The sequence below is a fragment of the Cryobacterium sp. Y82 genome, from assembly GCF_002929495.1.
In the GTDB taxonomy this organism is placed as follows: Bacteria; Actinomycetota; Actinomycetes; order Actinomycetales; family Microbacteriaceae; genus Cryobacterium; species Cryobacterium serini.
Genome location: NZ_PJJJ01000016.1, coordinates 1 through 40,718, shown reverse-complemented (window position 1 = coordinate 40,718; position 40,718 = coordinate 1). Strand labels below are relative to the sequence as shown.

The 40,718-nt window shown below is 61.0% G+C and carries 50 protein-coding genes and 4 pseudogenes; 23 read left to right on the top strand and 31 right to left on the bottom strand.

What is annotated here, in order from left to right:
- Positions 1-42 precede the first annotated feature (42 nt).
- Positions 43-342 (bottom strand): hypothetical protein, encoded by a 300-nt coding sequence (locus CXY70_RS00770; protein WP_104190498.1) that lies wholly within the window; start codon positions 340-342, stop codon positions 43-45.
- Positions 343-498: 156 nt separating this feature from the next.
- Between CXY70_RS00770 and CXY70_RS00765 the strand changes: the two genes are divergently transcribed.
- The 8 genes from CXY70_RS00765 (at position 499) to CXY70_RS00730 (ending at position 7,216) form a co-directional block, all read left to right on the top strand.
- On the top strand, positions 499-1,140 hold the full coding sequence (locus tag CXY70_RS00765; RefSeq protein ID WP_104190497.1) for a PadR family transcriptional regulator: 642 nt from the start codon (positions 499-501) through the stop codon (positions 1,138-1,140).
- Positions 1,133-1,675 carry an ABC transporter ATP-binding protein gene (locus tag CXY70_RS00760; RefSeq protein WP_104190496.1) on the top strand — a complete coding sequence of 181 codons (543 nt, stop codon included), beginning with the start codon at positions 1,133-1,135 and terminating at the stop codon, positions 1,673-1,675. Before CXY70_RS00765 ends, CXY70_RS00760 begins: the two co-directional genes overlap by 8 nt.
- Positions 1,665-3,137, top strand: a complete 1,473-nt coding sequence (locus CXY70_RS00755; RefSeq protein WP_146066012.1) for a hypothetical protein — start codon at positions 1,665-1,667, stop codon at positions 3,135-3,137. Before CXY70_RS00760 ends, CXY70_RS00755 begins: the two co-directional genes overlap by 11 nt.
- Positions 3,138-3,464: 327 nt before the next feature.
- A complete protein-coding gene (locus CXY70_RS00750) occupies positions 3,465-4,718 on the top strand; it encodes a D-alanyl-D-alanine carboxypeptidase family protein (protein WP_104190494.1) in 1,254 nt (417 codons plus the stop codon).
- A 107-nt stretch (positions 4,719-4,825) separates the two neighbouring features.
- Complete coding sequence (locus CXY70_RS00745) at positions 4,826-5,098, top strand: hypothetical protein (RefSeq protein ID WP_104190502.1); 273 nt, start codon at positions 4,826-4,828, stop codon at positions 5,096-5,098.
- Positions 5,099-5,144: 46 nt separating this feature from the next.
- Positions 5,145-5,816: a Type 1 glutamine amidotransferase-like domain-containing protein gene (locus tag CXY70_RS00740; protein WP_104190493.1), complete on the top strand. Its 672-nt coding sequence runs from the start codon at positions 5,145-5,147 to the stop codon at positions 5,814-5,816.
- A gap of 372 nt (positions 5,817-6,188) precedes the next feature.
- Complete coding sequence (locus tag CXY70_RS00735; protein ID WP_158250864.1) at positions 6,189-6,716, top strand: SRPBCC domain-containing protein; 528 nt, start codon at positions 6,189-6,191, stop codon at positions 6,714-6,716.
- A complete protein-coding gene (locus CXY70_RS00730; protein WP_233205648.1) occupies positions 6,716-7,216 on the top strand; it encodes a DUF664 domain-containing protein in 501 nt (166 codons plus the stop codon). Before CXY70_RS00735 ends, CXY70_RS00730 begins: the two co-directional genes overlap by 1 nt.
- 15 nt (positions 7,217-7,231) lie before the next feature.
- Here CXY70_RS00730 and CXY70_RS18590 read toward each other — a convergent pair whose 3' ends face one another.
- From CXY70_RS18590 to bla, 4 genes are read right to left on the bottom strand one after another with little or no spacing between them, the layout of a single operon-like run.
- Complete coding sequence (locus tag CXY70_RS18590) at positions 7,232-7,519, bottom strand: helix-turn-helix domain-containing protein (RefSeq protein ID WP_104190491.1); 288 nt, start codon at positions 7,517-7,519, stop codon at positions 7,232-7,234.
- A gap of 16 nt (positions 7,520-7,535) precedes the next feature.
- The gene (locus CXY70_RS00720; RefSeq protein WP_146066010.1) at positions 7,536-8,447 is read right to left on the bottom strand and encodes a hypothetical protein; all 912 of its coding nucleotides are present in this window, start codon (positions 8,445-8,447) and stop codon (positions 7,536-7,538) included.
- A complete protein-coding gene (locus CXY70_RS00715; RefSeq protein ID WP_104190489.1) occupies positions 8,444-8,776 on the bottom strand; it encodes a hypothetical protein in 333 nt (110 codons plus the stop codon). Before CXY70_RS00715 ends, CXY70_RS00720 begins: the two co-directional genes overlap by 4 nt.
- Positions 8,773-9,672, bottom strand: coding sequence for a class A beta-lactamase (gene bla, locus CXY70_RS00710; RefSeq protein ID WP_104190488.1), 900 nt, complete (start codon positions 9,670-9,672; stop codon positions 8,773-8,775). The genes CXY70_RS00715 and bla overlap by 4 nt, the downstream gene beginning before the upstream one ends.
- 86 nt (positions 9,673-9,758) lie before the next feature.
- On the opposite strand from bla, the gene CXY70_RS00705 reads away from it, so the two are divergent.
- Entirely contained in the window at positions 9,759-10,637 is an 879-nt protein-coding gene (locus CXY70_RS00705) for a LysR family transcriptional regulator (protein WP_104190487.1), read from the top strand.
- Positions 10,634-11,530: a serine hydrolase gene (locus CXY70_RS00700; protein WP_092342485.1), complete on the top strand. Its 897-nt coding sequence runs from the start codon at positions 10,634-10,636 to the stop codon at positions 11,528-11,530. Before CXY70_RS00705 ends, CXY70_RS00700 begins: the two co-directional genes overlap by 4 nt.
- A gap of 145 nt (positions 11,531-11,675) precedes the next feature.
- Here the strand turns inward: CXY70_RS00700 and CXY70_RS00695 are convergent, their stop codons facing one another.
- From CXY70_RS00695 to CXY70_RS00680, 4 genes are all read right to left on the bottom strand, one after another.
- On the bottom strand, positions 11,676-12,323 hold the full coding sequence (locus CXY70_RS00695; protein ID WP_104190486.1) for a dihydrofolate reductase family protein: 648 nt from the start codon (positions 12,321-12,323) through the stop codon (positions 11,676-11,678).
- A 1-nt stretch (position 12,324) separates the two neighbouring features.
- The gene (locus CXY70_RS00690) at positions 12,325-12,663 is read right to left on the bottom strand and encodes a helix-turn-helix transcriptional regulator (RefSeq protein ID WP_104190485.1); all 339 of its coding nucleotides are present in this window, start codon (positions 12,661-12,663) and stop codon (positions 12,325-12,327) included.
- A 228-nt stretch (positions 12,664-12,891) separates the two neighbouring features.
- Positions 12,892-13,491: a CDP-alcohol phosphatidyltransferase family protein gene (locus CXY70_RS00685; protein ID WP_104190484.1), complete on the bottom strand. Its 600-nt coding sequence runs from the start codon at positions 13,489-13,491 to the stop codon at positions 12,892-12,894.
- Entirely contained in the window at positions 13,488-14,093 is a 606-nt protein-coding gene (locus CXY70_RS00680) for a DedA family protein (RefSeq protein ID WP_104190483.1), read from the bottom strand. Before CXY70_RS00680 ends, CXY70_RS00685 begins: the two co-directional genes overlap by 4 nt.
- Positions 14,094-14,200: 107 nt before the next feature.
- Between CXY70_RS00680 and CXY70_RS00675 the strand changes: the two genes are divergently transcribed.
- The 3 genes and pseudogenes from CXY70_RS00675 (at position 14,201) to CXY70_RS18585 (ending at position 17,338) form a co-directional block, all read left to right on the top strand.
- A complete protein-coding gene (locus CXY70_RS00675; RefSeq protein ID WP_104190482.1) occupies positions 14,201-15,649 on the top strand; it encodes a sensor histidine kinase in 1,449 nt (482 codons plus the stop codon).
- Positions 15,646-16,365, top strand: coding sequence for a response regulator transcription factor (locus CXY70_RS00670; RefSeq protein WP_104190481.1), 720 nt, complete (start codon positions 15,646-15,648; stop codon positions 16,363-16,365). Before CXY70_RS00675 ends, CXY70_RS00670 begins: the two co-directional genes overlap by 4 nt.
- A 107-nt stretch (positions 16,366-16,472) precedes the next feature.
- A pseudogene (locus CXY70_RS18585) lies at positions 16,473-17,338 on the top strand (DNA/RNA non-specific endonuclease).
- Between the two features lie 26 nt (positions 17,339-17,364).
- On the opposite strand, the pseudogene CXY70_RS00660 reads toward CXY70_RS18585, so the two are convergent.
- From CXY70_RS00660 to CXY70_RS00645, 5 genes and pseudogenes are all read right to left on the bottom strand, one after another.
- Positions 17,365-17,925, bottom strand: a pseudogene (locus CXY70_RS00660) (recombinase family protein).
- A 429-nt stretch (positions 17,926-18,354) separates the two neighbouring features.
- Positions 18,355-18,531, bottom strand: coding sequence for a hypothetical protein (locus tag CXY70_RS18580; protein WP_369851294.1), 177 nt, complete (start codon positions 18,529-18,531; stop codon positions 18,355-18,357).
- A 143-nt stretch (positions 18,532-18,674) separates the two neighbouring features.
- Complete coding sequence (locus tag CXY70_RS00655; RefSeq protein WP_104190480.1) at positions 18,675-19,175, bottom strand: hypothetical protein; 501 nt, start codon at positions 19,173-19,175, stop codon at positions 18,675-18,677.
- Between the two features lie 5 nt (positions 19,176-19,180).
- The gene (locus tag CXY70_RS00650) at positions 19,181-19,642 is read right to left on the bottom strand and encodes a hypothetical protein (RefSeq protein WP_146066009.1); all 462 of its coding nucleotides are present in this window, start codon (positions 19,640-19,642) and stop codon (positions 19,181-19,183) included.
- Complete coding sequence (locus tag CXY70_RS00645) at positions 19,635-20,681, bottom strand: TerC family protein (RefSeq protein WP_104190500.1); 1,047 nt, start codon at positions 20,679-20,681, stop codon at positions 19,635-19,637. Before CXY70_RS00645 ends, CXY70_RS00650 begins: the two co-directional genes overlap by 8 nt.
- Positions 20,682-20,927: 246 nt before the next feature.
- Between CXY70_RS00645 and CXY70_RS00640 the strand changes: the two genes are divergently transcribed.
- Entirely contained in the window at positions 20,928-21,440 is a 513-nt protein-coding gene (locus CXY70_RS00640; RefSeq protein ID WP_104190478.1) for a hypothetical protein, read from the top strand.
- Positions 21,441-21,577: 137 nt separating this feature from the next.
- Here CXY70_RS00640 and CXY70_RS00635 read toward each other — a convergent pair whose 3' ends face one another.
- Complete coding sequence (locus tag CXY70_RS00635; protein WP_104190477.1) at positions 21,578-21,856, bottom strand: hypothetical protein; 279 nt, start codon at positions 21,854-21,856, stop codon at positions 21,578-21,580.
- A gap of 939 nt (positions 21,857-22,795) precedes the next feature.
- Here CXY70_RS00635 and CXY70_RS00630 point away from each other — a divergent pair.
- Together CXY70_RS00630 and CXY70_RS00625 are read left to right on the top strand one after the other, a co-directional pair.
- Positions 22,796-22,993, top strand: coding sequence for a hypothetical protein (locus CXY70_RS00630; protein ID WP_104081153.1), 198 nt, complete (start codon positions 22,796-22,798; stop codon positions 22,991-22,993).
- 482 nt (positions 22,994-23,475) lie between these two features.
- Positions 23,476-24,132: a hypothetical protein gene (locus CXY70_RS00625; RefSeq protein ID WP_104190476.1), complete on the top strand. Its 657-nt coding sequence runs from the start codon at positions 23,476-23,478 to the stop codon at positions 24,130-24,132.
- A 208-nt stretch (positions 24,133-24,340) separates the two neighbouring features.
- Here CXY70_RS00625 and CXY70_RS00620 read toward each other — a convergent pair whose 3' ends face one another.
- The 5 genes from CXY70_RS00620 to CXY70_RS00600 form a co-directional block, all read right to left on the bottom strand.
- On the bottom strand, positions 24,341-25,114 hold the full coding sequence (locus CXY70_RS00620) for an alpha/beta fold hydrolase (RefSeq protein ID WP_199183313.1): 774 nt from the start codon (positions 25,112-25,114) through the stop codon (positions 24,341-24,343).
- Positions 25,115-25,246: 132 nt separating this feature from the next.
- The gene (locus tag CXY70_RS00615; protein ID WP_104190475.1) at positions 25,247-26,248 is read right to left on the bottom strand and encodes a hypothetical protein; all 1,002 of its coding nucleotides are present in this window, start codon (positions 26,246-26,248) and stop codon (positions 25,247-25,249) included.
- Positions 26,245-26,601, bottom strand: coding sequence for a GntR family transcriptional regulator (locus CXY70_RS00610; protein ID WP_104190474.1), 357 nt, complete (start codon positions 26,599-26,601; stop codon positions 26,245-26,247). The genes CXY70_RS00615 and CXY70_RS00610 overlap by 4 nt, the downstream gene beginning before the upstream one ends.
- 646 nt (positions 26,602-27,247) lie before the next feature.
- The gene (locus CXY70_RS00605; protein WP_233205647.1) at positions 27,248-27,535 is read right to left on the bottom strand and encodes a hypothetical protein; all 288 of its coding nucleotides are present in this window, start codon (positions 27,533-27,535) and stop codon (positions 27,248-27,250) included.
- Positions 27,536-27,585: 50 nt separating this feature from the next.
- Positions 27,586-28,053: a prevent-host-death protein gene (locus CXY70_RS00600; RefSeq protein ID WP_104190472.1), complete on the bottom strand. Its 468-nt coding sequence runs from the start codon at positions 28,051-28,053 to the stop codon at positions 27,586-27,588.
- Positions 28,054-28,124: 71 nt separating this feature from the next.
- On the opposite strand from CXY70_RS00600, the gene CXY70_RS00595 reads away from it, so the two are divergent.
- Positions 28,125-28,433, top strand: a complete 309-nt coding sequence (locus CXY70_RS00595) for a GNAT family N-acetyltransferase (RefSeq protein WP_233205646.1) — start codon at positions 28,125-28,127, stop codon at positions 28,431-28,433.
- A gap of 335 nt (positions 28,434-28,768) precedes the next feature.
- Here CXY70_RS00595 and CXY70_RS00590 read toward each other — a convergent pair whose 3' ends face one another.
- Positions 28,769-29,377 carry an HD domain-containing protein gene (locus CXY70_RS00590; RefSeq protein ID WP_104190471.1) on the bottom strand — a complete coding sequence of 203 codons (609 nt, stop codon included), beginning with the start codon at positions 29,375-29,377 and terminating at the stop codon, positions 28,769-28,771.
- 154 nt (positions 29,378-29,531) lie between these two features.
- On the opposite strand from CXY70_RS00590, the gene CXY70_RS00585 reads away from it, so the two are divergent.
- Complete coding sequence (locus CXY70_RS00585; protein ID WP_104190470.1) at positions 29,532-30,008, top strand: GNAT family N-acetyltransferase; 477 nt, start codon at positions 29,532-29,534, stop codon at positions 30,006-30,008.
- Positions 30,009-30,157: 149 nt separating this feature from the next.
- Here the strand turns inward: CXY70_RS00585 and CXY70_RS00580 are convergent, their stop codons facing one another.
- The gene (locus CXY70_RS00580) at positions 30,158-30,910 is read right to left on the bottom strand and encodes a DUF1963 domain-containing protein (RefSeq protein WP_158250863.1); all 753 of its coding nucleotides are present in this window, start codon (positions 30,908-30,910) and stop codon (positions 30,158-30,160) included.
- A gap of 533 nt (positions 30,911-31,443) precedes the next feature.
- On the opposite strand from CXY70_RS00580, the gene CXY70_RS17655 reads away from it, so the two are divergent.
- The gene (locus CXY70_RS17655; protein ID WP_158250862.1) at positions 31,444-31,617 is read left to right on the top strand and encodes a hypothetical protein; all 174 of its coding nucleotides are present in this window, start codon (positions 31,444-31,446) and stop codon (positions 31,615-31,617) included.
- A gap of 331 nt (positions 31,618-31,948) precedes the next feature.
- On the opposite strand, the gene CXY70_RS00570 is transcribed toward CXY70_RS17655, so the two are convergent.
- The 3 genes from CXY70_RS00570 to CXY70_RS00560 form a co-directional block, all read right to left on the bottom strand.
- On the bottom strand, positions 31,949-32,209 hold the full coding sequence (locus CXY70_RS00570; protein WP_104190467.1) for a Txe/YoeB family addiction module toxin: 261 nt from the start codon (positions 32,207-32,209) through the stop codon (positions 31,949-31,951).
- A complete protein-coding gene (locus tag CXY70_RS00565; RefSeq protein WP_104190466.1) occupies positions 32,206-32,457 on the bottom strand; it encodes a type II toxin-antitoxin system Phd/YefM family antitoxin in 252 nt (83 codons plus the stop codon). Before CXY70_RS00565 ends, CXY70_RS00570 begins: the two co-directional genes overlap by 4 nt.
- A gap of 148 nt (positions 32,458-32,605) precedes the next feature.
- The gene (locus CXY70_RS00560; protein ID WP_104190465.1) at positions 32,606-33,208 is read right to left on the bottom strand and encodes a hypothetical protein; all 603 of its coding nucleotides are present in this window, start codon (positions 33,206-33,208) and stop codon (positions 32,606-32,608) included.
- 287 nt (positions 33,209-33,495) lie between these two features.
- Here CXY70_RS00560 and CXY70_RS17435 point away from each other — a divergent pair, with 287 nt between their 5' ends.
- On the top strand, positions 33,496-33,918 hold the full coding sequence (locus CXY70_RS17435; RefSeq protein ID WP_146066008.1) for a hypothetical protein: 423 nt from the start codon (positions 33,496-33,498) through the stop codon (positions 33,916-33,918).
- Between the two features lie 643 nt (positions 33,919-34,561).
- Here the strand turns inward: CXY70_RS17435 and CXY70_RS18575 are convergent.
- Both CXY70_RS18575 and CXY70_RS00545 read right to left on the bottom strand, forming a co-directional pair.
- Positions 34,562-35,332, bottom strand: a complete 771-nt coding sequence (locus CXY70_RS18575; RefSeq protein ID WP_104190499.1) for a GNAT family N-acetyltransferase — start codon at positions 35,330-35,332, stop codon at positions 34,562-34,564.
- A gap of 438 nt (positions 35,333-35,770) precedes the next feature.
- Positions 35,771-35,956 (bottom strand): annotated as a pseudogene (locus tag CXY70_RS00545) (IS30 family transposase); the annotation flags it as partial.
- Between the two features lie 16 nt (positions 35,957-35,972).
- On the opposite strand from CXY70_RS00545, the pseudogene CXY70_RS00540 reads away from it, so the two are divergent.
- Both CXY70_RS00540 and CXY70_RS00535 read left to right on the top strand, forming a co-directional pair.
- Positions 35,973-36,115: pseudogene (locus tag CXY70_RS00540) on the top strand (IS30 family transposase); the annotation flags it as partial.
- A 282-nt stretch (positions 36,116-36,397) separates the two neighbouring features.
- Complete coding sequence (locus tag CXY70_RS00535) at positions 36,398-36,943, top strand: hypothetical protein (protein ID WP_233205645.1); 546 nt, start codon at positions 36,398-36,400, stop codon at positions 36,941-36,943.
- A gap of 495 nt (positions 36,944-37,438) precedes the next feature.
- On the opposite strand, the gene CXY70_RS00530 is transcribed toward CXY70_RS00535, so the two are convergent.
- The 3 genes from CXY70_RS00530 to CXY70_RS00520 are packed head-to-tail and all read right to left on the bottom strand — an operon-like array spanning position 37,439 to position 38,958.
- On the bottom strand, positions 37,439-37,771 hold the full coding sequence (locus tag CXY70_RS00530) for a YciI family protein (RefSeq protein ID WP_255412000.1): 333 nt from the start codon (positions 37,769-37,771) through the stop codon (positions 37,439-37,441).
- A gap of 59 nt (positions 37,772-37,830) precedes the next feature.
- On the bottom strand, positions 37,831-38,619 hold the full coding sequence (locus CXY70_RS00525) for an alpha/beta fold hydrolase (RefSeq protein ID WP_104190461.1): 789 nt from the start codon (positions 38,617-38,619) through the stop codon (positions 37,831-37,833).
- A 42-nt stretch (positions 38,620-38,661) separates the two neighbouring features.
- Positions 38,662-38,958, bottom strand: a complete 297-nt coding sequence (locus CXY70_RS00520) for a DUF1905 domain-containing protein (protein ID WP_233201721.1) — start codon at positions 38,956-38,958, stop codon at positions 38,662-38,664.
- Positions 38,959-39,073: 115 nt separating this feature from the next.
- Between CXY70_RS00520 and CXY70_RS00515 the strand changes: the two genes are divergently transcribed.
- Positions 39,074-39,736: a TetR/AcrR family transcriptional regulator gene (locus CXY70_RS00515; RefSeq protein ID WP_104190460.1), complete on the top strand. Its 663-nt coding sequence runs from the start codon at positions 39,074-39,076 to the stop codon at positions 39,734-39,736.
- A 567-nt stretch (positions 39,737-40,303) separates the two neighbouring features.
- Here the strand turns inward: CXY70_RS00515 and CXY70_RS00510 are convergent.
- A partial coding sequence (locus CXY70_RS00510) for an integrase core domain-containing protein (protein ID WP_146066007.1) occupies positions 40,304-40,718 on the bottom strand: 415 nt, incomplete at its 5' end.

The window sequence follows — 40,718 nt, the reverse complement described above, 5'->3', positions numbered from 1 at the left end:
TGATTCCTGATTCTCGCCCTACGTCAAACGGCGGACTTGCTGTTAGCTACTGGCCTCACCCAACCCTGGCACGTAGGGCCACGACATCGTCCACCGGTAGCGGATAGTGCACGGCGGGGCTCCACCCGCAGCGGCCAGCGTTCGTGCAACGTCGTTCGACTCAGGCTGGTCAAGGCTCCCCTTGAAGAACCCTCCACCGTGAATCCACACGATCGTCGCAGATTTGACCTGCGTGGTGCCGTCGGGCGGGAAGTACCAGCGCACCGGTATGTGGCCGTGCGGACCCTGGATCACGCTGTCAACCGTGTCGACCGTCGTCGAGTCTTCGTCGAGCGACTTCACGTCGCCCTGTGCTGGGGTGTGCTAATCCGCAACGACCGACTGCTCCCCATGCGTGAACCCTAGCGCGAGTCCGCCTCATGGGTACATGGCCACTAGGCCTAGCCATTTTAATGTATGGTGTGTATTTATATATAGGCCATGTGTTTAGGGAGCGCAATGTCAGTAGCGATGAGCCTCCTCGCGATGGTGGCCGAGGGACCGCGATACGGGTACGAGTTACGTGCCGAGTTCGATCGCAGAACGAGTGCCCGGTGGCCGCTGAATATCGGTCAGGTCTATAAGACTTTAGATCGACTCGAGCGTGAAGGTCTCGTCGAAAAAAGTATCGGCACGGACGCCGACGGCCACGTCTTCTATACGGTCACTACAGCTGGTGTGGCCGCCTCAAGTGCCTGGTTACAGCAGGCCGATCCGGTTCCCACCCGATCCCGTGACGATCTCGCCATCAAGGTTGCCATTGCTGTGACGTTGCCCGGGGTCGACGTGGCTGCGCTTTTACGCGCCCAACGCAATGCAGCCATCACTCGGCTACAGCAACTCACCCGCGAATTAGGTGGGGAACCCGTCCGCTCCGCGCAGGATCTCGCCTCTCGCATCGTGAGCGACGCCTTACTGATCGAGGCGGAAACTCAATTGCGATGGCTCGATCAGGTCTCCGATCGCGTTCGCGACGCGACCGCCCGCAGCATCTCACTGGCCATTCCTTTTGATACCGAGCGGCCTCGCCGCGGCCGACCCCGAGCAAACAGATCCACAGATCCCATGGACATCCCCGGAGGAAAGACCAACGATGACTGAAACTCTGAAATTGACCGATGTCTCCCGCGACTATGGCCACGGTGATCTGCGAGTACGAGCCCTCGACGGCGTCAGCCTCACAGTGCGAGCCGGCGAGCTGATTGCTGTGATGGGACCGTCGGGCTCGGGCAAGTCCACGCTGCTCGGCATTGCCGGCGGGATGGAACACCCGAGTAGTGGTGAGGTCATCGTTGATGGAACGCCGGTCCGGTCACTCAATGCCCAGGCTCTGGCCGCTGTCCGGCGGTGGTCCATTGGGTTCATCTTCCAGAACTACAACCTGATCCCGATTCTCACGGTGCTGGAGAACGTTGCCGTTCCCCTGGAATTGGATGATTGGGGTGGGCTGGTTGGCCTCGCTCGTCGCCGCGGTGCGAGCATCCGCTATCGACGTGACGATGGTATTGCGAGATGCCCCGCGACCAGCCCGGTCGACGACTCGACGGGCGCGTGGGGGACTCATTATTTCGGCGAGCGGCTGTGCAGCTCTCCTCGTCGTTGGTGCGCTCGGGTTCGCGGGAGGAATGCTCCCTGACGGACTGCCCGCCATCCTTCTACGCTCTGTGAGCGGGCTACTCACTGCGCCCGCGGCACTGACGATCGTGGTCGGTGCGGTCCTCGCCTTCCCCGCGCTGATCCGCTGGACCGCCCGCGGGCCCGCACGCCTCCCGGGTGTTTCCGGGCTCGCAGCGCGCATCGCCGCACGCGACGCGGAACGAAGCGGTGCGCGTTCGGGAGCCGCAGCGGCATCCATCATGCTCGTCACCTTTATCGTCGGTGGCTACCTCACCTTCTTTGCCGCGAGCGACGCGTGGTCGGTCACAGACCACGTCTGGCAACTCCAACGAGACCAGGTCAAGGTCGATCTAGTCGTGCCCACACGGTGGGACCCGATCGAGCGAGACGTCATCAGCGACCCCGACGCTGTCGCCGCGGCCCTCTCGGATGGTGTCGATGCCACCGAGGTTCGCGTACTCAGCGGCGTGCTCGGCCCGTTCTGGGGTTCACCTGTCGATGACTTCGAAGGGTACAGCGGTCGGCAAACGATGGTGTTTCCTCCGGAAGGTCTTCCTCTGCCCCAGACCGCCGACGAAGGGATCTGCGAGCTATCGTTCGAGGAAAGCCGTCTGAACGAAGCGCTCTGCGCTCCTGAGACACTCGATCGCTTCGAGTTCGCACCAACCCAGCCCACCATCTGGGTCGGCGACGCTGCCGACCTCGCGTTGATTCTGGGCCAAGCACCAGATGTCGACACCCTCACTGCGCTGGAAGCAGGCACGGCTATCGTGTTAAAGCCCCGATACCTTGCTGCCAATGACACCGTCACCATTCAATGGTGGGGTGCAAACCAGTTCGTTCCCGAGGACGAGCCGAACGAGTTCCTGCCCGCGGGCCAGCCCCTCAACTCGGTACGCCTCGCCGGCACCACCGTCCCCATGGACCACCCCCTGGGATATGGCATCTTCATCAGCCCCGCAGCCGCCGAATCGGCGGGACTCGCGGCCGTTCCGGCCCGCGCGCTGGCTCAGGCTCCACCTGGCCTGACCTACGAAAAAATCAATAGCGTCGATCTCAGCGGCTTCCCCGGGGATTTGTGGCTCGAAGCAGAAATGGGACCGAGCACCGGTGATCGAGCCTGGTACTGGGGTGCCGTACTGCTCGCTGCAGGGCTGATAGCAGCGATCGCAATCGCATCCATCGGACTTTCCCGAGCCGAAGGTCGTCAGATCGATCGGACTTTGGCCGTGCTCGGCGCCACGCGAACTCTTCGCCGGAGAATCAACGGTTGGTACTCGCTGTTCGTCGTCGGCATAGGGTCCGTCACTGGCACTCTTTGCGGGGCGCTCGTGGTGGTCGGGTACTCGTTGACTCTCCCCTCACGCGCCGACCTCCCTTACACCGAGCTCGCAATCATCGGACTGGGTGTCCCGCTGTTCACCGCGCTGATCACTGCGCTGCTGCCGGGATCGTCTTCGAATCAACCAATACCACGATGAGAAAACCCCAGTCCCGTAAGCGGAACGTCTTACGGGCCGTTTTCGGTGAGCGCTCAGCGAGCTGTTGCCTCGTGCCTCGCCGAAGTCATCGCGCTGCTATGCCACGGGCGTTCCCTCGGCGGGTATCTCGGTGACGACGCGGAACAGATCTCTACTGCCATGAATCGAACGAAACGACAGACAGCAATAAGGTGAACCTCATTCAATGTGTCACAAACACCGGATCGATCCTCGGGCTGGTCGCTGGGCACTCAATGCTCTCTAGGTGCTGCGACACCAAAGGGGCGCGCTGCGGAGCTGCTGCTTCGTTCGTGTGATAGTTGTCTGATGGATTCCACACGCTCGGTGCCGCCGTTTCGCCGCCGTCGATTCATTGCGGCAGTCGTCGCTGTCGTCGTCCTTGGCTCCGCTGGGTACAGCACGGCTGCGCTTACCCAGCCGATGCCGACCGCGACCGCGACACTCACGGTACCGGTCATCGAAACAGGCGCTGCCGCGCAGATCGCCTGGCCGTCGGTCGGCCGTGGAGCGCTCGGTGCGGTCGGGTTCGACGGTGTCCTGAGTTCCAGCGGTGGCGAAGACCCCTTCCCGATTGCAAGCCTCGCAAAGATGATCACCTCGCTCGTTGTGTTGGAGCACAAGCCCATCGTCGCCGGCGAGAATGGTCCGGACATCCACATCACTGACGATGACGTCCAATGGCTCGACGACACGATCGCAGAAAACGGTTCTTGGGCACCGGTCGTTTCCAGATCCGTGTTCACGCAACGGCAGGTGCTGGAAGTGATGATGCTGCCCTCAGCCAACAACTACAGCAAGACACTCGCGATCTGGGCATTCGGGAGCGTCGGTGCATTCCTCGACGCCACCCGGACGTGGCTTGCCGATCATGGGCTCACCGGTACCACGCTTACCAACACGAGCGGGCTTGGAGCCTCCAACGTGAGCACCACGAGGGACCTGGTTGAGATCGGCAAGCTGGCTCTTGCGAACCCAGTACTGGCGGGAGTCGTGTCCGAGAAGACGGCGATACTGCCCAACATCGGAGAGATCGAAAACCTCAACAGCCTGCTCGGCACGGCAGGAATCACGGGCATGAAGACCGGGACCGACTACGATTCAGGCTCGTGCATCCTCTTCTCGGCCGAAGTGCCGGTGGGGGCTACGATCATCACCGTGGTCGGAGCGATCCTCGGGGCAGACACCTGGCGAGAGCGCAACGCGGCTCTCCTCGATGTCCTCTCGAGCGTTCCACCCGCCTTCGAACGCGTCCAGCTCGTCACAGCAGGTGATCGTGTGGGCGCGTACTCACCCGAGTGGATCAACGGCGCCATGAACAGCAGCGATGTCGTGGCCGGCACAGACGCGTCGGCCCTCGTCTGGAAAGGCACAACCGTCACAGCAACGGCAACAGCACTGTCCCTGGAGGACGGCTCGACCGGTTCCACTGTCGGCTCGCTCGAATTCACACTCAGCGCGGCCTCACAAGATCAAGGCACGTCGATCCGCGTCCCGCTCACGCTCGCCGCCGACATCACCCCCGCCACCGCCTGGCACCGCCTCACCAACCCAGCCTTGTAGCAACGCGACCCGACTTCGGGATCGGCCGGATGGGTTGATCCCGAAGGCGGGTCGCTTCGAGGACGGTGGCGGTGGCGTCATCTATGAGGTTCGCGGGACGGACGTCGATGACCTCGCCGTCTCCGTTGCGATGCCCTGGCTTTATGGTCGCGGAGTTCGAGCGCGACCTCATCGTGCAGCGCACCAAAGAAGGGTTAGCGATCGCCAAGGCCAACGGCCGGCTACTGGGTACCAAGCCTAAGCTGAGTGATCGTCGCGCGAAGGAGCTCAGGGACGATTTCGACAGTGGCGACTACACCCTCGCGGAGTTGGCCGAAGACTACCGCGTGTCCCGAGCCACGATCTACAGAACCTTGAAGCGAGCAGTAGGGTCGCAATGAACCTGGACCTCGCAGGCACAACCACCCTTCACGAAACGGAGTCCTCTTGAAGCTCTTGCTGACGTCGGGCGGTGTCACGAATCCGAGCATCCACTCGGCTCTGGTGGAGCTACTCGGCAAGCCGATCGCCGAGTGTCACGCTTTGGTCGTCCCCACTGCTCAGTGGGGCCACCCGATGTGCGGACCGGCGTCGGTGCGGAGCCTGGTAGCTGCCGAGCCCGACTACCGGCACTTCTCCGGTCTTGGCTGGGCGTCGCTGGGTGTCCTCGAGCTAACGGCACTGCCCACCATCGGCGCGGAGCGATGGGTCCCCTGGGTCCAGAAGGCCGACGTGCTCCTTGTCGACGGCGGCGACGCGACGTATCTGTGCCACTGGATGCGGGAATCCGGACTGGCCGACCTGATGCCTTCGCTGCCCCACACGGTCTGGGTGGGAGTCAGCGCAGGAAGCATGGTGATGACGCCCCGGATCGGGGAGTACTTCGTCGAGTGGCCGTCCGCTCCGGACGACCGCACTCTCGGAGTCGTCGACTTCTCGATCTTCCCGCACCTCGACGCTTTCCCGACGAACACCCTGGGCGACGCAGAACGGTGGGCCGCCAGCATTGGTGGCCCGGCCTACGCCATCGACGAACAGACGGCCATAAAGGTCGTCGACGGCTCCGTCCAAGTGGTCTCCGAAGGACAATGGACGAAGTTCGGGCCTCGACCGACCTGACGACTTCGTGAACCTGACGGCCCGGCGCCCCACGATCGCAATGCCACGCCTGTGACGACGATCTACAGGAGCCTGAAACGATCCGGGGAGCATGCGTGAAGCGAGGTATCGGACGCATTAATTGCCGAACCGAGGACGGCGCCGAGCGGGCGACCTCCCCCACGAGTGCTGGCTGCCACCGCCAGTGGGCAGTTCCTCATGGCCCTTGACGCTCAGTGGCGGTATTGCCTGTTGAATCCATTATCACTGCTAGCAGTGCACCAATGGATGGGCCCGACCGCCGGTTCTTCGAAACGCGTTTGGACGGTCTCGAAAAGCACCTCACGACGATGTTCCCAGCCGCGAACGAATGCCCTGACAGGAAGAAGGAGCATGATGTCCCAGACACGCACTGAAAGAAGCTTTACCCTGACCCGCATCCTGCGGGCACCGCGCAATATCGTTTTCAAGGCTTGGACTGAGCCGGAAAACCTCGCCTGGTTTTACAACCCCGCTATGCCCACTCCCACGGCGCCTATCCAGGTTGATCTCAGAGTTGGCGGCGTATGGCGTCAACAAATGGTGGTCGATGACGATCTTCAATACCCCACCGGCGGGGTATACCTCGAAGTCGTTCCAGACGAACGGTTGGTCTTTCGGTGGGGAGCGGCTGGAGGATGGCCAGAGCTCGTCGGAGACCGCGAGCTCGAAGCACCGATCGTGACCGTCAACCTCCGCGACGTCGCAGAAGGCACACACCTCGAACTCACTGTCGCTTTTCCCAAGCAGCTGGCGGATGAGGAGGTGCGCGACCTCATGGAAGGCGGCACCCGTGATGGATGGAGCGCCACAATTGACCGAGTTGCACATAGCACCGCCATCACCACCTGGCACATTCGCCAATCCAATCCGCACGTGTGATGAGCAGGGGACTGCTGAACATGGGTGACGCACAACTGCTCGCACAGTTAGCGAACGAGCGCCAGCATGTGCTGCGAGCGGTTGACGGGCTGGCGGAGGATGCGATGCATCGGGTGATAGTTCCGTCTGGTTGGACGATCACGCGGCTTCTCAACCACCTCGCCTACGACGACGAGAGGTTCTGGAGCTCGGCCGTTCTAAGTGGTGACGTGAGAGCGATCGAAGCCCTTCACGACGGCTGGGCATCGGACCCGATGACGGGCGCGGAAGCAATCGAAACATACAAGCGCGAGATCGCTCGGAGCGACGAGGTGCTCAGGAGAATCGATTTCGACGCCCTTCCCCGGTGGAGGCCTCCAGCCAGCGTCTTCGAGGCACCACCGCTGCCTAACGGGCGCGAGGTCGTGTTTCGCGTCCTTGCTGAGACCTCAGTGCACGCAGGCCACCTTGACATCATGCGCGAGCTCATCGATGGTCATCAGAACCTCGTCGTTGGATAACTCCCAAAATGGGGTTCAAGCGACGTCAACGGGCACCGGCCGGGCAGGACGCTGAATCTTTTTCTGCATAGGAGGCAAAGATTTTTCGCCGGAATGTCCTGCCCGTCGCCATCGAGCGGAGCTGGTTTCCGTGATGAGCCCGGCCGGCTCGAGTACGTTCAGGTGGCGTGAGATAAAAAGCACGCTGATCGTGTGCGGGGCGGCGAGTTCGGTAACTGTCGCCTCTCCTTTTTGCCGCTGCTCCATTAGTGCGCGGCGCGTTGGATCAGTCAGCGCTAGAAAGACCGTGCTCAAGCCATCCATTTGCGCTTCAGTGTAATTACGTTCTAGCGAAATTATTAGCCCCGAGTTCCTCAGGAATCAGCGGCTCCCATAATCCGTACTGATCGAACAGTTGAAGATCTATGTCGAGGATGAAGCACGCAGTGGATGTGCTCATGACTGTGGTGTTGGCTTCCTCCGGGGCCGACGCTGCTATACGCACCTTGCCCGTGATCCGGCTGCCCTCTTGAGAAACATCCTCGACGGTGACTCGTACGGAGGTGTCGGCCGAGGACAAACGCGCCTTCTTGATCACGTCCACCACCGCGTCCGCATCGACCAATTCGTGACGCGGCTGGCTGCCGTCGCTGTTATGAAACAGAAGCCATCTGATGTCTTGGTTGAGGCTGCTGACGCTGACCTGCACCACCCAGGCAGCAGCCGCGTCTCGGGTCCACGAAGCCACCTCTGTTGGTGGTGACCACGCCGCGAGGGGGTGGGGGCAGTCGACTGGTGAGGAGGTGACCTTGTGGCCCGTCCGCTCTATCGACGCGCACGCTGTGCCCACCACTATTTCCTCGGTACTGAATCCTCGTTTGGGATCAGAGCTGTAAGGTCCCGGTCCGGGGCCGGGTACGTCCCTCCTCCAGAGAGCGATCCGGGCACGATCGACGGACGAGTCGATGACGCGATAAACCTCTCCTGAAGAGGTGAAGCGTGCACGCAAGTCGGCGCTCGGTTCATTGAACTCGCGCAAATCAGCCATTGTCGAAACCTCGCTGAACCCAGCGATCTCCGGAATGTACTCGCTCAACTCGGCGGAAATCTCCGCCCGCCCATCACCTCCGCTGAACAGTGCTGCCAGGGTGATCCCGCCCAGCGAGACACCGACAAGGCCGAGCCACGTCATCCGGCCGGGCGGGCGGCGTCCCGGTGTCGTCGCGCCGGCATACGGCTCGCCGCGACTCAAAACGTAATCCAATAGACACCGAGCGAACCCACTGCGAAGCGGGCGACTCGAAGCAAGACGATGACCGCTATTGCGATGGTCAGCCAGAGCCACCATCGACGGCCGGTATTCGCGATGGCCAACGCGATAAGGATGGGGACGGAGAGATATATCACGGACACGACCAGTAGGGCAGCGGCGGACCCCAGGGAAGATACGTCCCTTACTGAGACGATGCTGGCCACCTCAGGGAACAAGGAAATGGCTGTGGTGATGGTTCCAATAACTCCGACCGCCCAAGCGAGCACGAACTGGATAGTGCGTGCAGGTCGCGGTTTGTTGGCGATCATGCGAGTTCGGAGACGAGCAGTCGCGTGGTGTCGGCTATCACTTCATTGTTACCTTTTGCGTTGGGGTCGTTGGTCCGGGTAAGGATGCACAAAGCGATGGGGTCAGTGTCGTCTTGCCAGAGGATGCCAGCGTCGTTGACGATGCCATAACCTCCTGCACCGGTCTTATCCGCGAGTTCGTATGAGCCGGTCAGTCCCGCGCGTGCCCGGGTGCTCGAGGTGCTATTACGGAGCATCCAGTCGTGGAGCTTGCTTCGGGCAAGTTGTCCGGCTCCTCCGTCGACGAGGAGCGCACGCAGAACGGCCACCATGTCATCAGCGGTGGTTGTGTCCCGCGGATCGTCGGGAAGTCCCTCATTGAGTTCGGGTTCGATGCGATCCAACCGGGTGGCGGTGGCGCCGAAAGAACCAACGACTCGGGCGATGGTTTTTGGCCCGCCAATTTCTCGCAACAAGAGGTTCCCTGCGGTGTTGTCCGAGAAGCGAAGCGCTGCATCCGCCATCTCATCCGGGGTCATCGTCAAAGTCGTCAGCTTGGAGGCGACAGGTGAATTTACGACGATATCTGCTGCAGTGAATGGGATCGGGGTGTTCCAGTACTGCTCGTCATAGCCACGTTCACTCACTAGTGCGCCGACGGCAATGACTTTAAACAGCGAGCACATCGGAAACAAGTCTGTCGATCGATGCTGGACGCGTCGGTTCGTACCGAGATTGACCGCGGTCACGGCGATGGTCACACCAGACTGCATTTCGAGGTCTTCGATTCGTCGGTTGAAGGCGTCGGTGGTGGCTCGAGGAACGGGTGCGGTCGAGCATCCGGCCAGCGCGAGCATCGCTGCCCCACCGACTAGGAGAGCGCGCCGCGTTGGGCCGGAAGGAAGAGTAGTTGCCATGGCGACACTCTTCGGGACAAACTGTAGTCAGTCCAATCATTATCAAGCGCTACTGATTCCGTTAGGGAATAGACAAGAATCCTCGTATGGACATCGTTGCTGGCTGCGAAGCGTTCGTGAGCGTAAGTCGAAGAGGAAGCTTCACCTACGGCGCCGCCGAGTGCGGTATCCCGCAGTCCGTAGCGAGCAAACGCATCGCGTCACTAGAGGACCATCTCGGTGGCCAGCTTCTTGATCGGACGACCCGGCGAGTCGAGCTGACCGAGCTCGGTCGGACTCTGCTTCCATCCGCATCGGCGATCGTGTCACTTGCGGAGGGGCTACGCGATCAGGCAAGACGACAACTACACCGGCCCGTCACCTTAATGATGCCGACGGCCCTCGCTGTGGCAGATCTGTCACAGATAGCAATAGCGGCCCGTAAACACGACTTCGCACTGCGAATCGAGACGGCAGAGCCTGCTGTGCGAGGCGAGATGGTCAGGGTCGGGCAAGCGGAGTACGCCGTGCAGCCGGTACCGGCGGCGGATGCGGTGTGGCAAGTAAATCTCGGTGTGGCATCCGCACAAACTACGGGAGATAGCCAGTTTCAACTCGAATCGATCCGAGTGCGACGAGGCGAGATGAAACGACCGACGCGCAAGCTGTGGATTCAAACCGAAGACAACGTCCCGCACATTCGCGATCGCATCACCTGGCTGGCGAACTCGATCTCGTTGCAGCCCGGCCAGCTGAAAGTCGCCGACACATTGATTGAAGCGGTCGTCGGCGTGGCAGGCAGCAAAGACCTGCTCCTGTGCTCGGAGCGAGAAGCAGACCACCTGCAACTTCACTGGCGGCCCATTCGAGAGCTGCACCTCGTACGGGGCTACGCTCTCGCAAGCAGAACCGGCGAACGCGACGCCGAACTGCTCGACGGAAGCGCTTCTCCCATCGCTTGCGCTCTTGGCGGTCGAATCATATGAAACACCTCCAGCAGATCCTCGCTGACGCAGAAAATCAACTCGAAGAAGCCGGACTACGCGGGGGCTTCCTCGTCCGAGACCTCGACACCGGCACCGAGATCGGGATCGAACCAGACACCATCTTCCCCATCGCATCACTGGTAAAAGTGCCTCTCGCTCTCACTGTTCTCGAGATGATCCGAACCGGCGATTTGGACCCGGCACGCACGATCGAACTTCTTCCCGAAAACCGAACACCCGGGCTGACCGGGCTCTGCACCTTCCAATACCCGACCAAGGTCGCAGTATTCGACCTCGTCTCCCTCGCGCTTTCCATCAGTGATGACACCGCCGCCGACGCACTATTCGACATTTGCACGCCGCGCATGGTCGATCACCATATGCAGCAGCTGCACATACCCGGCCTCCGTATCCGCCACACCATCCGCACTCTCTACCAAACTCTCGCCGAGCGGCTCGCCCCACACGAGGCCCACCTCGCCCACACCCTAGCCATCCAGGCAGGCACACCGGGCGGAGGACACCTCATCCCGCAACTCGACATCACTCAAGCCAACGCCGGCTCGGCGCGAAGCTTCGTCAACCTCCTCGAGCAGATCTGGATCCACTCAGCCCCTAGCCCCGAAACGGCATTCACCACCCAACAAATGATGAGCACAAACCTGATGCGGCACCGCCTCACGCCTGACTTTGCAACCGGAACATCCCGCTGGGCATCGAAAACCGGCACCTTCCTCAACCTCCGACACGAGGTAGGAGTCGTCGAGCACAACGACGGCACCCGATTCGCCGTCGCCGCCCTCACCGAATCACGAGTCCCGACCGCCACACAACCAGCCGCCGAACAAACACTCGGACACATAGCCCGCACACTTCACGACACCATCAGATAACAGCAGGTGAATACACTCGAGACTGCGAAAGCGTCTTGCAAATCCAGGGTTTCGAAACGGACCTCCCGGGCGACGAGCCACTGCGGATGTTAACGATACACAGCAGGATCGGAAGGTGCTAACAGCGCTCCGATCAGCAATCGTCCTATCGTGCGAAGGTCACGTGGATTGTGCCACTCTCGGCCACTTCCGTCGTCACCGTGTGGGTGAGGTCGAGGCGGGGCAGGCCGTCCCACAGTCGAGTGCCCCGGCCGAGGAGGATCGGGGCGACCATGAGATGCAAGTGATCGACCAGGCCGGCGCGCAGGAAGTCGCGCGCGGTGCCGACTCCACCGCCGACGCGCACGTCCAGGCCTCCGGCAGCCTCGGTCGCCTCCGCCAGCACGTCCTCGATTGCGGCGTTGCGGAAGTGGAACGTTGTTCCGCCCTCCATCGGGATCGACGGACGCGGTGCGGTGTGGGTGAGGACGTAGACCGGGGTGCCGAACGGCGGCTGGCTACCCCACCAGCCCTTCCAGTCCGGATCGTCGGGAAACGAGTGCAGGCCGAACATGGTCGCGCCCATGATCTCGGCGCCGACGCCCTCGAAGAACGCGGCGGCGTAGGAGTCGTCGATGCCGGTCGTGCCGGTGCCGCTGGTGTCGTCGAAGACGCGCTCGTGAAACGTGCGGGTCGCGGCGTAGGCCGCAGTGAGGCGCCCCCAGTCCTCACCCATCGGATTTTCGGGGGCGTGGTCGGTCGTCGAGGTAAAGCCGTCCAGCGAGATGAACAGGTCGATGCGAACGCGGGTCACGTCAGGTTTCCTTCCGGGTGGTACGGGTCATGTGGATGCCGAGCCGGTCGGCTCGGTGTTCTGCGGGGGTTCGTTGCTCCCCAAGCCACAGGTGTAGGACGTCGAGGGCGCCCGGTCGCAGGCTCATGGTGCGGACGCGCCCATGCTTCTGTGACGTGACCAGTCCCGCGTTCTCGAGGACGCGCAGGTGCTGCATGAGCGACGGCAACGCCATCGAGAACGGTGCGGCGAGTTCGGACACGACTGCTGGGGACTTCGCCAACCGTTCCACGACAGCCCGGCGCGTCGGATCCGCGAGAGCGCGGAGCACGGCATCGAGCTCGTCATCATACTTAGGCACATACCTAATTTTTATTGCAGGGCAGGGATTCGTCAACCGGCTCACGCCAGGAACGTGTCTCGCGTTTGAAGAGTGTCCGGAATTGATCGTTTAGCACCAGTGTCATTTTCCGAAGTCGTCTGCACAACGGCCCCTGTGTTTCCGGGGTTGTGCAGGCGAGAGTGTGTCGAGGGCAATGAGGAATTGGGCGTTCTTCATGGTCCGTGACAGATAACATCCGCGATAGCTTCAGTCGCGTCCGAGAGTTGTGGCTGGTGCATGCGGTACATCTTGTCGGAACAGTTGTCGTAGATAGCCGATGCCGGCAGCGATGTGGAACAAGGCGCCGACCACCAAACCGACCTGTCCGATCAACAAGGCCAATTCCATCCCTGGGATGAGGCCGACCGTGACGATGGACGTGCTGATCATAATGAGCGCGGTGCGAATCTTTCCGATCCAGGTGACCGAGAGCTGATGGTTCCGGTGTCGTGCCAGGAAGACGCTTCCGACGATCAGATCGACGAGGAGGATGACGATGATTACCGACCAGGGAATTGCACCGATGATCGTTAGTGTGATGCCAAGGCAGCCGATTCCCAATCGGTCGGCGATCGGGTCGAGGATCTCCCCGAGCCGGGTCTCTTGGCCGAGCCGCCGAGCGAGGAATCCGTCTACCCAATCCGTCGCGCCGAAGAGCACCGTGAGAGTGGCAGCTGTGAGCGGCTGAGCCCCCGACAACAGAAGGGCCACGATCGGGACGATCAGGACGAATCGGTTAACGGTGAAGAGATTTGGGATGGTCCACCACTCGGGTCGCGGCCGGAGAGTCCGATCTTTCGTATTCATGCGGTTCTCCGCCTCTGCCGGATAACGAAGAACCCAACAGCGGCAGCCACCGCTACCGCGATCGCAGGGATGGTCGTGTGATTGGCGAATTCAACAAACGCGAAACCAAGCGCGGCGCCGCCCAGCACCCAGAGAAGCGACCAGATGACGGCTGCGGTGCCGGAGGCGAGAGCGAACCGCCGGTAGCTCATGGGTGACGCTCCGGCTGCTGCGGCGACCAAGGTTCGAACGCCGGGCAGGAGACGAGCGACGATGATGAGCCAGAAACCGCGTCGTTTGACGAAATCGGTAGCCGCGTCCCAACGATCGACTCCGATTCTCCGCACCACCCGTGTGTTCACCATCTTCACGCCGAGTTTCCGTCCGATGAAGTACCCGATGTGGTCGCCAATGAATGCCCCGGCGGCAGCGACGAGTACGGCAAAGATCAGAAGAGGACTTTCACGGAGGGCGACCGCGGCGAACACCAGGACGGTTTCCCCCGGCAGAATGGCACCGAGGCCGAAGGCCGCGTCCACGATCGAGGCAATGAAGACGATCGCAAGGATGATTCCGATGTACTCACTGACGGAGTCAAGGAACAAAGTGATGTTTTCAAGCATGCAAGAAACGCTAGAAAAGCGCCGCTACCGTCGATAGTGACAAAGGTGAAGCCCCGAACTAACGAAGGCGAGTTCTTTCGCCTGCCAGGTCTCCCTAGGGTGGGAGGATGCTCGACAACAATCCGACCCCGCACACACGACGTGCGCGCAATACCAACACGACAGTCGCTGCTGTTGTTGGAGCCTTACTCGGAGTCGCATCTCCGTGGACGGACGGCTCGGGTCCGATGCTGATAGGTACCACCGCGATCATCGTCGGCTTCTGCGCCTCTTTGTGGAAGCCGTCCTTCGGCGTCGTGATGGTCGCCGTGGCGGCCTCGCTCATCGCTGCGACACTGTGCGGACTGATCTCGAGTCCATCGTGGGCCGGTGCCATCCTCGGACTCGTCCGCGGCACGATTTACACCCTGTGCCTCGTCGTCCCTGTTCTGACGGTCGCCGCGCTTCGCGGACGGCGGGCCTATCTCCAGCGCGGCTGGGATCTGGCCCTCGCCGAGGCACGGGAACACGATGCTCGCGTCGAGCAGGCCGTGATGCGGGAACGAGACGCGATGGCTAGTGAAATCCACGACGGGTTAGGGCATCGGTTGACGCTGATCGCCGTCCAAGCCGGCCGCCTCTCCCTGGACGACACATTGCCAGCAACGGCGAGAACTGAGCTGCAAAGCATCCGGGCCAATGCCGCCGCCGCGTCCGACGAACTCGGCGAGACCGTTCGACTGATTACCGAAAGAGACTCCGGCATCACCGCCTCGCTGAGCGGCCTCAGCATTGAAGACGTACTCGAGCGCGCGCAATCCTCCGGTATCGAGGTAAACAGCACCCTCGCGACAGACATCGAGCGATTTACCAACAATTACTCTCGCGCCGCTCTCCTCCGGGTACTGCAGGAAGGACTCACGAACGCCGCAAAACACGCACCAGGCACGAAGGTGAACATCGACATCGACATCGACATCGACGGAGACGAAGTCGAGTTACGCATTCGCAACCCCGATCACGGCACGACACCGTCCCTACTCGTGACGGGCCACGGCATCCTCGCCTTGCGACACCGAGTCGGGATCCTTGGCGGAACCCTGGACGTGAATCGTAGCGAAGACTTCACCCTCACAGTCCGACTTCCAAGGTCGGCAACTCCATCCTCAGCCGCCACCAGTACGCACGAATCTCGGACCGAGCTTGTCACCGCCGCGGACAGCAGCTCCGACCGGAAACGCCGTCGCACAACACGGGCCGCCTGGCTCGTTCCCATCGTTCTCCTCTCCACCGCAGCGCTAAGCGCGATCGGTTACTTCGCTTATGCCAACGTCGCGTCAGTCCTGCCTCCCGAACGGTTCGCCGCCATCAACACCGGTGACACCCGCACCAAAACCGAGCTCCTTCTTCCGGCAGTGGAAATGCTCGACGCCCCGCGAACGTCTCTGGCTCAGCCCCCGAGATCGACGTGCGAGTTTTATGAGGCCTCGATAAGTTTCTTCGACCGCGACGACGTCTTCCGAATCTGCTTCGTCAACAACCGCGTTCTCTCCATCGACACGATCCTCGCCCCATGACTGGAAATCTAACCGGTGACACCCCGTCCGACAGCCCTCACCAGCAGAGAGACGGTCTAATACGAGTCCTTCTTGCCGATGACGATCAGCTCGTGCGCGCTGGGATCGCCGGCATCCTCTCCACGGCCCCGGATATTGTAATCACCGCCGAAGCCTCAGACGGAACCGAAGCGCTCGAACTGGCTCGACGGCACTCGCTAGACGTCGTCGTTCTCGATATCCAGATGCCCAGGCTTGACGGTATCCGCACCCTTGAACAGCTGCGGCGCGAGCAGCCACACGTGCCGGTCGCAATGCTGACCACGTTCTCCGATGAGGCCTACATTGCAGAGGCCATCACCCTCGGTGCGCTCGGCTTTTTCCTGAAATCGGATGACCCGCGTCACTTGATCGGCGGCGTCCGCGCTCTCGCAGGCGGCGGTGCCGCATTCTCACCGCGGGTCGGCCGGTGGCTGGTCCGCCAGGAAACCGGCGCCCGTTTCGGCCGCTCAACACGAGCCCAATCAACTGTGCGCGAACTAACCCACCGACAACGCGAACTGCTCGCCGGAATCGGGCGAGGCCAGTCGAATGCCCAGATCGCGAAATCCCTGCACCTTTCGGAAGGCACGGTGAAGCAGTACCTCAGTGTGCTCTTCACAGCACTTGGCGCCGAGAATCGTGTGCAGGCGGCGATCATCGCATACGAAGCCGAGCTCCTCAACGAACGCCCATAAGACGTTGGCGGTTTCAAATGGTGGAAGCAACAGGAAATCTTCCCATCAACACCGTCATATAGATCCGAAGACCCCCAACTGTCGGCTGTGGCTGCTTGACTATCGACATGGACGCCGCATCATTTTCTCCTGCTGGATACAACGCCGAATTCCTTCAGATCCTTCTGCAGCTCCCCGTCCCTCCTGCGGAAAACCTGATTCGTGAACTGCCGTGCACACATTTCACAGTACTTCTGGACCCTGCACGGCGCCTCGCGATCGCGACCGGTGTCAACATCGACGGTGATCAGCTCGTTGACGTTGACCGAGGCGACAACTGGCACCTCGACCCGCGTATCCCGGCCCACGAACAGGCCGGGGAAGGCGTCTACGCCAGAAACGACCTCGACAGCGGACACCTCGTCCGGCGCCAAGGCCCAGTCTGGGGCAACAAAACAATAGCCAGGCAAGCGAATTACGATACCTTCGCCTACACCAACGCCGCCCCCAAGCCACAGACTTTAACCAATCGAAACAACTCTGGCTCGGCCTCGAGGACCACGTCCTCACCTACGCACGCACCAACGCTAACCGCATCAGCGTCTTCACCGCTCCCGTGCTCTCAGCCCAGGATCCGACATACCGCGGCGTGAAGATCCCACAAGAGTTCTGGAAGATCGCAGCATGGACAACGACCACGGAAGACTCCGCCGTTCTGCACGCTGCCGGATTCGTCCTCGACCAAAGCCCACAATTAGAAGACATCGACCTTGACACGGTCCGCACTCCCGCCCTCCTCGACAGCACTCCCCCGCCGCTTGGACCGTACCGCACCTACCAAGTACCCATCGTCGACATCATCGACCTCACCGGGCTCAACCTGACCGCCCTATCCGAAGCAGACGTCTACGCCCGGGCCCCAACCATCCGAGAAGTCACCGATCGTCGACAGCGCTGGGTCGAACTGGTCGACACAGCAGGAATCCACCTCTAAATCACACCGAATCGTCTATAGCCAGCTCAGTCCCCGGCGCGAAGGTAGACGTAGACGGTTTCGCGGCTGATCCCAAACTCTCGAGCAAGAACAGACTTCGGTACGCCCGCGGCAGCCGTCTCGCGCAGCTTAGCCGCACGGACCAAGTCCAGTGATGGGGTACGGCCACGGTAGACGCCACGCTTCTTGGCCAGGGCAATGCCCTCACGTTGACGTTCACGAATCAAAGACCGCTCAAACTCAGCAAACACCCCCATAACGTTCAAAAGTAGGTTTGCCATTGCATTGTCGTCTCCCGTGAAAGAGAGCTGCTCCTTCACGAACTCAACCCGGACCTTCTTTGCCGTAAGCCGGCGCACAATCAAGCGAAGGTCATCCAAGTTGCGGGCAAGACGGTCCATGGAATACACGAGAACAGTATCGCCATCTCGGACGAACCGAATCATCTCTTCCAGCTCGGGCCGGTTCTAATCCTTCCCCGACGCCTTATCCTCAAACACCCGATCGACCTTGACGTCAGCAAGCTGACGGACAGTGTTCTGATCGAGGGTACTGACTCGCACATATCCAACTCGTTGCCCTGTCATGAGACTTTTTCTCCTGTTCAGTCAGGTTGAAGTCTGAGACCCCGCACCGAAGTGTGACTCTCAGCGCTATATGGCGGCGTCCTGTGATCGATATTTGGCGCATCGATCTGGTCGCCCGCGTTAGCTCAGAGCGGGTGTCAGACTACTCCACTCGATTTGGTCTTGTGTCGAGTACATTCTCGCTCCTGTCCGTTGAGCCGCTCCGCCGCTCTCAAGGCTAGGTTCGCTGCCGGCGGCCTGCACGGGGGCGGGGGGTCGTATCGAGGATTGTGGAGGACTAAGCCAGCGCGGCGATCGAACATGTTCATGAGCGTTCCCATCGAGATGGGCAGGTCATAGCGGGTTCCAGCGGACCGTCGCGGCGGGTCAGCCGTTCTTCCGGTCATGTCTCCCAGTCGATGGGTGGCGGGGTGCCCTTAAACAGATCCGCTAGCCAGTTCTCGTCCCGTGGTGCGGTCTCTTTCGACTGGCCGGCGGGCGGGGTGTCCGAATCGCCGCGGGCGGAGCTTTTCGCTCGCAGCGGGGCAGTGACGGTGGCCGGCCTGGACACCGGCGGGTGCCGGCGAGGGTGATGAGTTTGTCCAGTTCCCCGCGGTCCGGCCACACCCCCCGGCAGATGAGGCAGACGTCAAATCTCGATGCCAGTGCGGCGAGCGACCAGCACGGCTCCGTCGTGAGGGCAGGTCATGCGTGCTCCTTTCCGTGGCTGCGGAATACGGGTACCGGCAAAGCGGTCGACTACCCCAACATCACCAAGGGATCAGGGGTTTCGAAGAAAACAGAGGGGTGAGCGGGAACCACGCGACGAGTAGTCCCCATTCGCTGACCCTTCCAGCGGGAGCCGGGAGCCGAAGTGTCGCGCGCGTGGCGCTAAACGTTTCGACGTAGACCTGCGATGGCGTCAGCTCCACACCCGCAGTGCCTGTATCCCGAATTACCGCGGCGAGCATCGCCCGACGTCGGCGATCACTGGATCCTATAAGTACGGCCGGATCGATGCTGAATCCGCCACGCTCCGGCTGCACATGCACCCCGACGTGCGCGGTCCGTTCGGCCAGCACTCGCACACCGGCGAACAGTCCCGCCCAGCGGTCCCTGTCGCGGGGAAGGATGATGTGCACACACAGGTCATCGTGGCGGGTGAGCTTGAGGAGGTCTGCAGGCCACAGAACCCCAGCTAGGGCCAGGCGGCCGTCCGGCGCTTCGTGCGCGGGGCCGCCGAGCTGGCAGTCGCGGGGAGCGTGCGTCATGGTGATCAGCTCGTTTCCGGGCAGGCCCCGTCGTGCAGCTGCACCCGGGCGCCCCAGTCATCGACCGGATGCCACACCCCGGTCGCCTCAGTGGTACGGTCGATCACCGTGAGGGCGTCCCAGAACGGGCCACCCTCAACGACGAGGCACTGTTCGTGATCCACCCTCACACCGTTGCGCCAGTCACCCAGCAGCACCCGCTCTCCTCCCTCGACCAGAGTCTCCGTATCGGATTGATCGATGACCGCCCGGACCGTTACCGGAATGTCTCCTGCATTGCGGAGACTGCTACATCCCGGCACCGGTCCCCCGCAGGTGTCCCCGACACCTGCGCTCCACGCGCCAACCAGAATACCGGCCACCGCAAGCAGCGGTAACGCAAACACCGCCGACATTGAACCTCGGCGGCGTCGTCGCACTGTCTTAGGATCAGGGGCCAGTGCCACCGAGGAGTCCAGGTCACTCATCAGAGAGATCCTTGCCGGCAGCGACGGGCACGCGTCCACGGCGGTGGAAGATTGGCTCGACCGCAGCAAGTTCCTCGTCGGTGGCGATCCGGAACACCCCTGCAGCCTCGGTATGCACTTCGCGTCGGCCTTGGCCGCGGGTGGCGCGGAAGCTGGCCACGATGGACACCGTGATGATAGTCACGACTACTGCCAGGCTGATCGTGGTGGGGATGTAAAAGACATCCAGGAGCAGCATCTTGATACCCACCCAGATCAAGACGAACGCCAGTCCGATCTTGAGGTAAATGAAGCGATGGATCAGGTCCGCGAGGAGGAAATACATCGCCCGCAGCCCCAGGATGGCGAACGCGTTCGCGGTAAAGACCAGGAACGGTTCGCTAGTAACGGCGAAGATAGCCGGGATCGAGTCGACGGCGAAGATGATGTCCGTAATTTCCACCAGCACCAGCACAGCCAGCAGCGGAGTCGCCACCATGATTCCTGCCTTGCGGACCAGGAACTTCTGCCCGTGGTACGCGTCGGTCATCGGCACGAACCGGCGAAACACCTTGAGAATGCGGGATTTTTCGGGGTGAATGTGGTCGTTGCGGGAGCGGAACATCCGCCACCCGGTGTAGATCAGGAACGCGGCGAATACGTACAGGATCCAAGAGAAGTTCTCAATCAGGGCAGCGCCGGCGGCGATGAAGATCCCGCGGAAGATCAGGGCGCCCAAGACGCCGAAGAACAGCACTCGGTGCTGGTACTCGCGCGGGACCGCGAACGCGGCGAAGATGATCGCCCAGATAAACACGTTGTCCACCGCAAGAGACTTCTCGATCAAATAGCCAGCGAAGTACTGCTGCCCGAATTCCGCCCCCCACAGCATCCACACCAGCACGCCGAACGCGACACCGAGAATCACCCACAGGATCGACCAAACGGCGGCTTCCCGCACACCGATCACATGAGCTTTGCGGTGGGCGACCAGGTCGACGGCGAGCATCAGCAGGATCACACCTAGGACAGCGAACCACGCCCACAGGGGAACAGTCATGACAAAGACCTCCACGAAATTTTCGTGAAGGTCTCATCGACCTTGCGGCCCTGCGCACCGGAACCCGCGGCGGGAACGTACTGACGATGCGGAGCGAGGATTACTCCCCTTCTGCTTTATATTGAACAGGAGAAGTGTGCTTCACGTCAAGTCGGAGTCGGCTGGGCAACAGCTGTGTAGTGTCCGCCGCTGAACGCTCGGCTATCCTCACCTTGGCAGTGCAGCAATCTGCCCGCGCGGAGGGAGGTGACGGTGAAGGCTTCGGGGCTTGATCCGGATGCCCGGTTGCGGCGCTACCCGTGGGTATCGCGGGCGCTGAACGCGGAGGCCGTCTACGGCACCGTTCTGACCGCGGGGCTGATCTCGGCATTCTCCCTCTACAATCCCGGACTGCCGGGTCTGATCGCCCGAACCGTCGGCACCGTGCTGGTGTTCTGGGGCGCGCACGTGTACGCGGAAATTGTCGGCAACCGGGAGATGAGCTGGCGTGAAGCAGTCCGCGAAGCCCTGCAACGCTCCGCCGGGCTGCTCTGGGCAATGATCGTCCCGGTAGTGTGCCTGGCCGCCGCCGCGGTATTTGGACTTTCGATGGATGCTGCCATCAACATTTCACTGTGGGGAGCGGTAGTCACGCTCGCCTTATTGGGATGGTGGGCAGCCCGACAACGCGGTGCCACCCTCCTGGCGAAGTTTGCCACCGCCGCCGGCACCGCCGGTATGGGAGTCGCTTTGATCGCCCTCAAAACGCTCGTACACTGACCGATCCCGGGCCGCGGAAAACTGGCCGATCGTACCGATGTTTTCGCAACATGCGGGCCAGGTCGCACGTACATCGACAGGGGCCGTCACAGAGAGCTACCTCGTAAGGTGTGGCCAAACGCCCAGCGGGCTGAGCCTCAGTCGAGAACGCGCCATTCGCGCACGAACTCCTCGACGGTCTTGGTTTCGAGGTCGCAGCGCACGGTCTCCAAAAGGAAGTGGGGGTCGCCGAGGTCGGCGGCAGTGCGTAGAACCACAGCTCCGCTCGCGCGCCGGCGGATGACAAGGTCGGCATCGACCTCGACATCACCCCATGCTGCACGAACCAGTGCCAACGCAAGGCGTAGCAGGCGTCGAGTGCGCGTGCCCGATGGCTCCTCGAGCTCTGCGACCAGGTGGTTTGATGCGCGATCCATTCCCCCATTTTGTCGCATAGCAAAACGCCCCGGTTGGCGTGCCCGCTGGTTGAGGTTGAGAGACGCTCCACAAATCAGTCGGACTGCAATAGGCGAGCTGAATGGCCTACGTCCCAGAGTCGCCAGAAAACTAGAACGTCCGCCGACTGGCCCGAGGTCCCGAACACAAAAAGACTTGCAGCCAGACACGCTACTTCGTTGTGGTCAATCTTCAAATGAAAGCCAATTTGGCACCGCGCCCGCCAGGGACTCTTCCTCGTCAGCCCCGACCGCCTCGAAACCCTAGGAATATAAGACGTCTCACGACCACGTCTCGGCTCCCCCGCGTTCGCCGGAAGCGCGCAGCGCGCCGATTCTCATAACTACGTCGCATAACCGCATGCCTGAACCGTGGTACTCACCATTAGTTATGAGACACCCCGGGAGCAGAAATGACGAAACTGATCGGTGTCAATTTTCGAAGTCGTCTGCACAAATGTTCGTACTCGCGCTCACACCTCACTCCAGCCACCGACGAACCTCAATTCCCGTAAGGGGAACCCCATACGGGACGAGGGTTCCTAAGTCACGCGTCTTCCCTCTTTCCTCATTGGGAACTTATAGGGCGATTAGTGTAGGCCCGGAGTGGATCGGCATCCGTGCAGGTGCATATCGCTTCGTCCAGGTCGGTTCACCTCGCCAAGCCACCCTTGAGCGCAGTCCTTTGCGATGGGAGATTCTTGGTCGTCGTGTAGGTGACGGGCGAGAGATTCTCGCCGAGCCGCGCCCCGGCTCGATAGCGACTAACTCATTGGCAATCCGTTGCACCTTGCTGCCGGCGCGAGTCGCATCGAGTAGAGAGCGCCCCTTTGTTGCGAGAGTGTCGATATCGAGTCCGGGCAAAAAATAGTATTCATCAGGCTTGAAATTTCGGAAGCCGTTATCAACTAGCGTTGAATTATGTATTCATACAATTTCTACGGCGTCGCCGCGATGGCCGGAATAGTCGCAGCATATATCGTCTGCTTCGTGCTTTTGGCTTTGCTTGGGCGATTGATACTCGTTGCAACCCAAGCACTCCGCGCTTATACTCTGGCCAAGAATCTGCAGATGGATCTGCTACTCGCGGACACAAATGACGAAGACCTAAAGAAGTAGGCCATCTAAAGAAGAACACCGCGGTGGCCACGTTTCGTCCCGTACAAGGGGCCGGCTTACGAATCAGAATACGTAACACGCCGAGGGTCGGCGAAGTCATCGCTGTTTCCGTCGACGGGGTGGCGGGATTCGTTCCAGGTGTAGTCGCCATTCGGGTTGATGTGCTCCCAATATCCTTTTCAGTTCATGGGGACTAAACCACGCGACTAGCCCAGTTGCGCCCGTACCGCGAGCGGAACCTTCTACGGGACGAGACGACTTCCGTTTCTCGTACCTTTGGTGGCCCGACCAGTCTCGTTATCGGCAACGCAACGACTCGAGACCAGAGGGACGGAGGGGATATTGCGCCGAGTCTGATCCTCTGCATTACCCAAAGCCGTCGGGATACCCCCGCCGCGATGGCTTGGGGCGACCCGCAAGGGAGAGCTCTATCCCGACAGATCGTCATCGGGCTGACCTCGATTACTCGATAGGGTGCGGAGATGGCATTGCATCCGATTGGCCTCGTCCCGCACGTCATCGCTGAGCTGCCATCTCTCCAGGGTGGATCGATGACCGTGGGTGACTACCTGCCTCGTGGGCACGCTTCATATGCGCGTGTGATGAATCCCATGCACGACGATAACGGTCAGCCCCTCGCCTGGTGGACCTTTGCTGCGGAGCAGTCCGAGGTGGACGCAACTACGAAGTGGACCGACCTCAACGTCGGCGCGCGGGAAGTAAATCGCACAATTGGGACCATCGAACCCGGCGTGGCCGCAACGCTCGCGCGGCTTCTCCGAGCACATACGTCCGCACCCACCGAGTGTTTCTTCCTCGTCTGGGAAGGGTACGCCGGGATGCGCGATGACCTACGAGACACGGCAAGCATTAAGATCCTGCCCGGTCGTAAAGTACTCATTCTCGCCGGCGACCTCGCCGATGGCGGGGAGCCCTTCGATGGGATGGCCGGCGGCAGAAGTGCTCAGTGGTGGATGCCCGCGGATGGTGTGTGGGCAGTCGGTAACGACCTCTACGGCGCGAGCGTCTATGTCTCAGGAACCGAAGAGCTGATCACCGCCATTCTTGCCGCCGACGACATCGAGGCATACCGTGCGACAGCATCGATGCAGATCGTCGCCGAAGAGTGGGCCTCTTAGCTCCCTGCGATCGCTGGCTCTGGGTCCGTTCCCGATAGGGGAACCCCCTATGGGACGGAAAGACTGACAGCGCCTCAGCCCACTCGTCGGACGATGATTCCAGAGCTGCCTCGGTGGATGCGATTTCGATCCGGAACTGGTTTTCGGTCGCCCCAGACTTGGCCTTCCTGCCTGCTCTCGATTGCGAAGTGCACCCACATCGTAGTTGTCACGTCCCGGGAGCGCGCGACTTCGGTAAATTCCAGCGACGGCACAACCCCGTCTTGCTCGGTGCAGAAGAGCCCATCGCCGGCCGTCGAGACACCGCCCAGCATCCGAAATCACCGTACGAGCCACGCGGCAACGCGGTTGTTGAACCAGTCAGCGCGTTGCAGCGGAATCCGTGTCCGCAATCATCGACTATTTCCAAAACGCTCTCGGGCAGAGCCGCGTGAATCGCGGCTGCGGAGTCACGCATCAATGCGCGCTCGCGTCGCCCAGCCAGCACGAGTGCCTGACCCCGGAAGTTCGACCATGATTTCGGCACCTGAAAACGCATGTTGTTTCCGACAGCAGCCAACAGCGTAGCTCTAGAAATTCGCGCGCTGGTCTCTAAATATTCGTCCATAAGCTCCGGGGGCACAAACAATTCTCGAGCCTGGAGCCGGGCGAACCGGTGATTTCGTGCCAAGGGTGCTGCGGCGCCCAGAACGCGAAGAGTCACTTTAGTGAAGGTCATCGTTTGTGCCTGTGCGCTGACGATCATCGCACGATCAACGAGACCTGGGTACCTGGCTGCTAGCTCGATGGAGAGTTGGGCGCCCAAGGAGAACCCGATTACTGCTACGGGAGCGGACCTGTTGCGCTTCAGCACATGGCTGAGAGCAGCCACCGTTTCGACATGTGAACGGTACGGTTCCCCGGCACTCTGGCCGTGCCCAGGAAGATCCGGCACGAGCACTCGGTACCTCGATTCCAGGCTCCGGCGCAGAGAGGTCGACATCCACCCCGCGACCCCGCCGCCGTGTAAAAGAAGGACCGGCGGACCGTCGACAGGGCCGAACCTATTCACCTGCACCAGCGCAAGCCTCTCACCAGGGCCGTCTGAGGAAGGCACCGGGGCCGGGCATTCCCATCATGGATTGCTTTCCCGCTTCATCTCCGGCACTGCAGCATTGTCGTCTCGAAGCGTTGCTAGCAGGGCTGCTGGCGTTTCGGGATCGTCGAGACTGATCGCGAACTGCTTCTCTCTTTTTGTCGTCACAATCAGCCCAGGCCCCTTCCTCAAAATGACAGCGGATCGTCCGGGCATGATTCGATACCCCCACCCGCCCCACTCAGCGGGTCGAAGTTCGGCGGCCTCGACGACATCAATGGCGTCTAGGCGGATACGTTTCAACGGAATCCGAAAAATGGCCGAGACCACCCGCAGACCCCGCCAATCAGCAGTCACGCGCAACCGAACGAACGAGGCAACTAAAACAATGGCGACAGCCATCACGACTATGCCAACGATTTGGTCCAAAGCCCGCCCGGCGATGACCGCTGGCCCATAGATGACGGACCCGAGAATGATCAGTCCAATCGCCACCCAAAGAAACATGTTTCCCGTGATCGTTTGGGACCAAGCACCAACGGCACTGGGCGCGAAGTCGATTCGCTTCTCGACATCCGTCGCCTTCAGCCGGGGCCGTGGTGCGATTAGGAATGGGATGATCCCATAGCCAGCGGCGACGAAAGACACGATGACCCATGCCCCGAGGACAACTTCATACGGGTCGCCGACCTGCATCGTCAGCCCAGCGGAGAGCAACCATGTGGCGGCACCCATCCCGCCGAACACGCCGAGGAAGAAATAGGCACCTCGCCTGGCCCGCGCGCTGATTCCGGGCCAGACACTTATCGTGACTCCGGCGACGGCTGGCACGCCCGTCATCCCCAGGTTCAGGGCGAGCAGCGCTCCCACAGACATCGCGTCATCAGCCGGCCCTGCACCCGACCAATGCGAGGCGAGCTCAGCGGGAAGGCTATCTCGCCAGACCCACCACGAGATGATCACCACCAACACCGGTACACACAACGAGGCCGCGGCCAGAACCCTCCGAACTATCTCGGCACTCACGCTCTTGTTACTCATCTAATTCCACCCCTCTGGATCAATCGCAAAATATCTGACTGGGTCAACCCGAGCTTTCGCGCCTCGTGCATCAACTGAGCTGCCAGCTCGGTCACGTGAATAAGCCCGGCGCCAGCGTCCTTGCGCACGAACGCCCCACGCCCTTGACGCATCTCAATCACTTCGTCGTTTCGCAGCTCCGCATACGCACGCAACACCGTGTGCATGTTCACACGCAAAGACTTCGCCAGATCACGTGCTGGAGGAAGCCGTTCACCCGGTTTCAGGTCACCGCTCACCACCCCGGAACGCACCTGCACAGCAATCTGCTCCGCCAGCGATACCGACGAAGACGCATCCACCACGAACAACATGTTTGCAACGATACTAGAACAATCGAGTCTGATGAAATCTGACGACCCGAGCGCCCATGCATCCAATTGCCAACCTTCTACGCGACAACGCATCCGCCCGGGCGTCGCAGAGTGAGACTTGACGACGCTCCTGCCCGCTGATCAGATTGGCGGTCGGGAGATCAATGATCGAAAGCCACAAACCTACTCATCGGAGTAATTCCACCGAATCGAGTCGTTGGACTACGCAGGAATACAACCCTCCAGTCTCGACCAACGTGTATCACGGTCCACCGCCGGGCTCTCGTCCGTCTGGCTGTCATCACTGTGGCAGTGGCCGGTTGCTGGCTGCTCTATCCGGCAGGGATTGTCGGGAGCGACGCATCAGCCGGCTTCAGTCTCACCGCCTTAATGGCTGGATTGCTATGGGCGTGGACGCACGGCGTACGCGGCATCCAACATCCCGCGGATCATGCCGCCGAGGATGAATGTACTTGTAAAGATTGGAGACGCCACGACACCCCGAAAATTCTCTTTTCAAATAAACACCAACAGTCAACGGCTCCACCCAGTCTTGCTGGATGACAGCGTCCCAGTCCCGCAAGCGGAACCTCTTGCGGGACAGGTGATGGAAAGCCGATGAGGTGGCGGTCGTGAACGCCTGCACCTACTTCGTTTGGTTGGGGTGCTTCGTGAACACGTTGACGATCTTTACTGTTTTGTCATCAATGTAGAACCAGATGCGTGCCCCACCGGAGAGTTCGTATTGCCATTGATCGTGGGCGATGCCGTCGCGAACAATAGTTGCCAGTTGGCCCTTGAGCTGGTGGCACTTGGGGTCTGATTGGTTGGGGGCCTTCGTGAGTCGGTCCCAGGCATCCGCGGCAGAGCCTTTCTGCGTTGCGACGATATCGCGCCATCTAGCGGCAGCTTGATTCGAGGCGTGCTCGATCACGAATTCTGATGATTTGAGTGGCCGGGAAACGGAACCCTTCTTCGGAGGCACTAGAGGCGTGGCTTCGTAACCGCCACCGGTTCGCGCAGCCAATCGGGTTCATCCTGGCCCCAGCCGGCAGCGACCGCCTCTGCGGTGTTCTGCCAAGCCTTGATCTCGGTCAGTATCCGCCCGAGCTGATTGACGACGAAGGCACCGCGGGCAGTGTCGATGATGTCCCGTGCGCACGTTCTCTGATCCTGAACACTGAGAAGCTTGATCCACGGGAAGGGGCGCGCGAGGCGGTCCTCCAACGTGCCGTTGTCGTCCAGCGACACAGCGATCAGCTGCGCGGCGACCTCGAGGATCCGATCGTGGGCAGCAGCCTCCCGCTTCGTCGTAAGGATGAGGGATTCGCCATCACGCCGCGAGACTTCGACGGGCGCTTCCTCTGCGGCAGCGAACACTGCGGCCGAGTTGCGGGATAGCTCCGAGGATTGCACGACACGTTGCCCCGCCAGATTGAGTGTTGTCGTCATAAATCCATACTATTCCGAACATGTTCTGAATTCAATTCCGGCCAGAGATAATTGAGAGGCAGGCGTTCTACGTGAGCGACATCTTGGAGCCAGTGCTCCACTTGACACTCACGACGCCCCCAGACCTCGACACAGTGACCGCGTTCCCTCGCGTCGCTGACCTGACGCTCAGCGGACTCGATTCCCCCACATTGAGACTGTGGACGGCACGCGACGCCACAACCGGACGCATTGCTAGCACGGGCTACGAGCGCAGCGAGGTCAAACAACACGTTCTCATTCGCAGCGTAGCCGTCGCTCCAGCACTCCAAGGTCTCGGCGGGGGCCTCCAATTGGCGCGCTTCGCGCTCGACCGAGCCGCCGAATCCGGAGCAACTTGAGCATGGCTCTTCAGCCGACGCTCCGGCCCGTTCTAGCAAAAGGTTGGATTCGTCTCGGCGGACAGGAGCGAACTGGCGATCGCTCTCGCGCGTCAGGTGCGGCTCTTCACGGAATCCGGGCAGCTCCAACGCGAAGTGGCGTGAAGCCGACTTCTCTAGAGAGATCCGCCCAACGCAATCCCCAGCACGACCGTAAGGGGAACCTTCTGCGGGACTGTTGTCTTGGCTCAAGCGGAACAACTCGCCGCTGAGAAACGGTCTGCTCTTCCTGGCGCGCTGCTGAAAAGGGCAAGTCGTCCGGTGCGCATCATGCTCTTTTTCAGATACGGGGAATCTCAGGATCCAGACAATTCAAGAGGGTTGTTCTTGAGTTTGCGAACTAACCCGCCAGCGATGAGCCGAGCGGCGGCTGTCGCGGGTTTGCGGGAAGCTTGATCGGTCACACAAGACTCGAATTCCGCCGCGAGTCCGAGCCGCGGATACGCCGCTAGGACTTCCGACCGGAAGCTTTCGGGGAGGGCCTCCGATCGACTGCCGGAAATATCTAGACCCGTCGCAACTTCCAGCAAATAGCCCTCCAGATCCTGCTCCGGATCGACTTCGGGCCAGTTGTGCCGAACGATCACCTCAAGAGCCCGAGTGCGACGACTCGCCTCCCAGCCTGCCCCGGCCGTGAGAGCCCAGGCGACGTGGCCAGCGGCAAGCTCATACGAGAGCGTGTCGTTGTCGAACTCGACAGCCAGTCCGACATCGTGCAGGACAGCAGAGACATAAAGCAGTTCCGCGTCGAACCCTTCTCGCATCTCAAGCGAAGCGAACCCGACTGCCCAGTACCAGGACCGGATGCTGTGGTTAAGAAGCGCCCCCGGCACGTACTCCGTCGCAACCTCCAGCGCGGCACGCGCCGCCACCGAGCCAGATACAACAAAGTCGACCATCTTCATAGCCCAATGCTATCCGGCCACTCGTCTAGCACTACGACGTGCCGACCTTGTGCCGAAGTGTCGTATCCGCCGAACCTCCAGCACGCCGGCGATCCGGCCCACTGGTTGAGGCGATCAAGATCTTCGTCGAGACGTCGGAACCCTACGAGGAGGGGTGCTTACCACCGCGCTAGAAAATCCCCGCCAAGATGACGTTCTCGGTCTGGTGCAGCCGAATGATGATTTCGCCCTAAGCCTGTACCCCACCGAGAGTTATCACGGCCTCGACATTGTTGCTCTCGAGCGACCTGATGTCGTGTTTTATGTTGCTCGTGACAATGGTCTGGCCCTCAGAACGACTGCGATTGTCGATCGCGGCGACAAGATAGGTGGGGTCAAGCGAATGTTCGTGACCGATGCTGCTCGGGGTGCTGGAGTTGGCCGGGCGTTGCTCGAAACTGTTGAAGCGTTCGCTCACACGGTGAATATCTCGCTTATTCAGCTCGAAACAGGGCTTCCTCCGACTGCTGCAATCGCTCTGTACAAGCGATCGGGCTACGAGCATATTCCTCGATTCGGCAAGTATGTAGATGACCCAACGAGCTACTGCATGGAAAAACGAATTCAGAAGCAGCCCACACCGACCCGTTAGACGAACGGTGAGCGCGACAGCGACGAGCGCAACGAGCGTCGACACGACACGACACGACACGACATCGCCACCGCTAGGAAGCCGAGGGTTCGCGCGACGCTCCGAGTTCAGTCAATGAGATCGTTCGCACGAAGCATTGCAGTGGCCGGTCATGTGCTGCGGATGAAGGAGACGATGGAGTCGAATCGTGCGGCGCGCAGGTCCGTGTCGCGGATCCAGATCTCAAGTCTTCCACCATCGCCAAAAACCGTGTCGAAGCTGTGATCGCCGGTGATGTTCAACAGCAGTACGTGATGGTTGTCGGCGGCGAGCGGGAGCTCTCTGTGGAGGAGGTCGACATCTTCGTCGGGCAGGTCGAAGTCGTAGCTCTGCATCCCGAACAGACGAGTCACTGGCAGTTCAGTTGCCGAAAACGGGTCGGTGGCCGACTCGTACTGCACGGTGTGGCAGCCACCGCGTGCCCCAATGTCGGCGATCCGTTGCAGATCCACAACGGTCTCCGCGGAGCGGTCGGTGCTGATGGGTCCGTTTCTGAAGCCGAGGCCGCAGCTCACACTGGTACGCGAGGGCGGGTAGACCGCACATTCCGCGTCCATATCGACCGGTAGACGGCGGGCGAGGCTGGCTTCTGACAGATAACGCAGCGTCGCTCCACCACCGGGGACACCCGGGTCGGTGCGGGAGTCACCCGTCGTCGTGTGAAACACCTGGAGCAGCCCATCGGCCGGTGCGCCGTGACTCTCGAGTAGCCGCAGTAACGGCGGGTTCTCGGACTGGTCCTTCGGGATCCCGCGGAAGTCGATCTGTATGAGGAAGGCATCGTCGGGCGGTTGCACGTCGGAGACTTGTGTGGGCGCGCCGCCGATGCGGGACAGATTCCGGAAGGGCTCATCGGCTCCCACCGATCCTCGAGATCCCACGAGTAGATGTCTTCGAGGTCACCCGCTGCATTCTCGGCCAGATAGAGCGCCGGCGCCCCGACCAGCTCCTCCGCCGTCAACCTGACACGGGGGTCGTCCCACACCGTTTCGATATCCTCCGCGTGCCACACGACGAGTGGCGCGATCGCCTGGTAAACGAACTCCCGATCGATCGGATCGGTTATGTCCGGCACCGCGGCTCGCAGCCGGTCCACAAGGTCTGCTTCCCGAACCGCCTGATTTTCAGCCATGGAGAGGCGGTCCATGAGTCGGTTCCATTTGCCGGTGGGGATCGCCCCGATGTCGTTGCCCAATGCTCGCTTCTGTGCTTCGAGATCGAGCACTTTTTGCCACGCCGGCGCCTCTATGGAGCGGACGTCAAAGCTCCCGTTGCGTCCACGCTCCTTCGCTTCGCCCTCGACGGTATCTGTGGACGAATAGGCGTTCCCGTCTTCCATCTCAGTCTTGATTACCTCAGGTTCTAAGGAGTTCCTGAAGTAGACGACCACGATTTGGTGTCCGAGCTCTCGCTGAAGGTCTCCCGCTATGTAGAAACCTTCAACCAGAAAGTCGGTGATCTGTTCATCGCTTTCGACGACGTTGATGCCCTGCGCCCTCGGCGCCACTTTAGCTCCAACATCATTGAACCAGGCCTCGAGCCGTCGAAGCAGGGCAGGGCTGAGCCGTAACGTTCTCGGATCGATTTCGCCCGTCGGCGAACCTTCGGACATATCCCACAACGGCTGCCGCGCGGCCTCATGCGCTAGCAGAAGTATGTGAGCGTGTCGCTTGGCCATAAGACCCTCCGAGCGCAGTCAGGCAGAATCCGGGGTCCCGTGCATTCGGTGCTCGCGGGGTAGCAATGGTCTGATGCTATCGTCCGGCCAGAGCGACGCCCTTCATGTCAAGTACCCCACGATGCGGGGCATGTCCCAATCCCGAGAACCTTTGGCGGCGCCAAATTACTGTTGGAATAGAGCGCCCGTAAACGAACCCCCTACCGGACGCGTGGACCTCGGGTCAGTAGTGTTCGCGGGCTTGCAGGATGATGATGTGGTCGTCCGTGACGTAATAGACCAGGCGGTTCGTGTCGTCGATGCGGCGGGACCACGCGCCGGAGAGGATGTGCTTGAGGGCCTCGGGTTTGCCTATGCCCGCGAACGGATCACGCAGTGCGTCGGTAATTAGCTGGTTGATTCGCTTGAGAGTTTTACGGTCCTGAGTCTGCCAGTAGACGTAGTCCTCCCACCCATTCGGGTCGAAGGCGATCGTTCGACTCACGCGTCGAAGAGGTCGCGCTGCTCGAACTCGCCGCGCCGGGCCCGCTCGATCGCGGTGAGCAATCGCTCGGCATTGGCAGGGTTCCTCAGCAGGTAGGCCGTCTCCGTCATTGCGTCGTAGTCTTCTTTCGACAGGATGACCGCGTTTCCGTGCCGGGATACGACCTCGACAGCGATGTGGTCGTCATTGACCTGCTGGATGAGCCCGAATAGGTTCTTGCGTGCTTCCGTCGCGGTGATCGCTGACATGATCGCCTCCTATTAGTAGTACTTGATAGCGTACCGCTGTAGGGTGCGGTGAGGAAGTGCTCTGCGCCGCACGGGGAACAACCCGCACCGGGACAGGCAGGTTTCGCGTCTGTTGCGTGTGGGGCTCATTGAGCAGCCGCTGACGCCGTTAGATCATTCCGTGGCGCGCCAGACTTTCGAGATACCAATTGAAACCAATATCATTCACGTCGCCAGTGACCATGGAATAGTAGTTTCGCTCGTCGGCTCCGGCTTCCCGGAAACCAGTCACCGCGACCAAGAATGTGCTGAGGTAGTCGGACATTCCATATACCTTGGCTCCGGTCACCTGACCACCTTCACGTTCAAGAACAACCGACGTGCGCTGCCCCAGGGCGTGCTGAATCGTCAGCAAGTTGTAGGCCAGCCAGGACGCGTTCGGCAGAGCTGATCGCACCGTTGCGGCACCCGAGCGCCGATCCTGATCCAGGAACAGGCTTTTCCAATAGTCCTCGTAGGCCTCAGGGCCGCAGTCTTTCATCGCTTTCTCGTCTGCGCTGTACAGGCGTTGAAGTACATCAGGATGAGTGATTGTGTACAGCTTGTAGATCAGGTCTTCACGGACCTCTTCATCATTGCGGTAGTCCGCACTGGAAATCGCTGCCAACGGGATCTCATAGGCCCGAAATTCCTTTTCCAGCCAACCTTCAACGGCCTCCGTTGTCCACGCTCGCGGATCGGTTTTCTCCCAGCGCTCAAACAGACTTGTCACTGTGTCGCTCCGTCTCATTCCATCGACAGGTCCACGATATCGGGTGGCCCAGCCGGATGTTTAGACCGCCGCGAGAGGATGTGTCGATGCCGCTGGCCCCCATCGTCGTGGACGGGTGCACTGGCGCCGAAACTGTCCGTTTCACCAACCCCCTGCGGGGCGAGCCGGGAGGGAGCCAGGGGACGTGCTTGGAGCGCTAACTTGCAAAACTCGAAGCGCGGTCGAGCCCCCGTAACGATCGCCTACCGTCTCCGTGTGGGGCTAGTCTTCGCCCATAGAATGTGACCATGAGTCCGAATCGACCGGCGCTGATCGCGATCGCGATTGCCGTAGCAGTCGGCATGTGTGGGTGCACGACGGAGCCGTCGAAAGTAACTCCGGCAGGCGCTGCAACAACCGCATATCCGGGCGCGCCGACACCTCTGCCGAGTGGTCTGGTCGACCCTTTTGCGGGCTACGCAACAGTCGTCGGCGGGCGGCTGGCGATTGTCTTGTCCGGCAGCTCGAGTTGTCCGCCGAACGCGGACTCAGCGGATCTGGCGACGATGACGTTCGAATTCTCGGTCGATACGGAAGGCCCATGCACGGATGATTTGGCCCCCAGGACGTTCGAGTTCGACGTGCCATCAACCGAGAATCTGCCGACGTTCATCACAATAAACTTCACGTCCGGCGAAACGTCCAGCTCTCAACTGCCGGTTCTGCGGTAAGCATCAATCGAGCACGGCCGTGCCGGCAACCAACCAACACTTTCTCACGGCGTGACCGCAGGAGATTGTCGAGACTCACGATGCTGCGCGCTATGGCGGCAAAAGGCCACCATTTGCCGCTGCGATTCACAGCGAACTCTATTGCAGTTCCTTCTTACCTACGCCTTGTTCGTGGATTCGCAAGGGTGGATTCGCAAGGGAAGGAACAATGCCTTAAGAGAGATGATCGAGCGGACCCGATCTGACAATATGACGGAATGAACCACATCCTTCTGCCGGCCGCTATCGCTGTGCTCGTCGTTGGAGCGGTCGGGAGTTGCACTGGGTGGGTTCCTATCCAACTACTTTGAGTCGGTGCCTCTAATTGTGGGCAGATGGGTCCTCTCGACAGGTTTGGGGCTGCTCGCCCTCGGTGTACTGCTCTACGCCTGGCCAATGTTCTTAGGCTTCTCCGCCCAGCCGGCATAAGCTGAGCCGCTCAGCCGGTGCAACTGCGAAGGTCCCACAAGCCGGACGTCCAGCGGGCGCGTTCAAACGTGATTCAGCTCAAGTCGCTTCGCGGAGCATGTTGCCCGTAAGCCGAACGCTGACCGGGACAAGTCCGGTTCCCGGTGCAGGATCGGGTACTGAGACTGGCGAACGGCTAGAGTCCGATCACGGAGTAACGGCGTTCAATGCCTGAGGTAGCTCGACCCCACTCGCTGCTGGCGACACGTTCCTGGTGAGCCTTGAAGGCGGCTGCGTGCTCAAAGCGCTCCTCAACCATCCACACCAGCGGATCGCTCGTCGGGGTGACGTTAAACGAACGGCATCCCGGTTCGGCGCGGGTCAGGGCAAGGTGCACTGGCAGGTGATCCCGGACAGTGTTCGCCTGGTCCTGGGTGTGGCAGACAAGCTGCCCGCTCAGGCACACTGCGCTGTCGAGGAGCTTCTTTTTCATCTTGTAATTGGTCAGCGACACGCCGCCCATCACCGGGTGCTGTTCTACCTCGACGGTGAATCCGTGGCGCTCAAAGAAGGGACGGGCTGTGATGCTGACGTCGGCTATCAGTTCTGTCAGCTGCGCCTGACGCGCGTGGACCTCAACGCGTCCGATCAGTTGTCGTGCTAGCCCTTGTCGCTGGTATCGAGGGGCAACGAACAGCATGTCGATATACCCAGCAGGGTTCACGTCGGAGAAGCCTGCTGGTGCACCATCCACGGTGGCCACGTAACTGTTCCGCTCTTGCATCGACGCATGCCAGGTGGGCAGATCTCGCTCTTCTGGCCGCGCCCAGGCCTGAATCTGCTCCGGCGAGTAGTCGGCGGCAGCGGTCTCGGTCACCGCAGCAAGGAATATTGCCAATGTGTCTGCGGCATCCGCTTGACCATAGGGGCGGATGACAACTGCTTGCGCATCGGTGCTCTGGTTCAATTCCACAGAACTAGCATCTCACCGTGACTGGCCCGACCGCGCGGCACATACGGTGTCCTGATAGCCGAACCCTCAACGGGACGCCACGAGAACCCGTCTGTTCGCGCGCGAGCTGAGTCAACATGAAAGAAGGGTGACCGGGTTGCGAAACTAGGGGTCAGAAACCCCGACCGGGGAGCATTACGGCCTGACTCAATCCGAACGCGCAACGGGCCAGTATCTCGACTTGGCCGGCGGTGAGTTCGCCCACATTGTGGCCGCCGGTCTCGGCGCGGAGGGTACTGTGCTCGGTGCCGTCCACGATCGCATCGGCGTGAACCCGGAACCAAGGATGGCCCCCAACACAAATATCCGGTGGCGCCACAACATGCTACCTACACCTTCGATCAGTGGCCCCGAAGGTCAATAACACCTGCCCCCAAGAGAGCGAATATTCAAATATTGGCGCAGCAGCCCGTTGGTGTTTTCGTTGGTGCCCCGCTGCCACGGCGAATGCGGATCACAGAAGTAGATAGCTATCGTGGTGGCCAGCGTGATCTGCCGGTGCTGGGCCAGCTCGGTTCCCTGATCCCACGTCAGAGTCTTAACCAAGTGCTCGGGGAGGGTCTTGATGGCGGCCAACAGCCCATCGCGAGCCATGATCAGCGAGCGACCGGCGGAGGTGGCGGACCGCGCCGTGCCTGGGCATTAGGAAGGGGATCTGATCTTGGATCACACTGCCGGTCGCCGATCGCTACGTTGGTGGAGCGTCAGACACGGTTCACGATGCTGGTCCACTTCCCCGGTGGCCACGGCGCGATTACGGTTCGTGATGGGGCGTGCAGACTCCCCGTATCCCCCCTGTGCGCGCTCTTCTGTTGCGCGTCGTCGGCGCATGCCCCGGCCGGGTAGGCCGGACCGTAGACTCACACTGTACGAGCTGGCGCTTGGCAGAGTCGCCAAGCACAGCCGTGACCGAAGGAGGGTGTGCTCTTGCGTCGAACTGGTCGCTTCCCTAGGGCGTGGACATTAGCCGTGGCTGCATCTATGGCGTCCGTCTGCGTATCTCTCGCTGGATGCGCATCGATGACGGGCGCGAATGCGGCGAGCCTGGATTCGATCGCCGAGCTCGCGAGAGCTGTTGGTATCGCTCCTGAACTCGTGTACACGACTGAGGTGGACGGCTACGATCTCGCACCGCAGTCGGTCGGGCCGGGTGCTGCAGACGGGATGTCGGCTACCTGGTTCAACAGCAGCACGGGTGCGATGCTGACCATCCGTAGCGATTCCGGTGAACTCACGGAAGCGTCGTGTGCTGCGACACCCCTTGGGGATGCGCCCGGCGGAGCGGTGACGTGTGCCAATGAGGATGGCGTCTGGCATCGGTCGGCTGGAGGCATCCACGAGTACGTCGCGGTGCGAGACGGTGCGCTGATCTGGGTATCCGGAATGAACGACGCGTCGCCAGCGGATCTTCTGACAGCCGCGAAGAAAGTGCACGTGCCATCGGATGCGGAACTCGAACTGCTCTTCTCCGACGTTCCCAAGACTCCGGGCGAACCGGTGGAGCGCGGAGACCTACCTGAGGATGGCGACGGTGCGCCGATCGATCCGACCGGGCCGGGTGGTTAGTTCCACTCCGCCGAATGCGGCCGCTTGCCGGGCCGCTCCTCAAATCTCTAGCCCTAATCCTCGTGGCCGGCGAGGCGCCGTCTGAGCTCTAAGTTCTCACCCTGCGCCTTGGCCAGCGCGAGTTGGACCTGGCTCAGTTCCCTCCGGTAGGCCTCGCGCTCGGATTTCAGCCGGGCCGAAAGACCGCACGGCAACGGACGTGCTGGGGCGCTCGTCCGCTCCCGGCTCGGTTACGCGGAGGAGGTGTCTGCTTCGAAGCTGTTCGATACCGGCGTCACCCCTGATGACACCCGACCAAACCAGCGCCGCCCTCGGCATCAAGCGGTACGTTCACCTTACGGTGAACCGCGACAGTCGGCATCGCTTGTCGGCGCTCTTTGAAAAGTACACCGCGGGCGTTATTGTCCTGCTTCTCGAATACCAGATGACCCCATGGGCGCGGAGTGTCAGATGGGAACCCTGGGCGGGCGGTGCTGAGGACGAAGTAGTTTTCGATCAGCCATGCACGAGGGCGCGCACTTCTATCGGTGCGAACCTCGCCTCGACGAATCGACCGGCGAGTTCGGCGGCTCGCTCAAGATGACCGCACTCGATCAGGTAGTAGCCACCGACAAAGTCCTGGCCTTCCGTGAATGGGCCATCGGTGCGGGTCGTCGCTCCTTCGTGTGTGCGGACGACCGTTGCCTCGACCACGCTCAACTCGCTGTTGTCGATGAGCGCTCCCTCGGCCGTGAGCTCTTTCTGGGTGTCGTCGTGAACCTTTCGGAACTCCTCCCGATCAGGACCTTCGATGGCTGCTATCGTGTTGGCATCGTTGTAAAGCGTCAGCAGGAAATATCAATGGACCTCTCCTTCGATACGGTGGCTTATCTCAACGTGCATGGATGTCATTTCGACGATGTGACGAACGCGGCAAGTTCGACGGCCATCGGCCCGGGCTCCCACGAGTGGTTGGCGCCTGCCATCCGCTTCTGTGTCGCACCGGGTATCGCCGCGACGATCGCGTCGGCCGCCGTGATCATCACCGGGAAAGTCTCCTCACCAATCAGCACCTCAACGGGAACCCTGATGCTGGCAAACAATTCTGGGAGCGGCGCAGACTCGGCCCACGCGAGCGATTCCCCGTCGGGGCGGAGGCTACCAACTTGGGCAACCAGGCCCGGCCACATCGGAGAGGTGCGCACACCGGCGAGGAACTCCGGCGGCATGTCTTTCATGTAGTGGATCAAGGCACCCTCAAGGTCACCTGCGGAGATTCGTCGGTCCACTTCGTCGGCCCACTCCCGCGCCTCGCCGTCCTGTGGCCCAAGCGGTGCCTCCCAGAGGACAAGTCCGTCGACCGGCAGGCCTGATACGGCAGCCGCCAAAGCGATCGAGCAGCCGGAGGAGTGCCCACACAATACAGCACTTCCGCCAGCGATTTCGAGAAGCGCCACAACAGCAGCAAGTTCCCGCTCGAGGTCGATCCGCCCGTCAACCATGCTTTCGCCGCGACCCAAGCGGTCATAGACGATCGTCGAGATGCCTAACTGTGCCGCCAACTCCGCGGTCGTCGTTGTTGACGGGTCGATGGCCCGGAAGGGTCCGGCTCCGGCAATAAAGATCAGCGCGGGACCGGATCCCCGTCGGTCGAAGGCGACCCGATCGCCCTCGGATGTTGTTACGAATTCACTCATGCGAATGTTCCTTGTCTGTGTGTGCCCTATCGGTTGTCATTGTCAGCTCAGTCGCTGTCGTAGGTGCACGATCACCTGATCACCCTCGTCTTTGCCGACGACTTTTCGCAGCTCAGCTTTGATCGGCACCATGTGCGTGCCAGCTCCCACAGGCAGCAGTGTCGCGTGAAAGGCATGACCGTCCATGGTGCCGGCTACCTTGACCGGCTTCCGGGTACCGAAGAACTCGCCTGAGTCCAGCATGACCACGATGGTCCAGCCGCTAGGACCGATATTCCTGCGAATCACAGCGCTGAACACAGCGTCGATGTGCCGGGAGGAATCTTCTGAAGCAATCACGATAGTCAATACTCCCTAAACCGCTGATCAGACTAGACCGTTCAGTACTATAGGCAAAGACTAGACTGTGTAGTACGCGAAATCAAGCAATACCCGACCCTGAATGGGATTGTCCATGGCACAGGCCACCGCACGGAACCTTGCGTCGGGTGCGCCCGAGGGTGGCCAACGATCGGCGCTTAAGCGTCAAGCGATCCTTGGCGCAGCGGAGGATGCATTCCTCAAGGGTGGCTACCTCGGTACAAACATGGACGAATTGGCCGCTCAGTCCGGGGTGTCGAAACAGACTGTCTATAAACACTTCGGCAGCAAAGAGGCGCTATTCGTCGAGCTAGTGACGACCATGACAAACGAGGCGGGTGACCGCGTGCACAACGAGGTCCCCGATCCTGCAGATGAGATGGAACTAGCGAACTATCTCCAGAGCTACGCCGAACGGCAGCTTGCCATCGTCATGACCCCGCGGCTGCTGCAGCTTCGGCGGCTCGTCATCGGCGAGGTCGGCAGGTTTCCCGCACTAGCAACGGCGCTCTACGAGAGCGGGCCACAGCGGGCAACGTCAGCACTCGCAATGGTTTTCGAGCGCCTGGCCGATCGCGGCCTGCTCGAGATTGACGACCCGTCCGTCACCGCATCACAGTTCAACTGGCTGATAATGTCCGCGCCGCTCAACGAGGCCATGCTGCTCGGTGATGCAGCTATACCGAACACAGCCCAGCTCCACAGTCACGTCGCCGAAGGCGTTCGGTTTTTCCTTGCCGCACACGGAAGACGATAAATTCGGATACACCCACCGGACTGCTTTCATCCAGCAAGAACAGCGGAGCTTTTCGCGTAGCCCTGCAGCCCGCAAGCCGGACCTTGAACGACACAGATTTTGGGCCAAGTCGCAGAGTCAAGGCTGGGCTCGCGCCTCGTTTCACAAGGGAACCTGATGCGGGACGCCGAGGGACCGTCGGGCCGGGCGCGTTCGTTCGGGAGCGAACAGGCTATTTATTTGACACCTGTCCGAGTCTCTGCGAGGTTGTAGAGCAGTTCGTAGTGCCGCAAAGATGGGGGAACACAACATGTCGAATACAAGATCGTCACGCTCGGATGTCCGACCACGACTCAGCATCGAAACGCGTCGAGGACCAATCCTCCTACTTGCGCTTGCAGTCGCCGCGACGTTTCTCACGGGGTGCAGTGCTACGGCCGCCGGCGACACGAATTCGCCGGGGAAGCCGCTTCAGCTGCGGCTCGTGATCTCCTCCGTTGACGGTCCATGCACCGCGCCGTCTCTGACCGCAGACGGCGCAGCCACCGCGTGCCGGAATTTGTCAAGGTGAATGAGGCCAGTGGGAGTTTAGGCGGCTAGTTCGAGCCCGTCATTCTCGGTGGGTTTGTCGGCTGGTTTGTTGATCCAAGCCGTCTCGGGAATGGACAGGATCTTTGGTGCGTGGTTGCTGCTGAATCGCTCGGGGAAGCGTTTCCGGGCCGCGTCCAGCGTCGATGCTCGTTCGATGGCTTTCGCTGCTGCGAGGCCGTAGTGGACGTCTGCTGGCGTGTTCAGGCCGATCCCGGAATGGCGATGTTCGTGGTTGTAGCCATCGACGAACGAGGCCATGAACGTTTTCGCGTCGGTGAGGGAGCCGAAGCGTTCGGGGAACGTCGGAGCGAATTTCAGGGTCTTGAACCATGCCTCGCTGTAGGGATTATCGTTACTTACCCGAGGCCTCGAATGCGACTTGGTAACCTCCAGATCAGACAGCAACGCCGCG

Excerpts from the sequence above, each read along its gene's own strand:
- CXY70_RS00765 (WP_104190497.1), top strand. The coding sequence starts at position 499 with ATGTCAGTAGCGATGAGCCTCCTCGCGATGGTGGCCGAGGGACCGCGA.
- CXY70_RS00760 (WP_104190496.1), top strand. The coding sequence starts at position 1,133 with ATGACTGAAACTCTGAAATTGACCGATGTCTCCCGCGACTATGGCCAC.
- CXY70_RS00755 (WP_146066012.1), top strand. The coding sequence starts at position 1,665 with ATGCTCCCTGACGGACTGCCCGCCATCCTTCTACGCTCTGTGAGCGGG.
- CXY70_RS00750 (WP_104190494.1), top strand. The coding sequence starts at position 3,465 with ATGGATTCCACACGCTCGGTGCCGCCGTTTCGCCGCCGTCGATTCATT.
- CXY70_RS00745 (WP_104190502.1), top strand. The coding sequence starts at position 4,826 with ATGACCTCGCCGTCTCCGTTGCGATGCCCTGGCTTTATGGTCGCGGAG.
- CXY70_RS00735 (WP_158250864.1), top strand. The coding sequence starts at position 6,189 with ATGATGTCCCAGACACGCACTGAAAGAAGCTTTACCCTGACCCGCATC.
- CXY70_RS00730 (WP_233205648.1), top strand. The coding sequence starts at position 6,716 with ATGAGCAGGGGACTGCTGAACATGGGTGACGCACAACTGCTCGCACAG.
- CXY70_RS18590 (WP_104190491.1), bottom strand. The coding sequence starts at position 7,519 with ATGGATGGCTTGAGCACGGTCTTTCTAGCGCTGACTGATCCAACGCGC.
- CXY70_RS00715 (WP_104190489.1), bottom strand. The coding sequence starts at position 8,776 with ATGATCGCCAACAAACCGCGACCTGCACGCACTATCCAGTTCGTGCTC.
- bla (WP_104190488.1), bottom strand. The coding sequence starts at position 9,672 with ATGGCAACTACTCTTCCTTCCGGCCCAACGCGGCGCGCTCTCCTAGTC.
- CXY70_RS00705 (WP_104190487.1), top strand. The coding sequence starts at position 9,759 with ATGGACATCGTTGCTGGCTGCGAAGCGTTCGTGAGCGTAAGTCGAAGA.
- CXY70_RS00700 (WP_092342485.1), top strand. The coding sequence starts at position 10,634 with ATGAAACACCTCCAGCAGATCCTCGCTGACGCAGAAAATCAACTCGAA.
- CXY70_RS00685 (WP_104190484.1), bottom strand. The coding sequence starts at position 13,491 with ATGAATACGAAAGATCGGACTCTCCGGCCGCGACCCGAGTGGTGGACC.
- CXY70_RS00680 (WP_104190483.1), bottom strand. The coding sequence starts at position 14,093 with ATGCTTGAAAACATCACTTTGTTCCTTGACTCCGTCAGTGAGTACATC.
- CXY70_RS00675 (WP_104190482.1), top strand. The coding sequence starts at position 14,201 with ATGCTCGACAACAATCCGACCCCGCACACACGACGTGCGCGCAATACC.
- CXY70_RS00670 (WP_104190481.1), top strand. The coding sequence starts at position 15,646 with ATGACTGGAAATCTAACCGGTGACACCCCGTCCGACAGCCCTCACCAG.
- CXY70_RS00655 (WP_104190480.1), bottom strand. The coding sequence starts at position 19,175 with ATGACGCACGCTCCCCGCGACTGCCAGCTCGGCGGCCCCGCGCACGAA.
- CXY70_RS00650 (WP_146066009.1), bottom strand. The coding sequence starts at position 19,642 with ATGAGTGACCTGGACTCCTCGGTGGCACTGGCCCCTGATCCTAAGACA.
- CXY70_RS00645 (WP_104190500.1), bottom strand. The coding sequence starts at position 20,681 with ATGACTGTTCCCCTGTGGGCGTGGTTCGCTGTCCTAGGTGTGATCCTG.
- CXY70_RS00635 (WP_104190477.1), bottom strand. The coding sequence starts at position 21,856 with ATGGATCGCGCATCAAACCACCTGGTCGCAGAGCTCGAGGAGCCATCG.
- CXY70_RS00630 (WP_104081153.1), top strand. The coding sequence starts at position 22,796 with ATGTATTCATACAATTTCTACGGCGTCGCCGCGATGGCCGGAATAGTC.
- CXY70_RS00625 (WP_104190476.1), top strand. The coding sequence starts at position 23,476 with ATGGCATTGCATCCGATTGGCCTCGTCCCGCACGTCATCGCTGAGCTG.
- CXY70_RS00620 (WP_199183313.1), bottom strand. The coding sequence starts at position 25,114 with ATGTCGACCTCTCTGCGCCGGAGCCTGGAATCGAGGTACCGAGTGCTC.
- CXY70_RS00615 (WP_104190475.1), bottom strand. The coding sequence starts at position 26,248 with ATGAGTAACAAGAGCGTGAGTGCCGAGATAGTTCGGAGGGTTCTGGCC.
- CXY70_RS00610 (WP_104190474.1), bottom strand. The coding sequence starts at position 26,601 with ATGTTGTTCGTGGTGGATGCGTCTTCGTCGGTATCGCTGGCGGAGCAG.
- CXY70_RS00600 (WP_104190472.1), bottom strand. The coding sequence starts at position 28,053 with ATGACGACAACACTCAATCTGGCGGGGCAACGTGTCGTGCAATCCTCG.
- CXY70_RS00590 (WP_104190471.1), bottom strand. The coding sequence starts at position 29,377 with ATGAAGATGGTCGACTTTGTTGTATCTGGCTCGGTGGCGGCGCGTGCC.
- CXY70_RS00565 (WP_104190466.1), bottom strand. The coding sequence starts at position 32,457 with ATGTCAGCGATCACCGCGACGGAAGCACGCAAGAACCTATTCGGGCTC.
- CXY70_RS17435 (WP_146066008.1), top strand. The coding sequence starts at position 33,496 with ATGAGTCCGAATCGACCGGCGCTGATCGCGATCGCGATTGCCGTAGCA.
- CXY70_RS00535 (WP_233205645.1), top strand. The coding sequence starts at position 36,398 with ATGACGGGCGCGAATGCGGCGAGCCTGGATTCGATCGCCGAGCTCGCG.
- CXY70_RS00525 (WP_104190461.1), bottom strand. The coding sequence starts at position 38,619 with ATGAGTGAATTCGTAACAACATCCGAGGGCGATCGGGTCGCCTTCGAC.
- CXY70_RS00515 (WP_104190460.1), top strand. The coding sequence starts at position 39,074 with ATGGCACAGGCCACCGCACGGAACCTTGCGTCGGGTGCGCCCGAGGGT.